At 42.0% G+C, this 57671-nt stretch carries 40 protein-coding genes (2 of these 40 only partly in view); 19 read left to right on the top strand and 21 right to left on the bottom strand.

The window, feature by feature from the left end:
- Positions 1–4903, bottom strand: partial view of a diguanylate cyclase domain-containing protein gene (locus AB0756_RS33515; RefSeq protein WP_167844726.1) — the 5' portion only. Its footprint begins 152 nt before the window's first position; 4903 of the gene's 5055 nt are visible here — the first part of the coding sequence; the start codon lies at positions 4901–4903; the stop codon falls past the left edge of the window.
- Positions 4904–5317: 414 nt separating this feature from the next.
- Between AB0756_RS33515 and AB0756_RS33510 the strand changes: the two genes are divergently transcribed.
- Positions 5318–6343, top strand: coding sequence for a cysteine hydrolase family protein (locus AB0756_RS33510; RefSeq protein WP_050045328.1), 1026 nt, complete (start codon positions 5318–5320; stop codon positions 6341–6343).
- Positions 6344–6466: 123 nt separating this feature from the next.
- Here the strand turns inward: AB0756_RS33510 and AB0756_RS33505 are convergent, their stop codons facing one another.
- A complete protein-coding gene (locus tag AB0756_RS33505; protein WP_038074476.1) occupies positions 6467–7345 on the bottom strand; it encodes a LysM peptidoglycan-binding domain-containing M23 family metallopeptidase in 879 nt (292 codons plus the stop codon).
- A 158-nt stretch (positions 7346–7503) separates the two neighbouring features.
- Between AB0756_RS33505 and AB0756_RS33500 the strand changes: the two genes are divergently transcribed.
- A complete protein-coding gene (locus AB0756_RS33500; RefSeq protein WP_038074474.1) occupies positions 7504–8706 on the top strand; it encodes an HhoA/HhoB/HtrA family serine endopeptidase in 1203 nt (400 codons plus the stop codon).
- A 41-nt stretch (positions 8707–8747) separates the two neighbouring features.
- Here the strand turns inward: AB0756_RS33500 and AB0756_RS33495 are convergent, their stop codons facing one another.
- From AB0756_RS33495 to ispD, 3 genes are all read right to left on the bottom strand, one after another.
- Positions 8748–9095 (bottom strand): DUF760 domain-containing protein, encoded by a 348-nt coding sequence (locus AB0756_RS33495; protein WP_017746814.1) that lies wholly within the window; start codon positions 9093–9095, stop codon positions 8748–8750.
- 107 nt (positions 9096–9202) lie between these two features.
- Positions 9203–9724 (bottom strand): SMC-Scp complex subunit ScpB, encoded by a 522-nt coding sequence (gene scpB / locus AB0756_RS33490; RefSeq protein ID WP_038074470.1) that lies wholly within the window; start codon positions 9722–9724, stop codon positions 9203–9205.
- A gap of 205 nt (positions 9725–9929) precedes the next feature.
- Positions 9930–10619: a 2-C-methyl-D-erythritol 4-phosphate cytidylyltransferase gene (gene ispD, locus AB0756_RS33485; protein ID WP_072040713.1), complete on the bottom strand. Its 690-nt coding sequence runs from the start codon at positions 10617–10619 to the stop codon at positions 9930–9932.
- Between the two features lie 352 nt (positions 10620–10971).
- On the opposite strand from ispD, the gene AB0756_RS33480 reads away from it, so the two are divergent.
- Entirely contained in the window at positions 10972–11931 is a 960-nt protein-coding gene (locus tag AB0756_RS33480; RefSeq protein ID WP_038074465.1) for a glycosyltransferase family 9 protein, read from the top strand.
- A gap of 559 nt (positions 11932–12490) precedes the next feature.
- Positions 12491–13243 (top strand): hypothetical protein, encoded by a 753-nt coding sequence (locus tag AB0756_RS33475; protein ID WP_038074462.1) that lies wholly within the window; start codon positions 12491–12493, stop codon positions 13241–13243.
- Positions 13244–13480: 237 nt separating this feature from the next.
- On the opposite strand, the gene AB0756_RS33470 is transcribed toward AB0756_RS33475, so the two are convergent.
- A complete protein-coding gene (locus AB0756_RS33470; protein ID WP_038078105.1) occupies positions 13481–13954 on the bottom strand; it encodes a CRR6 family NdhI maturation factor in 474 nt (157 codons plus the stop codon).
- 330 nt (positions 13955–14284) lie between these two features.
- Between AB0756_RS33470 and AB0756_RS33465 the strand changes: the two genes are divergently transcribed.
- The 3 genes from AB0756_RS33465 (at position 14285) to nadB (ending at position 17538) form a co-directional block, all read left to right on the top strand.
- Entirely contained in the window at positions 14285–14944 is a 660-nt protein-coding gene (locus tag AB0756_RS33465; protein WP_408019910.1) for a DUF3120 domain-containing protein, read from the top strand.
- A 288-nt stretch (positions 14945–15232) separates the two neighbouring features.
- Positions 15233–15694: a photosystem II complex extrinsic protein PsbU gene (gene psbU / locus AB0756_RS33460; RefSeq protein ID WP_038078110.1), complete on the top strand. Its 462-nt coding sequence runs from the start codon at positions 15233–15235 to the stop codon at positions 15692–15694.
- 170 nt (positions 15695–15864) lie between these two features.
- Positions 15865–17538 (top strand): L-aspartate oxidase, encoded by a 1674-nt coding sequence (gene nadB, locus AB0756_RS33455; protein ID WP_237265917.1) that lies wholly within the window; start codon positions 15865–15867, stop codon positions 17536–17538.
- Here nadB and AB0756_RS33450 read toward each other — a convergent pair.
- From AB0756_RS33450 to AB0756_RS33430, 5 genes are all read right to left on the bottom strand, one after another.
- A complete protein-coding gene (locus AB0756_RS33450) occupies positions 17531–17761 on the bottom strand; it encodes a hypothetical protein (protein ID WP_050045329.1) in 231 nt (76 codons plus the stop codon). The two genes, nadB and AB0756_RS33450, sit on opposite strands and share 8 nt — an antisense overlap.
- 494 nt (positions 17762–18255) lie before the next feature.
- Positions 18256–20460, bottom strand: a complete 2205-nt coding sequence (locus AB0756_RS33445) for a CHASE2 domain-containing protein (protein WP_038078115.1) — start codon at positions 20458–20460, stop codon at positions 18256–18258.
- 106 nt (positions 20461–20566) lie between these two features.
- Positions 20567–21538, bottom strand: coding sequence for a vitamin K epoxide reductase family protein (locus AB0756_RS33440; RefSeq protein WP_038078119.1), 972 nt, complete (start codon positions 21536–21538; stop codon positions 20567–20569).
- Positions 21539–22015: 477 nt separating this feature from the next.
- On the bottom strand, positions 22016–22858 hold the full coding sequence (gene btpA / locus AB0756_RS33435) for a photosystem I biogenesis protein BtpA (protein WP_038078120.1): 843 nt from the start codon (positions 22856–22858) through the stop codon (positions 22016–22018).
- A gap of 579 nt (positions 22859–23437) precedes the next feature.
- Positions 23438–23626, bottom strand: coding sequence for a hypothetical protein (locus tag AB0756_RS33430; protein WP_137986135.1), 189 nt, complete (start codon positions 23624–23626; stop codon positions 23438–23440).
- A 139-nt stretch (positions 23627–23765) separates the two neighbouring features.
- On the opposite strand from AB0756_RS33430, the gene rimO reads away from it, so the two are divergent.
- Together rimO and AB0756_RS33420 are read left to right on the top strand one after the other, a co-directional pair.
- Positions 23766–25085, top strand: a complete 1320-nt coding sequence (gene rimO, locus AB0756_RS33425) for a 30S ribosomal protein S12 methylthiotransferase RimO (RefSeq protein ID WP_038078121.1) — start codon at positions 23766–23768, stop codon at positions 25083–25085.
- 105 nt (positions 25086–25190) lie between these two features.
- Positions 25191–26756, top strand: a complete 1566-nt coding sequence (locus AB0756_RS33420; protein WP_038078122.1) for a DEAD/DEAH box helicase — start codon at positions 25191–25193, stop codon at positions 26754–26756.
- Positions 26757–26886: 130 nt separating this feature from the next.
- Here AB0756_RS33420 and AB0756_RS33415 read toward each other — a convergent pair whose 3' ends face one another.
- Together AB0756_RS33415 and AB0756_RS33410 are read right to left on the bottom strand one after the other, a co-directional pair.
- Positions 26887–27471: a DUF6745 domain-containing protein gene (locus tag AB0756_RS33415; RefSeq protein WP_050045330.1), complete on the bottom strand. Its 585-nt coding sequence runs from the start codon at positions 27469–27471 to the stop codon at positions 26887–26889.
- Positions 27472–27492: 21 nt separating this feature from the next.
- Positions 27493–27660, bottom strand: a complete 168-nt coding sequence (locus tag AB0756_RS33410) for a hypothetical protein (RefSeq protein ID WP_153021562.1) — start codon at positions 27658–27660, stop codon at positions 27493–27495.
- A 445-nt stretch (positions 27661–28105) separates the two neighbouring features.
- On the opposite strand from AB0756_RS33410, the gene AB0756_RS33405 reads away from it, so the two are divergent.
- Positions 28106–28834 carry a hypothetical protein gene (locus AB0756_RS33405; protein WP_038078124.1) on the top strand — a complete coding sequence of 243 codons (729 nt, stop codon included), beginning with the start codon at positions 28106–28108 and terminating at the stop codon, positions 28832–28834.
- Positions 28835–29112: 278 nt separating this feature from the next.
- Positions 29113–29991, top strand: a complete 879-nt coding sequence (locus AB0756_RS33400; RefSeq protein WP_038078125.1) for a hypothetical protein — start codon at positions 29113–29115, stop codon at positions 29989–29991.
- A 465-nt stretch (positions 29992–30456) separates the two neighbouring features.
- Here the strand turns inward: AB0756_RS33400 and AB0756_RS33395 are convergent, their stop codons facing one another.
- Positions 30457–31935, bottom strand: a complete 1479-nt coding sequence (locus tag AB0756_RS33395; protein WP_167844725.1) for a hypothetical protein — start codon at positions 31933–31935, stop codon at positions 30457–30459.
- Between the two features lie 75 nt (positions 31936–32010).
- A complete protein-coding gene (locus tag AB0756_RS33390) occupies positions 32011–32805 on the bottom strand; it encodes a hypothetical protein (protein ID WP_137986136.1) in 795 nt (264 codons plus the stop codon).
- A gap of 1056 nt (positions 32806–33861) precedes the next feature.
- Between AB0756_RS33390 and AB0756_RS33385 the strand changes: the two genes are divergently transcribed.
- From AB0756_RS33385 to AB0756_RS33375, 3 genes are all read left to right on the top strand, one after another.
- On the top strand, positions 33862–34422 hold the full coding sequence (locus AB0756_RS33385; RefSeq protein ID WP_167844724.1) for a hypothetical protein: 561 nt from the start codon (positions 33862–33864) through the stop codon (positions 34420–34422).
- Positions 34423–35012: 590 nt separating this feature from the next.
- Positions 35013–36365, top strand: coding sequence for a S8 family serine peptidase (locus AB0756_RS33380; protein ID WP_202048636.1), 1353 nt, complete (start codon positions 35013–35015; stop codon positions 36363–36365).
- A gap of 21 nt (positions 36366–36386) precedes the next feature.
- Complete coding sequence (locus AB0756_RS33375; protein ID WP_038078130.1) at positions 36387–36803, top strand: hypothetical protein; 417 nt, start codon at positions 36387–36389, stop codon at positions 36801–36803.
- Positions 36804–36881: 78 nt separating this feature from the next.
- On the opposite strand, the gene AB0756_RS33370 is transcribed toward AB0756_RS33375, so the two are convergent.
- The 3 genes from AB0756_RS33370 to AB0756_RS33360 form a co-directional block, all read right to left on the bottom strand.
- Positions 36882–38072, bottom strand: a complete 1191-nt coding sequence (locus tag AB0756_RS33370; protein WP_038078132.1) for an NAD(P)/FAD-dependent oxidoreductase — start codon at positions 38070–38072, stop codon at positions 36882–36884.
- Between the two features lie 4 nt (positions 38073–38076).
- A complete protein-coding gene (locus AB0756_RS33365) occupies positions 38077–40029 on the bottom strand; it encodes a sensor histidine kinase (RefSeq protein WP_038078133.1) in 1953 nt (650 codons plus the stop codon).
- A gap of 191 nt (positions 40030–40220) precedes the next feature.
- On the bottom strand, positions 40221–47018 hold the full coding sequence (locus AB0756_RS33360; RefSeq protein WP_038078135.1) for a HAMP domain-containing protein: 6798 nt from the start codon (positions 47016–47018) through the stop codon (positions 40221–40223).
- Between the two features lie 537 nt (positions 47019–47555).
- Here AB0756_RS33360 and ggt point away from each other — a divergent pair.
- Entirely contained in the window at positions 47556–49361 is a 1806-nt protein-coding gene (gene ggt / locus AB0756_RS33355; protein WP_038078136.1) for a gamma-glutamyltransferase, read from the top strand.
- Between the two features lie 15 nt (positions 49362–49376).
- On the opposite strand, the gene AB0756_RS33350 is transcribed toward ggt, so the two are convergent.
- Positions 49377–49628: a hypothetical protein gene (locus tag AB0756_RS33350; RefSeq protein WP_038078144.1), complete on the bottom strand. Its 252-nt coding sequence runs from the start codon at positions 49626–49628 to the stop codon at positions 49377–49379.
- Between the two features lie 732 nt (positions 49629–50360).
- On the opposite strand from AB0756_RS33350, the gene sbcD reads away from it, so the two are divergent.
- On the top strand, positions 50361–51662 hold the full coding sequence (gene sbcD / locus AB0756_RS33345; RefSeq protein WP_050045334.1) for an exonuclease subunit SbcD: 1302 nt from the start codon (positions 50361–50363) through the stop codon (positions 51660–51662).
- A 382-nt stretch (positions 51663–52044) separates the two neighbouring features.
- On the opposite strand, the gene AB0756_RS33340 is transcribed toward sbcD, so the two are convergent.
- Positions 52045–52860: a carbonic anhydrase gene (locus tag AB0756_RS33340; RefSeq protein ID WP_038078151.1), complete on the bottom strand. Its 816-nt coding sequence runs from the start codon at positions 52858–52860 to the stop codon at positions 52045–52047.
- Between the two features lie 295 nt (positions 52861–53155).
- On the opposite strand from AB0756_RS33340, the gene AB0756_RS33335 reads away from it, so the two are divergent.
- The 3 genes from AB0756_RS33335 (at position 53156) to AB0756_RS33325 (ending at position 55167) form a co-directional block, all read left to right on the top strand.
- Positions 53156–53959 carry an SDR family NAD(P)-dependent oxidoreductase gene (locus tag AB0756_RS33335; protein ID WP_038078153.1) on the top strand — a complete coding sequence of 268 codons (804 nt, stop codon included), beginning with the start codon at positions 53156–53158 and terminating at the stop codon, positions 53957–53959.
- Positions 53960–54113: 154 nt separating this feature from the next.
- Positions 54114–54629, top strand: a complete 516-nt coding sequence (locus tag AB0756_RS33330) for a hypothetical protein (RefSeq protein ID WP_038078155.1) — start codon at positions 54114–54116, stop codon at positions 54627–54629.
- Positions 54630–54738: 109 nt separating this feature from the next.
- Positions 54739–55167 carry a universal stress protein gene (locus AB0756_RS33325; RefSeq protein WP_050045335.1) on the top strand — a complete coding sequence of 143 codons (429 nt, stop codon included), beginning with the start codon at positions 54739–54741 and terminating at the stop codon, positions 55165–55167.
- Positions 55168–55181: 14 nt separating this feature from the next.
- Here the strand turns inward: AB0756_RS33325 and AB0756_RS33320 are convergent, their stop codons facing one another.
- On the bottom strand, positions 55182–57671 hold the 3' portion of the coding sequence (locus tag AB0756_RS33320) for an nSTAND1 domain-containing NTPase (protein ID WP_050045336.1). 2115 nt of this gene lie beyond the right edge of the window; 2490 of the gene's 4605 nt are visible here — the last part of the coding sequence; its start codon lies beyond the right edge, outside the window; the stop codon is at positions 55182–55184.

The following is a 57671-nucleotide window of genomic DNA, read 5'->3' as shown; positions in this document are numbered from 1 at the left end:
GGGCGTGAGGTATTTTGAGATTTTGAATTTCTATCCTTAGCGCTTCAGCAACTTTGAGAGCACCCTCAAGATCGGTGTTGGGAAGAATGACTGCAAACTCTTCCCCACCGTAACGCGCTACGAGATCGGCGGGACGCCTGACAGCATAAGTCATAGCTTTTGCCACTTGTTGCAAACATTCATCGCCTTTTTGATGTCCGTAGAAATCGTTATAACGTTTGAAGTAATCTACATCGCACAAAATCAAAGACAAAGGTTGTTTTTCCCTTGACAGGCGATTCCATTCTTGAGATAAGCATTCATTAAAGCGGCGGCGGTTAGCAACTTGAGTTAAACCATCTAATAAAGCGAGGCGCTGCAACTCTTGATTGGCTTTTTCCAATTCACGTGTCCGTTCTGCCACTTTGTGTTCTAGGGTATATGCGTATTTCTCTTTTTCTGCATAGAGTTGGGCATTTTCGATAGAAATAGCGGCTTGGGAACAGAGCAATTTAACAATTTCCAATCGTTCGGAAGTAAAAGCACCAGGGGTGAGATTATTTTCCAAATAAACTATACTCGTCAGTCTGCCTTGATGAATGAGTGGAGCACATAAAACGGATTGCGGTTTATAGTTATTTATATAAGGATCTGAAGTAAATTGACCTTCACAAGTTGCGTCGTGTAAAACTATATTTTCTTTAGTACGATTGACATAATTAATAATAGATAGAGGAATGATTCCGCAATTTTCTAGTGCAATTGACTGCAAGACAACTGGAGTGCAATCTAAGTTCTCTACAACTTGAACTAGCCAATGAACTTGATTTTCCAAAATTAACAATCCTTTTTGCGCTCCGGCATTTTTGATGACAGTCTGCATCAACTTAGCCAATAATTTCTCCAAAACAATTTCTTCAGAAAGAGTTTGAGATGCTTTCATAATTGTAGCCAAATCCAGGCTGGAGGAATGATTTCTTTCTGAAATGGCTCGTGGTGTAGATACTCTCAGTTCATAGCTTTGCGATCGCCTGTCCCAAAACGGTTTTTTCAATAAATCTAAATAGTGGTTATCTAAATCTTGAACTTTTGCCAATGCACCCCAGCATAAATAGCAGTAACGAGCATCCTGCATATAAACTTGAGCGATTTTTTCTTTGCCTTGTGTAAGGTAAAACTTAGCTGCTAATTCATAACAAAGTGCTTCTTCATTAAGATATTCATTTTTTCTAGCTAAGGTAATAGCTTGTTCGTAAGAGTTCATTGCCTTGCAGTCTTGACCTTGCACTCTGTGCCATTCTGCTTCTAGTAAAGATAACTTATGTAAAATATTCATTGGCGCATATTTCGCCCATTTTTGCAATTTTTTATAATTGGCTTTGATCCTTTGATGCAAAAGATGTTTTTGTTTTTTATCCCTATAAGGATAAACAGCCAATCGAGCTAAAGAATCATAAAAATAGATTGTAGGAACAGCTAGTGCTCCCAATCCTCCCTCTAAATATTTTTCTGCCATCATGGCACTGTTTATAGCTTGTTCGTATTCTCCGAACAAGTAATTCAATACTAACTTATGGCTAAAGACATCAAAGGCTTTGCTATAGTCTCTTGCTTCAATAGCTAAAGCCAGACTTTCTAATTCATTGTAACTTTCACCGATTAAATAGCAGGGATTTTCAGACTGACCTAGTAGATTTAAAGCCATTTGTCGTTGAATATTGATATTATCAACGCTCCGTTCTTGCTTGTATTTTTTAATAGCATTAGTATAGTAGTAAATTTCTCGTTCAGTGACAGCTAATTCTTGACCGAGAAAACAGCAATAATTGGAGTACATTTTAGCGCAATAAGCAGCATATTCAAAATTTCCATTCTCTATCCCGCTAATATAGCCCTCCTTTAAAGGTTCTAATGAACGCTTACCGTGTTCTCGCCAAGGTTTAATAAAACTATAAACAGATAAGAATACACTCGATTTAACCTGACGGGCATTATATAAATCCAACAATTTTAAAGATAATTCACCAAAACGATACCCTGTATCAATGTCTCCTAAAGCTCCACATAGAATGGTACCGTAACAAGCATATATATAAGCGGATATTTCAACATTGCCATATTTTACTAATAAAATAATTGCTTTTAAAATAAAAATTATTAATAAATTTGAGGCTGCAATATAAGCAGTAGCAAAAAGTTTGCAAAAAATAGAAATAGCAGCTTTCTTGTCAGAAGCCGTCATGGGTGGCAAATCAATTAAATCCTCTACTCGTTTACCCAGCAAAACAAATTTTGTTTCCAATAAAGAAAACATAATATGAACTTGAGTAGCTTTTCTTGGTAAGCGCATTCCTAGGAGGTTGAGAATAGTTATACCAATATCGATCGCTTCTATTAGCTTCCCTTGTGCTGTGTAAGCGGCGATTTTAACTTCATAAGCTTTGACTTTATCCAATAAAACTTCAGCATATTGCAGCACGGTAGCACTTAATTCTTCCATTTCCTCAAAATGACCGCTTAAGTAAGCAGTTTCTGCGGCTTCTGCGTACAAATCTAATGTCATTTTGTACTGTTTTTGCCATCTATCTGGTGCTAATAGTTCTAAGCCATATGTCAAATAAGTAAACGCAGCCTGAAAAGCAGCTGATGCTTTTGCTTTCTGACCGGCTATTAAATTGAATTTTGCTAATTCATCTCGTTGTTCTTGATTATCTAACAACTTGCTACCTAAATTCAATTGATTCACAATATCAAAAATTTTCTCTTCTTGCTGTTTTAATGGTGTATTATTAAGTAGCACTTGCCCGATTTGTAGATGAATGTATGGCTTATCATTATCTGAAATGAGAGAATAGGCAGCTTGTTGGACGCGATCGTGTACAAATCTGCAAGCAATGCTTAAGTTATCTAAGCTACAGTCTATTTGCAGAAATTTATAATCATAATTCAGGGGTATAACTAAACCATCTTCTATCGCCGATCGTAGATGTTGCCCCGTTTCTTTTGTTAAATTTTTATCTGCTATTGACAAAGTATTTAAATCGAAATAGTTGCCAATACAAGCAGCTAATTTTAAAATTTTTTGTGTGTTTTCTGGTAGTTTTTGAATTTTGTTAGCCATCAGTTCCACGACATTACCAGTAATATCTCTCGCTCGAATTTGCTGAATATCCCATTGCCACTTCCGTACTGAAAAATTAAAATATAACAGCCCTTCTGTGTATAGAGATTTGAGAAACTCATTTAGAAAGAAAGGATTACCTTGAGTTTTTTCCAGTACTAATTCTGCTAAGGGCTTTGTCTTCTCACAAGCCATGTTGAGCGTTTCAGCAATTAATTGATTGATATGATTTAAATCTAAAGGTGACAAAAAGACAGAACTTACACAGACTTCAGCGGTTTGTATTTCTGATAAAGTCCTTATTAAAGGATGAGTTGTACTGACTTCATTGTCCCGATACGCTCCAATTAAAAACAGATATTTATTCTCTTTATCTGTCATCATTGACTGGATTAATTTTAAAGTAGCTAAATCTGCCCACTGTAAATCATCTAAAAAAATTACCAAGGGATGTTCTTTTTGACAAAACACTCCTAAAAAATTTTGAAAAACCAAATGAAAGCGGTTTTGAGCTTCTGTAGGAGCTAATTCTGGCAATGCAGGTTGTTCACCAATAATGAGTTCAATTTCCGGAATCACATCAACAATGACCCGTGCATTACTCCCCAGACTTCTAAGGAGTTTATCTCGCCACTGTTGTAATTGGGTCTCAGTTTCTGCAAGCAATTTTCTGACTAATTGAGTGAATGCATTAACCACAGAACTATAAGGAATATTGCCATGAAGTTGGTCAAATTTTCCAGAAATAAAATAACCTTTATACTTAGTTATTGGTTTGTAAATTTCTTGTACTAATGCTGATTTTCCAATCCCAGAGTAACCGGAAACTAGCATAAATTCTTTTTGCCCCAGGCTAACTCGCTCAAAAGCGGTTAATAAAGTCTTGATTTGTTCTTCTCTCCCATATAATTTTTGGGAGATTTGAAATTTATCGGAAATATCCTGACTGCATAAATCAAAATCAATTATATTCTGTTGATGTTGTAATTGATGGAGGCAAACTTCTAAATCAGCTTGAATACCATAAGCACTTTGGTATCTTTCTTCTGCTGTTTTTGCCATGAGCCTCATAATAATGTTTGAGACTACAACAGGAACTTGTGGATTTACAACATGGACTGGTACTGGTTGTTTGGCAATATGGCAATGTACCAATTCCATTGCATCCTCAGTTGGAAAAGGCAATTGATTGGTTAGCATTTCATAAAAGGTAGCACCTAAGGAATAAAAATCGCTTCGGTAATCAATTGCACGATTCATTCTACCTGTTTGTTCGGGAGAAATATAAGCTAAGGTTCCTTCTAAAGCATTGGTATTTTGAATATCAGCGCTATCACGTGTTAAGATAGTAGACAAGCCAAAATCTATTATTTTTAATTCTCCTGTTTTAAAATTAAAAACAATATTCGATGGATTAATATCTTTGTGAATAATATTGCTTTGATGAATTTTCTCCAAAATTTCACTAATTCTTATACTTAATTTGAGAAATTCCTCGACAGTTAGTAAGCTTTTTCCTAATAGTTTATCTAAAGAGTCACCACCAAAATCTTCTAATAATATGATTAAGGTGTTTTGATACTTTTGTAAGTCGTAAGACTTAATCACTCCCTCTAAATTCAAATAGCGAGTGATTTCATATTCCTGTCGGTAGCGCACCAGTTCTGCAGGGGTTGGATAGTCTTCTTTCAGCAGTTTTAAGATCGCAGGTTGACGATCTGCTTCTCGGATACCACGGTAAACTAGAGAATTACTACTTTCATATATTTGGGCTAACACTTGAAACCCTGGTAGTTTAACCATAATACAAATTGATTTTTTAAGAAAAATTAAGTTTGCTGAGATCTCTGACTGCTTTAAGAAGTTGGAAATCTAGCGTACTTCATCCATTTCAGTTTAATTTCTACAACTGAATCTATATTTTGTTTTTTTACAATTCTGTATATTGATTTAATAGTAAAATTATGATACGAGACTTTGTGAGTATAGCTTCTCGACACCTGCGTTGTCACTGCGTTAGTATTGAGCTTTATTAAGTAAGCATTTTTTAGAGATATAGTTAGTAAAATCCGTAATAATAAATTTTTCAGTTAATCTGTGTTTCAGTCTCATGTAAAAGAGTAAAGAACTAAGTTAAAGGAGTGTAGTTGTATTTAGCACGCATTATAAAATAGCTTGACAATTCAGGTGATAAAAAAACAAAAATCTAAATTTATCATGAGCACCTCAACATCAACCCAATTTCCAATTCCATCTCACTTTAATCCCCAAAAAGTTGGTGAAGTTTGGCGAGTTCCCTACCAACAACGTGCTGAAGAAGCTAGAGATTGGGCAAAAAAACATAATATCCAACCAGCTTCTGAAGACAAAAATCGTGTTTGCCTACTATTAATAGATGTACAAAATACTTTTTGCCTGCCTGATTTTGAATTATTTGTAGGAGGCAAATCCGGTAGAGGAGCTATTGATGATAATATCCGTTTGTGTGAGTTTATTTATCGAAATTTAGGTGCGATCGCAACAATTGCACCTACTATAGATACTCATACAGCAATGCAAATTTTCCATCCCATTTTCTGGGTTAACCAAGCAGGTGAACATCCCATCCCCACTGCTACTAGTATCACTCCAGCCGATATAGAAAAAGGGAATTGGAAAGTCAACCCTAGTGTTGCTTACAGCCTTGGATACGAATATGAGTTACTGGAAAAACACGCCTATCACTACGTTCAACAGTTAAGCCAAGGTGGTAAATATCCACTAACAGTTTGGTCTTATCACTCCATGTTAGGTGGTATCGGTCATGCTTTAGTTTCATCTGTAGAAGAGGCAATTTTTTTCCACTGTATTGCTCGTAACAGCCAAACCCAGTTTGAACTAAAAGGCAATAATCCTTTAACAGAAAATTACTCAGTTTTAAGCCCGGAAGTTTTAGACGGTTTTGACAAACGTCCTATTGCTCAAAAAAATACTCGCCTAGTTCAGCAATTGTTAAAATTTGATGCGATCGTTATTGCCGGTCAAGCTAAAAGTCATTGTGTTGCTTGGACGATTGCGGATTTATTAACAGAAATTCAGCAAATAGATTCTAGTCTAGCGAAAAAAGTTTACTTGCTGGAAGATTGTACTTCCCCTGTTGTCGTTCCTAATATAGTAGATTATACCGAAGCAGCCGACGCAGCATTTGAACGATTTGCTGCTGCTGGAATGCATCGCATTAAATCAACTGATGCTACTTTTTAATTTGGTTGAAATACCTGACCTTCAAGCACTTAGGTGTAGGAAGACATTCCCAAGCTAAGCCTGGGAACAAAGACAAGGTGCTACGCATTCATCCCACTACTGAAGCGTGTGGGCTTTCTGCTTTTATTGCTGTAAATACCCCCGTGGATCTTGAGCCGTCCAACCCAAAGAAGAACTGGAACGGACTTCAAAATGAAGGTGAGATTGGTTGATGGTGGGCGTTCCAGTTGTACCTACAGTCCCCACTAAATCTCCTTTTTTCACGGGCTGACCGACAGAAACCTTAATGCTATCAAGATGGGCGTAACGGCTTTGCAACCCACCACCATGATTGATAATGACCAAATTTCCATAAGTACCTTGTTCTTTGGCAAAAGCAACAGTTCCATCACCGATCGCTTGTACGGGAGTTCCTGTTTCTGCTGACAAATCTATACCACTATGAAAGAACACTTCACCATTGGTAGGATTTGTTTGCCAACCATAAGAAACTAGCACTTTAGCAGCTGCTGGTAGTGGATAACCAACTAATTTAGTTGGAGTTGCAGTGGAATTGGGACTATCCGTTACAACCGAACCTGGCGATCGCTTCTCTGGTACAAACACAACTTTGGGATTTTTCTGACAACCGTTCACCTCAAAAAGTGCGTCCGGACGAATTTTATATTTGAGTGCGATTTGTCTCCAAGTTTGCCCGCGAGGGACTTCAACTACAATTCCGTTATAGGGAGGAATTTGAATTTCACTTCCAACAGTCAACTTGCTGTTTTGTAGAGCAGGATTCATGGCAATAATAGTTGTTGGGGTGAGATTGTAGCGTTGAGCTATACTTGCCAAAGTTTCACCTACAGCAACGGTGTGCCGTCTAAAGCGTTCTAATGCTGGAGTTTGGCAACCTGTCCCTTGTGTTTGAGCTAGCAAGGGGTTTGAGTGTGTATACACTGCTCCAAAAATGTTAGCGATTATTGTACTGAAAAACAGTAGACGATAAGGAAAATTCATGTATATAAAGGAGGCACTCAACTCTAGATTTTAGACGGCAAAAGTTTGTGAAAGGTTGTTGTTGGTTAGGGTTAGTTGTTCGTAAGTCACCTCCAACCACTAACCACTAACTCCCAACCACGAATTCCCAACCACTAACCACTAACTACTAACTATTTATGAAATTATCCTTAAAGCAACTGACTATTTATTTATCTCTACTATGTATTGGCGGTGCTGCGGGCTTACTAGGTAGTCTATACCTCCCATCACAAAATCGCTTATTTCGTGAGTTAAGAAATGTTACAGTTTCTCTGCCCTCAGAGACCTCTGTTTCAAATCCTATTGGAACACAAGTTGGGATTCCTAATGGTGATAACGTGAATTTTATTGCATCTGCCGTTCAAAGAACTGGACCTGCGGTGGTGCGAATTAATGCAACTCGCAAAGTTGCTAACCCCATCTCAAACGCTTTAAAAAATCCTCTCCTGCGGCGATTTTTTGGAGAGGAAGAACAACCATTCCCCAGCCAGCGAATAGAACGGGGTACCGGGTCTGGATTTATCTTGAGCAAGAACGGACGAATTCTAACGAATGCTCACGTAGTCTCAGACACAGATACCGTACAAGTCACTCTCAAGGACGGTCGAACTTATGAAGGGAAGGTGATTGGCGTTGATAGCGTGACAGATGTAGCTGTTGTCAAAATTTCGGCAAACGAGCTACCCACAGTGACATTAGGTCATTCACAAAATTTAATACCAGGGCAATGGGCGATCGCTATTGGCAATCCTCTAGGGTTAGATAATACAGTTACCATTGGCATTATCAGTGCCACAGATCGTACCAGCGCTCAAGTTGGTGTTCCTGACAAGCGAGTAAGCTTCATCCAAACTGATGCGGCGATTAACCCAGGTAATTCAGGTGGACCTCTATTAAATTCTCAAGGGGAAGTCATCGGTGTAAATACTGCTATTCGCGCCGACGCTCAAGGATTGGGTTTTGCCATTCCCATCGAAACTGCTGCTCGCATTGCGAATGAACTTTTTACAAAAGGACGAGTGCAACATCCTTTCTTGGGAATTGAAATGGTGGATTTAACTCCCGCCAAACAACAGCAGCTCAATCAAGAGTACAACTTAAACATTAAACAAAACGTCGGTGTTGCAATTAAGGGCATTGTAGAAAACTCTCCAGCACAAAAGGGAGGGCTTCGCCCTGGGGATATGATTCAAAAGATCAACGGCAAATCAGTCAAAACAGCCGCTCAGTTACAGAGACAGGTAGAATCGAGCGCTGTCGGCGACATTTTAGAAATAGAGGTCAACCGCGACTCTAAGAATCAAACTCTGAAAGTACAATTGGGTACTTATCCCCGTTAGCAGTTATCGGTCATCGGTCAAGGGGTTACCGAACCACCTGACTAATGACCGTTCGATAAATGATCTAATTGCATCCTCTGTTCCATTTGACGGAGGAAATATCCAGTCATCATCGCAGATGCTAACAGCCCAGCCAGATTGTCCCTGTCTGTTGTAATTTGCACGTTGAAATTTTCGGATGGTAACATCCCAACGAGCCCTTGGACGTTTTGTGAAATGATTTGTTTAATTTCAGGACTGACCGACTGGGCGACACGTGCTAAAACTTCAGGCGGCTGATGCTGCAAATACTTGAGCAACTTATTGGGATTATCCTCTAAGCCCTCATTCAGAAGTTGGCTGGGGTGTTCCTCAGGGTAGTCATTCAAAAAGTTTGGATCAAACACCATTGGCAAATTTTTTAGCTGAGTTGCTTATTCTACTCTAAACCATACTAGAAAGGACAGCCCTCTGTCAGGAGTACTAGCATTCATTCTGAGGTTAGAACTCCATTTATTTAAGGTTCTGCTTGCAGTTCTAGCTCTAGTTGTCTTTGCTCTTGACCGTTAGAGAATGGTTGGGGAAGTTGCTCAATTTGAAAATACTGGTGAAATTTTGAAGTCACTTGTAAGGAGTAAGAGCGCGACTCGCTATCTCGGCGTTTTTTCACAAAACCGAGTTCAACCAGTTCTTGAACTTGTTGATATGCGCCCGAACCCCGTAAATTTATCAAGTCACTTTGAAGGATTGGGCTGTGTAAGGCTATTGCCGCTAAAGTCCGCAATGCCCCTACTCCCAATTCTACGGGAATGAGAGTTTGCACCAAATCGTGAAAATCAGATCGCAGTTGCAAACTATAACCATCTGGGCTTTCTACGATTTCTAGGGCGCTATCTCGTCGGGCATATTCGTCAATGAGATCGATTATGCCTTCTTCTACTGTAGCGCGATCGCAGGCGGCATACTCGGCAAGTTCGCTGATAGAGAGGGGCTTACCCTTTAAATAGAGAATTGCTTCTATTTTCGTCGCTGCATTCATCGGTCAATATTTGTTAGTCATTAGTCATTGGTCATTGGTCATTGGTCATCAGTCATTTACATCGGACAAGTGACAAATGACAAAGTACACGTGACGAACAACAAGTGTTTGGGAAATTACCATAATATTTAGCACAAGTCAAGACTTTTTCACTAAGCCCGAAATATTGTATCTCAGTTTACCCAAAATATTGTTATAACCTACTTCAGCTCTCCTGCTGCCTAGTTTTAAGAATGAATTCCGCAATTGCCAAATCCTGTGGAGTTGTCAGTTTCAAATTGGTTTCTTCTCCTTGAACAATCCTGACTTCCATGCCACACTTCTCAAACAAAGCAGCATCGTCAGTGACCTCCCAACCTTGACGTACACCTTCAGCATGACACTGTTTTAATAAATTAACATCAAAACCTTGGGGAGTTTGTGCTGCCCACAGTTGCTCGCGGTTAGGAGTGCTTTGAATTATGCCATTGGTCGCAACAACCTTAATGGTGTCTTTAACTGGTACAGCAGCAATCAAACCAGGGCAATGGCGGATTGCTTCAGCACACCTATTAAATAGGTCTGGCGTTGCAAGACATCTAGCTCCATCGTGAATCAAAACTTGTTTTGCAGAGCTTGGCAACGCCAGTAACCCATTGTGAACTGATTCTTGACGGGTGGTACCTCCTTGAATCAGTTCCACTGGTTTAGTCAGCTTTAAGTTGGCAATAATCGTTTTAAAGTCTTGCCAATCATTGGGCTGGGAGATAATTCCCATCCACTCAATTTTCTCTGCAGCCTCTGCCGCTAGGAGAGTCCAAGCAATTATAGGATGTGACTGCACCATCAGAAGGAGTTTGTTACGGTGACTCCCCATTCTTTTTCCCGAACCCGCAGATGGAATTAATAAATGCACAAGATTCCTCGTTTATACTGGCTAATGCTAATAGCTAATGGCTAATGGCTAATGGCTAATGGTGAGACTAGCCCGCTCAGGCGGGTTTCCCACGCCCTGGCGACTGGCGAACAAGGGAGGGCGACCCCGTATAGCCCTGCGGGCATAGCTTCGCATCGCGTATAGCCCTTACGGGCATAGCCCAAAGGCATCGCGGAGTGTGCAAGGCACATAGCGTCTGTGCTCCTGAGATACAAGGGAGGGCTGATGGCTAATAGCTTATAAAACAATTAGCAGTTAGCCATTAGCTATTAGCAATCCTAAATCCCTATATTCTCCTAAAATAAGGAGCGAATGAGCGTCAAAATATATTATGCAAATAGTAGCCCTTGTTCCTGGCGGAATTGGCGATCAAATTCTCTTCTTTCCGACTTTAGACGATCTAAAGCGGAATTTGCCAAAAGCTCAGATAGATGTCGTCGTCGAACCTCGGTCAAAGACTGCTTACCGAGTCAGTAAATCAGTTAATGATGTCCTGGCTTTTGATTTCAAGGACCGTAACAGTCTGGCAGATTGGGGTAACTTGGTTGGTACTATTCGCGATCGCGAATACGATGTCGCTATTGCTCTCGGGCAAAGCTGGTTGGTGGGTCTTTTGCTTTGGTTGACTGGAATTCCTACCCGTGTTGGTTATCACGGCAAAGGGTCTGCTTTTCTCACCAATCCAGTGACTCTCAAAACAGGGCAGTATGCCGCTTGTATGTACCATGATTTGTTACAAGGCTTAAACATTAAAACTCCATGCCCGGAATTGTCAGTTAATGTCCCAAAACAAGATATTGATTGGGCTAATGCAGAACAACAACGGCTCGGAGTCAAGGACACTGGCTACGTTTTGATTCATGGAGGTGCAAGCGAATTATCTCAAGTCAAAGGTTTTGATAAAATTTACCCTGTTGAGAACTGGCAGAAAATTGTTCGGGATTTCCAACAAAAGCAACCCAATATGCCTGTGGTTGTTATCCGAGGTCCGGAAGACGAACAGTTTGTGCGCCGTCTGAAAGAGTCCGCACCTGACATTAAAATCAGTTCTCCTGACGACGTTGGCAAGCTAGCCGCTATGATTGCTGGATCGAATTTAATGCTGTGTACTGATAGTGCGCCAATGCACTTAAGTGTAGCTGTTCAAACTTATACCATTGCCTTATTTGGTTCCACAGATCCTTCTAAGCTACTGCCTAAGAGTGAAAAGTTCCTTGCCATTAAATCTCCAACCGGGAAAATGGAGGATATTTCTCCCTCAGTGGTGTTAGAGAAAATTTGGGGCGGTTGAGGCTCGGCTACCCGTAAAGCTTGATATTTTTTGTTATCTAAAATCCGCCTTTAGTTAGAGCGGATTTTATTGTTTTATTTTACAAAAAGGTACGGAAGCCGTATAGTATTAAGCTTCTATAGAAAAATATTTTTGGTAAAAAGTTGGCTGAAGTGAAAAATTTTCGGTAAATTTATTTAGAGCAGCTATTCATATATGTAAGCTAGAAAACATTTATCTCAGCTTCTCTACACGAGTCTTTAGCTGTAAATTTTCCTGGCTAACTATTTTTAAAGCCGAATAGCTAATGGTAACTCTTAGTTTAAGAAGAAAAGCAGGAGGCAAGAGGCTGATGGCAGAAAAAAGACAGTATAATTAAATACAGATTGCTGTTTGAAGGTGAATTGATACGATCCCCAAAGACTTTTCAGATATGCTTTGGGGAATCTCGGCTTCTTAGCAAAGATTTTGCGCCCTCAATCTTAAGTACGCTACAGATGTGTGTTCCTAAACTTACCTCTTGCTTTCAGGGTGGTGCATCGAAACAGAATGCGAGGAAAATTTTCAAAGGAAAAACAAAATGGCGATTCGGTTACATAGCTACATCAGTAGTGGTAAGCGTTACATCCAAGTAGAGAGCCAACCATCACATATCACTGGTGTGTTTAGAAGACTCATGCATTTAGAAAATACCCAAGATATAAAAAATGTGTGTTTCGAGTCTGAGGAAGACGGAACAATAACTTTCTATCAAGCCGCTAAAGCGGCTGAATTTGCTGATTCGGGAATTTGGACTTATCTTGTCTATGAATGTCCCGAAGATGAAGAACGGGCTTTTCTCGATCTCTCTATCAGTACAAGTGCAACACCTGTGTTACAACTCTTGACAGGACAAAAACTGGTTCAAGAAACTGTTGATATTGACGAGTATCTTAAATACCATTCCCTTCAAGACGAATATTTGGAGATACAATTACCTAAACAGTGGAAGACTCCTGAAGGTAAAGCGATCGCCAATCTTCTCTTAGAAGAGCAGAAGGCGTTCCAGTTGTCATCAGTTTTTGCAGAACATACAGGTATGGAGTACATGAAAGCTGTGTTAAACGGCTTTATTGAAGCAGCAAAAAAAATCTTAGAACAAGGTGGTACTCTGCGGGATTTTGAGTTAGCTCAATACGAGGTATTAACCAAGATAAAGAGCGATGATATGGCAAATTTGATTCTAGAATACAACGACTATAGAATTTGGCAGTCAGCATTACCCAGCCAATCTAAAGCTGTTGAATATGCTTTTCATAAAGCATTGACTTTGATTGGGTATGCTAATGGCTAATGGCTAATGGTTAACGGCTGATGGTGAGTCCAGCCCGTAGGGCGCGGGTTTCCCAACCATTGGGACTAGCGTATAGCCCTTACGGGCATAGCAGAAGGCAATGCGGAACGTGTGCCTTGCATATAGCGTCTGTGCTCCTGAGATACAAGCGAGGATTAATGGCTAATTGTGCTCCTACCATTAGCAATTAGCAATTAGCTATTAGCTATTAGCTATTAGCCATTAGCCATTAGCATTTTAAAACAATTCAAATAAAGCATCGTCTAGCTCATAACCCAAGAGTTGAGCCATAGACTGCAAACGGGCTTTACTGGGAATCCCTTGTTGTCTCAACCAATCAGTTAAAAAAAACAGTTTGTGCATGAGAAAAATTTCTAATGCTTCAGGATTATATTGAATACCTTCTCTGCGACTAAATTGATGCGGTACGAGCATAGCGGTGTAACGCACTAATTCTCCGGCTTTCCAATCTAGTAAAAACGGTAACCAAGGATAGCGAGCATCCAATCGGATAAACCACAAACGAAGTTCGGGAATCTCAGACAGTTCCCTTGGATCTCCTTGTTCTAGTGGGTAGTCAATCTCAAAGCACAACTGCTGCTCTTGAGGAGCGATCGCTCCCTCTTGCACTAGTTTCTCAATGACTGACACGGCGGGGGAGAGATCTAAGGAGTTAATGTGCTCGGTATTGAGTGCAATCGTGATTGTCATTAGGCAGCAGCTACAGAATGAAACTCAAGAGTATATCCGATAATCCAGCGTATCACCTTTAGTTAACACTGACCAATCACTGGTCAGTGTTTTGGCTGGGCTTTGCCAACCTCACGCTTGATTAAGTTCACATTCATTCTTTGTCATCTACATTTCATCTTTCCTATAAGTTACAATTTGAATGCCCCTAGGGGGGATAAAATGTTGTGGTATCTTAAGTAAAATAAAGTTAAGTAAAAATTATTAAAAACATTGGTTAATAATACTTTGTCATCCTACGCTGCTTCTACTGCCTCAGTTCAAGCCGCCCAGCAAAATACAAACGCTGATATTCCGTTATTGTGGAAAGTTGTCACACAACCAGCACCCTTAGTCTTTGTGGCTGCAGTCTTCTTAGTGTCTGTGCCAGTTTTTATCGAAGCACCATTAGTACGAATGCTACCTTGGCTGAGCTTTGCTTTAACGGGCGGTTGGGTTTGGCTGAGTCTTAAATTAATGTCACGTCCCGCAACATATGTTTGGGGCGATCTTTTATTAGGGTTTAGTTGGAGCTGGTTAGCAGGCTCAATCTACTGGGGTTGGTTGCGTTGGGAACCCCTGTGGCATTTGCCTGTAGAGTCTATCGGTTTGCCCTTCGCAATATGGTGTTTGAGTCGGAATTGGGGTAAAGTAGGAAACTTTTTTTACTTAGGTTCTCTATTCGGTACGGTCTTAACAGATATATACTTTTATTTGGTAGACTTAATACCTTTTTGGCGTCAAATTATGCAGGTAGAACCTGCGGATGTGTCGCCAATTCTACAGAGTGCTCTAGCCCAGGTTAAAACTCCTTGGGGACAAGTATGGGCAATTGCTCTGGCTTTAGTGCTGCTATCAGTTGGTATTTTGCCTTTACCTCAAAAGCAAAGGCATTGGTACGCTTTTAGCGGAGCCGTATTAAGTACTATCTTGGTAGATTGCTTGTTTCTGGTTGCGGCTGTTCTTGCATGAGAGCTGAATCGGTCACCAATACTAACTTTGCATACAATAAAAAATTTTTGGGAAAATTGAGTCCAGATCCCCGACTTCTTCAAGAAGTCGGGGATCTGAGGTTAAGTACTAGTAGCCACAAGTATTGTGGGTGTTAATGAGCTGTATATTAGTTTCTGATAGTGCTGTGTTGATTAAGCCATTAGCAATCAGTTTTTATTCTTAGTCCTTTGCGCTCTCATTTGAGGCGAATGGCTATTGACAAATGAAAAATGAAATGCTACTTGCTTAAAGCTTTTATGTCATTGGATGGAAAGAGGTAAAAAAATCGTGAAAGGATTGGTGCGTTTATTAACTGTTTTTAGCTTGTTATTGGGATGCTGGGGATGGTTGGGAATGCCAAAAATAGCCCAAGCCGCTAGTTTTAACGGTCTTGCTTTTCATTCCGCTCCAGTTTTTGCAGTTGAGGGGGCTCAGAGTTTACGCAACCGCGCAGATGCAAAGTTGGCAGATGTGTATGGTAAAAAAATCGATCTGAATAATACCAACGTGCGAGCTTTCCAAAAGTATCCAGGTTTATATCCTACCCTTGCAAGGAAAATTATCAAAAATGCTCCTTATCAAAAGGTAGAGGATATCTTGAGTATTGAGGGATTGAGCGAACGTCAAAAACAAATCCTACAGGCTAACTTTGATAATTTCACTGTGACTGAGACGGAGGCTGTATTCACAGAGGGAGATGACCGTTATAACAACGGTATCTACAGATAAAACATAGGAACTGGGAACTGAGAACTCAGTTGGGTGGGTACGAACCGCGAACATTGAACGGGGATCTAAACCCACCCAACTTTCTCTCAACTCCCCGTTCTTCTACTCCTCCCTGACTGGAACCCACTCACCAGTCATTGGTGACTATCTTTTAATTAATGACTTTATTTGTGACGACCAACTTAAAGAGCGAATTTGATGTCATAGTAGTCGGTGCTGGTGCTGCTGGATTGTATACAGCACTTTGTATACCCGCCGATTTGAAAATAGGTTTAATTACTAAAGAAACACTCTCTCTGTCTGCGAGTGATTGGGCGCAAGGAGGTATTGCTGCTGCGATCGCACCCCAAGATTCTCCTTCTTTTCATGTTGAAGATACCATACGGGCGGGTGTGGGTTTGTGCGATTTAGAAGCTGTGGAATTTCTTGCTAACAAAGCTCCTAGCTGCATTCAATCGCTGATCGAATTGGGTGTTGCGTTCGATCGTCATGGTAACGAACTCGCTTTAACTTTGGAAGCTGCTCATTCCCGCAATCGCGTTCTCCATTCCGCAGATACCACAGGTAGGGAAGTCATTACAACTCTGACAAATCAAGTTCTACAACGAGATAACATTCAGGTTATTCAACAAGCTTTGGCTTTGCATTTATGGCTGAACCCTGAAACAAAACGGTGTCAGGGAATTAGTCTTTTTTATCAAGGTACAGTCACCTGGGTGAAAGCATCTGCTGTGGTTTTAGCCACAGGTGGTGGTGGTCAAGTTTTTGCTCAAACCACAAATCCCGCTGTTAGCACGGGAGATGGGGTAGCAATGGCGTGGCGAGTTGGGGCTATTCTTCGAGATTTAGAGTTTGTTCAGTTTCATCCCACAGCCCTTACCAAACCCGGACGCTTTCTTATTAGCGAAGCCGTGCGTGGTGAAGGAGCACATCTAATTGACGGTGAAGGACACCGTTTTGCATTTGAGTATCACCCATCGGGTGAACTCGCTCCCAGAGATGTTGTCAGTCGTGCAATTTTTACTCACTTGCAACGCACTTCAGCTGATTTAGCAACGGCTAGTGTGTGGTTGGATATGCGCCCAATTCCTGCTGAAAAGATTCGCCATCGTTTCCCCAATATCATCAAAGTTTGCAAGCATTGGGGTATTGATGTTTTCTCGGAACCCGTACCGGTTGCTCCTGCGGCTCATTATTGGATGGGTGGTATTGTTACGGATCTGGCAAACCGAACCAATATTCCGGGTTTGTATGCAGTGGGAGAAACAGCAAGCACGGGCGTACATGGAGCAAATCGTCTTGCTAGTAATTCCCTTTTGGAATGTATAGTTTTTGGAGCCCAAATGGGTGATTTGAAGGATGAAGTCAAAAGGGTCAAGGATGCACTTCAAGAAACTCATTCGATTCCTCAGCCTTTATCTTTTACCCTTTCACAAAGCGAATGGGCTTCTCAGCAAGAATATTTGGAAGAACTGCGACAAAAAATACCGCGTTTGGTATGGGAGAATGCTGGTATATGTCGGGAACAGTCTGGGATGGAAGCTGCGATCGCCACTGTTGAATCTTGGCAAAGGGAAATTGCTACGTTGTCGATCTCTCAATTCTTAAAATCTTTACAGCCGACACAATCAGCTACATTAAATCTACCTGATGTCGAACGGCAAATTAGATTGTGGGCAGAAACTAACAACCTGCTTGATATTGCTTATCTAATTCTTAAAAGTGCTGCCTTTAGAACTGAAAGTCGCGGAGGACATTACCGTTGCGATTATCCCCACTCAGACCCCAATTGGCAGGTACACACGCTTTTACAGTCTAATAGATTGTGGAAATCCTCTATCTAGTTCCGCTACCGTGCTCGCTGTCCGGACCTCCATAATTTGGTGGTTCGTAACTGTTGTCTGATACGGATTTGTATATAGCATCTTGTGAAACACGAGCTTCTGAAGCGATGTCCATAAAGTAATCGCTATCTACCTTGTGAGAGCCCGGAATTGAGGGTGTATTAAATGCTCCTGCTGTTTGAACAATTTTAGGAATTGTCAAATGCGCTCCGATAAGAAGCATAATAATGCTTGCGAATCTTAAGCTAGTTCTCATAAGTCTCCGTATATCCCTCGTTTTATAATCGCTCTAGCCTTAATTGATACTCTCAATTAGACTCAAATCTCCAACTTTATGAAAAGTTAACTTTTTGTACTTAGTATTAGGATCGCACAAGTTCGTAACAAATTAGAAATAACCTTAACCTTTCGCAGTTGCAATCTATCGCTAAAGTGAAACTGCGAAGCTCAATGCTACGAATTTAGGAAACTCTGTGCTTGGAAACACTTAACCCATTGACTGGTGCTTACAGCTCGCACTTGAGTAATGAGGTAATTTTTATTTTTATGTTTCTCAATTAATTTCTATTACTTAAGTACACTTATTTACATCCCCCTAAAGGGTGAGTTATAACTTAGAAGTACAACTGCAAAAACATTCCCAAGTTTGATGCCTAGCTTACGCTGCTAAAGTTAGCCTAGATTGTTGCTTATATTTTTACTCTGGATTCAGTGTATCTACACAAATTCATAGCGATTTTTTCCGAGAAGCTTGGCACGATACATGGCGGTGTCTGCTTGTCCGATCAATGTTTCGCTATCGTAGCTGTCTCTTGGGTAAATGCTGATACCTATACTGGCAGAAATATGTGTTATGTTGCCTTCTAAAACAATTGGTTCGGTCAGAGTGGTCAAGATCTTTTCAGCAACTCTCTCTGCAGCCTGAACTTTTGGAATTGCTCTGACAATGATGATGAATTCGTCTCCTCCCAAACGGGCTACAGTATCGCCACTGCGTAGGGAGTTATTTAACCTTTGGGCTACAGTCACTAAAACTCGATCTCCCATTTCATGCCCTAAGGTGTCATTGATGTGCTTGAAACCATCTAGATCGATAAAGAGTAACCCCAGCAGTAAGTTGTTGTTTTGCGCCCACTCCAAAGACTCGTGAAGCTGTTCGAGAAAAAACTTGCGATTTGGCAGACCTGTCAGAGGGTCATGATAGGCCATGTAACGCAAATGGTCTTGTTTTACTTTTAATTCTTGGTTAATACGGAATAATTCTGTAGCCGACCGTCGCAGTTCTTCTTCAATGAGCTTGCGCTTGGTAATGTCTCGAATCACTCCCACTAAAAAGAAATTGCCAGCAGCATCTTTGTGAAGAGAGCGCTTGGTGGCGATCGTGTGGGTATTCCCACCAGCATCTGTAAATTCTTCTTCGCTCTCTTGAGGCTGATGGTTGTGAAAGATTAAATCATCACAGGCTCGAAAAACATCAGCTTCATGTTTGGGGAAAAAGTCGTAGTCAGACTTTTCTAATAATGCCTCTTTGGGATAACCAATAAATTCACAGTATGCTTCGTTTAGGACAATCCACTGGTATTTTTCATTTTTGACGAAGATAGGGTCTGGTATTGCGTTGATGACTTGATGCAAAAACTCTTTAGAACGTTTTAACTCTTCTTGACGATGCGCCATCTGGTAAGTAATGGCGATCGCTGAACCACATAAAGCAAACAATCCAGGTACTAATGGTATCCACCAACCAAAGAACAAAGCAAGATAAGCAGTGCCTGTAAGTGCAACTGCTGAAAATAGGATAGTTAAGAAGCTTATGCTTGTACGTTGTATTCGCAATTTAATGATAAAGCCAACGTAAGCCCAAGCGAAAATCCATGTGTATTCGACAAAATCAGACCACACTTTGAGTAAAGGTCTGCTATCTTGTGTTGCCGAAAGTAACTCGCTGATAAAATAAGCTTGTAGTTCTACACCAGCGACGGGCTTTACTGTACCTATTAAACGGCTAGAATACGGAATTAAAGCTGAATCAGAGATACTGGCTGCTGTTGTACCAATCAGTACAATGCGGTCTCTGAACAAGCTTCCTGGCGCTCGATCGGCTAAGACATCAAGCATTGATACTGTAGGAAAATGACAATCATTTTTTCGAGAATTTTTGCATTTAGTTTTGGGAAAGTTTGATATAATTTGGTAGCCGCGATCGTCTGCTTTTACGTAGCCACCGTCATTAGATCGGAAACGTTTGAATGTTGCATGGCCCAATTGTAAATACTGAGGGTTAATTTTTGCTTCTTTGGGAGTAATACCTTCTTGCCTTAAGTAAAGTAAAGCCAATTTTAGGGAAAAACTTAGGTGTGGCTTATTGTTAACGTGCCAGTATAAAATGTTGCGACGAACTTTTCCATCAGCATCAAACAGAACATTGTTAAAACCGACTTGGTTGTACTTATTGAGTGTTGGGGGGGGTGCAACTCCGTTCTTTTTGTCATCGTTTGACAAGAGTTCAATACCGACTAAATTTGGTACTGATTTAAACGTATTTACTAATTCTTGATGACCCGGTTCCACAGGGAAATCGCGGTAGACATCCAAGCCAATAGCCCGAGGTCGGTGACGTTGTATCTTCTGTATGAGTTGGGCTATATCTTTATCTGGAATTGGCCACGACTTAATGGATCTCAGAGAAGGTTCGTCGATCTCTACAATAGTAATGCGTTCTGGTAATGATTCTGGCGGACGCATTTGAAAAAAATAGTCCAATGCTGTCCACTCTGAGGATTGTAAGAATCCAACAGAGCGTAGCAATAAGAGAAATGCTGTCACGCTAAGAGCTGTCAGTGATTTCTTTCCTACCCTATAAAGTCTTTGTTCCACGGCTAACAAAGACCCGAACAGACGCTCGCTTACCTGCTTATCCATTACTATTACCAAAATAAGGATGAAGTGTAAAAAAGTCGATCCTTCAGTCTTACTGAAATTCCTTCATCCTTAACACCTTATCCCTGATACTTTAGCCTTCATTCAGCTACTTCTGAAAAGCTTGGGGAAAGTTTTTAAAATTTCGAGGACCTTGGTATCCAGAAATTTGAGCTAATTTCTCTAATGATTGTACGTTGGGATAAAGCTTCCCATTGATTTGCCAAGTAGGATAACCTTGAATCCCTGCAGCTTGACACAGATCTGGACGGGGATCTGTTTGACCTTGGGGATCGCACTCTACTCTACTAATTTCTTTGTACGCCTCTTTACCAAAGAGTTGCTTTTGTTCGTGACAGTGGGGACACCACCAAGCCACGAATTCCTTAGTTCCTATTTTAGTCAGGTGACGTGCTAACTGAATTTCTGCTTCACCAGAAGTCGTGGTAATTTCCCAACCAACGCCAAGTTTGGGTTGACCTGTTGGTGATAACGTGGGAGTATTTGAATTGGCATTTGCCACAGGATTATTGACATTAGCATAAATGCCTAAAGTTCCAATTAAGGTGACCATGCCAACGACAATGGCTGTGAAGAAAATTTGACCGAGATCTTCCCAATTACGACCAATGATGGTCAGGATTAACATACTAATAGAAAACAATGCCGATCCGAGGCAGTAAATGCAAACTGCTTGGATTTTGAAAAACAGCAGGTACATCAAGTAGCCACTGAACACAGACATTGCGATCGCACCTGCTAATAATAACAACCAAGTTGTATTTTCTAACTTAGTGCGGATGTCTTTCTTTTGTACTGGGTCGAATGCAAGTGGTGCTAGGGCAAAAGTTGTCATACCAGCATAAGCAATAAAACCAAACAAGGCTAAGGGTAGACCAAAAACTGTAGCATACTCGCTTGAGAGAACTAAATCACAACTTTTGGTGGGACAGGCAGTACTTCCTTGTGTAAATTTTACGACAGTTAAATAAGCTGTTGTGATTGCACCAAGAATTGCGATCGCTCCTATTAGTACACGCGACCATCTGTGAATCCAGGGAGTAGAACGGCGGCGATTCATAAAACGTAAGTGGTTAATGGTTGGTGCTGAGACCAGCGCTGAAGGTGGTGAGACCAGTGCGTTCCCTTGTGCGTGGTACGCTCATTGCCACAGGCGGGTTTCCCGCCTATGGCAACTGGTGAGTCCAGCCCTTTAGGCTGGTTTCCCGCGACCACCGGAACTGGCGTAAGCCGTTGCGGGCATAGCTTCGCATCGCGTATAGCCCTTACGGGCATAGCCTACGGCATCGCGGAGCGTGTGCCTTGCATATAGTGTCTGTGCTCCTGAGATACCTGAAGGGCGTATAGCCGTGCAGGCATAGCTTCGCAACGTGTAGCGTCTCCGTAAGAAGATACAAGGGAGGGGTTTCCCACGCCCTAGCGATTGGTGAAACCGAAGGGTTAGCGGTTAGTAGTTAATAGAGCCACTAACCCTTAGGTTTCGCCAGATCCAAAGACGCGAGAAACTCGCCTGTAGGACTGAACTCACCACTAACTACTAACGACTAACTGAGGAAATAGATTGAGATTCTCCTTTGGAGTTCCAGCCTTTGCGAGCAGCCTCCACAAACTGACTTACCCGATTCGGGTCTATTGGTTGTTCGCGGCGACCGTGGCGTTTGAGAGAACTGGAAACAATGACACCATCTGCTGCCTGTAACAGTGTAGCAATATTTTCCCAGGATGCTCCACTGCCTATGAATACGGGCGTTCCATTGGCAACAGCACTGGCTAATTCCAAATCTTTTAAGTTGGTCGGGCTACCCGTAGACCAACCAGACAAAATGACAGCATCTGCCAAACCGCGTTCAATAGTATCCTCAACAGCAACTGTGAGATTCACCGAACTTAACGGATGGGCATGTTTAACTAGTACATCGGCGAAAATTTTGACATCGCTACCCAACTCCCGTCGATAACGTAGGAGTTGGTAAGCATCTCCCTCAATAATACCTTGATCGGTTGCCATCACACCTGTTAGCACGTTCACCCGGATAAACTGCGCTTTTACACAAGTGGCGATCGCCATTGCACTTCTGCCGTCATTCCGCAAAACATTAATGCCCACAGGTACCGTTACCAAACTTTGTACTCGTTGTGTCACCACACTCATGGCGCTGACAACAGCCGGATCGACTTGATGTTTTGTAAAAGGGGCATCAAAAAAGTTTTCCACAATGATACCGTCAACTCCTCCACTAGCAAGAGCTGTTGCTTCTTGTTCGGCACGGTCAATCACTGCTTTGAGGCTACCTCCCCAACGGGGTGAAGTAGGTAACGGTAGTAGGTGAACTACGCCAATAATCGGTGTTCGGGTTTTAAATAGCTGATATAAGTCCACGTTCTTAACCGCTCCTAAAAACTTTCCCCACTCTACCCATAAATGGATAACCTTGGATAAGGGGAACTCTGCGGTGTATTTTCCAGCAAATCATCTGAAAAGTTTTTGCGATCGCTTTGTAGTACGTCTGTGATAGATTTCTTCTATCCGAGCATTTCTACGCCACACTGATTGGGCGTCATGCCAATTTTATGTCAATATACCTAAAAGAGTCTAGAAAAGGATATAGCCCGTTTCGCCCTGTACGGCTCCCCGGCTGCTGTTCCCACTCACTCCCTTAAAAAAAAATAATATTTCTTCTGTCCCAAGATGTAACTTAGCGTTAAACGTTCTCTAAGATATGTTAAGATAATAGCTGTATACAGAGGAGTTTGCCACTCATCAAAGGCGAGGTAGCTTCCCTTAGGGAAAACTGTCTGCTTGTTAAAATTGCAGGCTTAACCTCAACACATGAGGTCGCATTACCGTTATAATGGCGTAGTTACGCGCTGTTTTCCTTTGGGTAGCGACTTCTCGAAACAAGCCACACATACTTGGTTGCGGCGAGATCGAGCAGATTGGTTGTCGTTCTCACCAAGATTAAAGTAGGGGGCGGCTCCCCAACAGGTAAACTAAATTATAGGCGCGTTGCGGTAATGTAAAATACCAGAGGGCATTTGTTAAGAAAGATTGAGCGATATTGTCAAAATTTTCTAAAGACTGTTTATTTTTCTCCGGAAAACAGTTTGTTGAAGATATCATAGCATGAACTCCAGATTTTAGGGTCATTGCTGCTGTTCGGTAGGTATGATCAAAGGATCTAGTGTGTGTAATGACTTGACACAAAGGCAAGTGCGAGGCAGTCAGAAACTAGCGCTTGACAAAAAACTAACGATATAAAAGGAAAACCTCAAGGCTCTTTTATGATATGGGTGACAAGCCAACAATAGCAATTTCTCACCTAGGATGCGAGAAAAACAGAATTGATACAGAGCATATGTTAGGACTGCTTGTTGAAGCAGGATACAGCGTAGATACTAATGAAGAGTTAGCAGAATACGTTATAGTTAATACGTGTAGTTTTATTGAAGCAGCACGAGAAGAATCTGTCAGAACTCTAGTAGAATTGGCAGAAGCAGATAAAAAAATCGTTATCACAGGCTGTATGGCGCAGCACTTTCAAGAACAGTTATTGGAAGAGTTGCCAGAAGCCGTAGCAGTGGTGGGAACGGGAGATTATCATAAGATAGTCGATGTGATTCAGAAAGTAGAACAAGGTCATCGGGTTAAGTTCGTTAGCGAACAACCGACCTATATTGCTGATGAAACAACACCCCGTTACCGTACCACAACCGAGGGCGTAGCTTATCTACGAGTTGCGGAAGGGTGTGATTATCGCTGCGCGTTTTGCATTATTCCTCATCTACGCGGAAACCAACGTTCTCGTTCTATAGAATCAATAGTTACCGAGGCTGAGCAGTTAGCCAGTCAAGGGGTACAGGAAATTATTCTGATTTCCCAAATTACCACCAATTACGGTACAGATATTTATGGCAAGCCGAAGTTAGCTGAACTACTTCGAGCTTTGGGGAAGGTTAATGTTCCGTGGATACGCATGCACTATGCTTATCCCACAGGTCTGACTCCCGATGTGATAGCGGTAATTAAACAAAACAATAATGTCTTACCCTACCTGGATTTACCTTTACAACACTCCCATCCAGAAATTCTCCGCGCCATGAATCGTCCTTGGCAAGGAAGAGTAAATGATGCGATTATTGAACGTATCAAGGATGAACTACCGGAAGCTGTGCTGCGAACAACGTTTATCGTTGGGTTTCCAGGTGAAAGTGATGAGCATTTTGAGCATCTGTTGCAATTCGTTAAACGCCATGAATTCGATCATGTAGGGGTCTTTACTTTTTCGCCAGAAGAAGGAACACCCGCCTACAACTTACCAAATCAGATTTCTCAAGAAATCATGGATGAGCGACGAAACGCGGTGATGGAACTTCAACAGCCAATTTCTCTCAAGAAAAATCAGCAGGAAATTGGCAAGGTTGTGGATGTTCTGATTGAGCAAGAACATCCTCAAACAGGAGAATTAGCGGGTCGTTCTGGTAGATTTGCACCGGAAGTCGATGGGCAGGTGTTTGTTAAAGGAAATGCCCGGTTAGGGTCTATCGTACCAGTTACTATCCAAAATGCTGATGCTTATGACCTTTACGGTCACATTGTCAATAACTAATAGCTAATAACTAATAGCTAATAGCTAATGGTAAAGAGCATTCACTATTAACTATTAGCAATTAGCACTTAGCAATTAGCACCAATCAATTTAATAGGAGAATTAATGAACCTTTCGTTTCTAGATTTAGGGCTTTCCACCGAACGCATTGAGCAGTTAGAAAAATTGGGTTTTAGCGCACCAACTAACATTCAATCACAAGCAATTCCACATCTTTTGTCAGGTCGTGATGTTGTCGGTCAATCTCAAACAGGTACGGGAAAAACGGCTGCATTTTCACTACCAATTCTAGAAAGAATTGATATCAATCAAAAAGCGGTGCAGGCTCTGGTATTGACGCCAACACGTGAATTGGCCATTCAAGTTCACGATGCTATCAGTGAATTTATTGGCACCCAAGGACTGAAAGCTCTAGCTATCTATGGGGGTCAATCTATTGACCGTCAAATTTTACAACTCAAGCGTGGTGTTCATATTGTTGTGGGTACCCCAGGTCGAGTCATAGATTTGCTTGACAGAGGCAGTCTAAAACTGGATCGAGTCAAGTGGATGGTATTGGATGAAGCCGATGAAATGTTGAGCATGGGCTTTATTGATGATGTTGAGAAAATTCTGTCGCAAGCGCCAGAAGAACGTCAAACAGCTTTGTTCTCAGCAACAATGCCACCATCGATCCGTCAGTTGGTGAACAGATTTTTGAATTCTCCAGTGACAATAACTGTTGAGCAACCGAAAGCTGCGCCTAATAAAATTAATCAGGTGGCTTATGTTGTTCCCCGTCATTGGACAAAAGCAAAAGCTTTACAGCCAATCCTGGAAATGGAAGATCCAGAAACAGCTTTGATCTTCGTCCGCACCAGACGGACTGCGGCTGAACTCACCAACCAACTTCAGTCAGCCGGTCACAGTGTAGATGAATATCATGGCGACTTGTCACAGCAGGCGCGGGAACGGTTGTTAACTAGATTCCGCAATCGCCAAGTCCGGTGGGTGGTAGCAACAGATATTGCAGCACGAGGTTTGGATGTTGACCAGTTGTCTCACGTGATCAACTTCGACTTACCTGATAGCGTAGAAACTTACGTTCATAGAATTGGTCGTACAGGACGCGCAGGAAAAGAAGGAACAGCGATTACTTTAGTACAGCCTTTTGAACGTCGCAAACAGCAACTCTTTGAACGTCACATTAAGCAAAATTGGCAAGTTTTGTCAATCCCCACAAGGGCGCAAATTGAAGCAAAACAGTTAGACAAGCTACAAGTTCAAGTGCGTGAAGCACTCGCTGGCGAACGGTTGGCTTCATTCTTACCAATTGTTAACGAGCTGAGCGAAAAATACGATCCTCAAGCGATCGCAGCAGCAGCGTTGCAAATTACCTACGACCAAACTCGTCCTGCTTGGTTGCAAACAGAAGATATTCCAGAAGAAGATCTCGTACCTCCAACCCCCAAACCCAGACTGCGGTCAAACCGTCGTGGAGAAGGTGGCGGCGATCGCGACCGACATCGCTCGTCCTGGGGAGAAGGTGGTAACCAAGAAGGAGACAAACGGACTCCCAAGCCCAAACTGCGGACAGGTGGCGGACGTCGCGAGTCTTCCAATCGTGGTGAATCCTCCGGGTTGCCAAAGAAATTAGGTTCTAGCGCAGCAACCAGAGAATCAGCTTCCTAGATTGTTAGTTGTTAGTTGTTAGTCGTTAGTGGAACAGCTAACTACTAACTATTAACTTCAACCCAAGGCAGCAATTTCAGCCCAAACGTCAAAGCTTTGTGTTGGTTGGGCTGCTTTTGCATTGGTAAGGTTAGCTTTGCAGGTCAAAGCCTTCGGGATCGATTTCCCAATGGTTTATCCCCCCATCGCTGTATATTCTAAATCCGCAATAAACAACAGCAGGCATTCCTTTAGCACATAATCTGCCTTCTGTATTTAGATAAATAGCTGAAGGTTTGGGAGTGATAACAGCAACATCTTTAAAAGCCCACCAAAAGCCACAATGTTTGGCAGTTAACCACCAAGCGAGCATGGGGTAGTTAATGCCAATAGCATCTAGGTAAGAGTAGTAAGCACAGCTAGCAAAGTCAACCCCCCGAGCATAACACTCAGTTGCATCTTCAATATAGCGTGTCCAAAGCGTATCGCAATCGTCACCAAAACGATCCAACAGGGCTTCCCCAACAATTTCTTGCGTCGTATATAAGATATCAACGATGCCTGTTAATTGTTCGTCGAGCTTGTGAAAATATCCAAGTCTTAACTCTTCTAAAAGAACGGGAGCAATCAGTTGCTCAATGGCAAGGTTTAAAGCTTGCTGAAACTTCAGGGCGAGATAGTCAACGAAACGCCCTACGAAATTTTTATTTAAAGCTATCCAAGAAACTGCTACCACTGGGTTATCAAACCATAGAATTTATTGGGGCGGTTCTAGTTCTACAGATTCATAAGCTAATGCGATCGCAGTTTCCGCTTGTTGTTTATTTGTAGGTGAAGTATCCAAAGCGATTCTTATCCATTCATTTCGGATAACTGGCATTAAGGCTTGTTCTTCAAGAGTAAGCTGTTTCTTTTGTCGGAGCATAAATTTTGGGCGAATAAAATTTGCTACCACACAAACGCTCGTCTCGTCTCGGTGAACCAATGGGTGGGATATATATTCTGCTGTCTACCTATAAAAAATGTCTGGTGTATTGTTTTCTTTTCTAGTACCAATATACTATAAAAGAAGGGAAAAATAACGGTTGGAAATTTTCAAATCCACCTAAATAGGTTTTACTTGTGCAGTCGCAAATTTTATCAAGAAAGGCAGAGGGCAGCTTTGCAGGAGGCATTCGAGAATACTGGCTCCGCTCTCTGCGAGTGACCAAAGGGAACAAGGGTTTAAGACCCCGACTGAACTCCGTTCAGTCGCTACCATTTAGGAGGGGTCTGAATCCCCTTCTAAATGGAACCTTCTGCCCTCTGCCTTCGTACTTCTGCTTTCTTCAATTATGACCGAAAGGTCGCTCCCAATATCAGGATAACTTATGAGGCAAGTCATTAAGCAAGTTAAAAAGAGATGCAAGCTCGATCTACAGCATGCTGGTATTAAGTATCAGCTTTGGAGGTTAGATAAGTCAGAGTATGAAAAATTAAGAGAAAATAGTCTCCCAATAGCCGATGATTTTCGCTTTTATCTCGAGCTTTATCTTAGCGATCGCACTAGGGAAGACAGGCTAAATTTAGCAGAAACATTTATCATTTTAGAATGGATTTTTGGAGAGAGTAGTAATTTATTTGATGATTGGAAAGGATCTTTTTGTTTTCCTATATTACTGGTAGTCAAGAAACAGATAGGGCGTTTGTATTACTTAATGAGTATTTATGACCGTAGAGGATCTGTTTATTTTAGTCTTTATAGAATTATAGAAAATAGTATATATGGTTACGAGACTCAAAGATTGCGAGAGCCTTTTGAATTTGAATTTTCCCGTCAAGAAATCAATTGCTTTTTAAATTATTTTTATGAATATCTTAAGGGTTACTTTGAAAGTGTAAAAGATATTATTTATCCTCAAAACTTTATAAAAAAAATAGATTCTAATTTAATTATTTACGGTTATAAAAATGGAGAATATTTTGAGGATCAATATGATTCTGAAGATTCATTTCAAGAAGCTATTAGAATCTTTGAAGAAGTAGATGGAGTCTTGTTGAAAAAAACAGATATTGATGCAATTTTGCAAGAAATAACTAGTGAATTTGGGGAAACGTAGAAACTATCTTCCCATGCATTGCTACTACGAACTTGATATAGCACTCCGTGTAAGAGTTACAAACACCTCTTCCTTGTCTCCCCGCTCCCCCTTGTTTGGATCTCAAATAGGATGACCACATCGGAAAATCTTAGGCTGATAGGTCAAGGCTGACTTGACAATACTACAGGACTTAAAATTTTTATAAATATTTTAGAAGTCTCATACACGCTCTCAGCTAAGATGCGATCGCGACGCAACTGAGTCTGCAAGTTTTTGACACAATTATTAATATAGCAATGAGACCACGAAACAGTCAATTTTTAGTAGCCTTAATAGGAGCTTGTTTGGTATTGAGTGCTTCTAATTTATTAGCTAAAGATACTTCTCAAGGAGACAAATCCATCTTAGTTAGGGGATTATTAGCGCAATCAAACAGTAACCTTGATGTCAGCGAGTATTTAAAAAAAAATAAGCCAGAAAGCTATAAGTTCCTTAAAAAGAAATTAGATGACTCTATTGAAGATGCAAAAAGACCAAGCCAAGAAAAAGTGGTAGATAATCTTTGGGGATTGACAACCAGTAATTCTAAAATCAAGACAAGAATAAATAATGGCACAACAGAATTTCTAATGGTGAGTTGGAAATATCTACAAAACCCTAACGCAGATTGGAAGCCCGGTTTAAAACAAATTGACAATCAGACTTGGTTAACAGCAGCCAATCAAGTCAAAGAATTTTGCCATACCTGTAAAGGTTTAGGTATAAATATTCCAGGAAACATCATGCTTTCGCTAAGATTGCAGCAATATTTAGGCTTGGTTTTAAATAAATACGCTAATAAAACACATTTTGTAGAAATGTGGGTCAAGGCTGAAGATTTAAGCAGACCCTGTATCGATCCAGAAATCGGTGACTCCACCTGTAAGGTATTACCTGTCCCCGTACCTGATAGTAATTCTGTTTTGCAAAAGATCTACAAAAGTTCCTATGAAGGTAATGGCGAACATTACCCTTGGACGGGTTTGGGTTACACCTATGATTGGGGAAATCCTCAAAAACCCCATGTGGGAGCTAGTGAATTTCTTATTAACCCAGATTCGGGAAAGTCAGTAGAAGTAGAAGTGGTTTCTGTAACACCTACTCAAGAATACTGTAACAATCAATATTTAAAATAAAAAAGGATTCAACATTTATTGAAATGCAAGCATCTTGTCTTTAGGATAGATATCGCAATCTTGGGGATATCTGAAAAGTTTTTAGTGATGGATTAAAGTTTTACAGATTCCCCCATCTCCCCCAACCCCAGCTACGGTGGTGTACAGATCTCTAGAAAAGAGATGAAACATCGTGAAAAGGGAGAATTGGAATGAAGTTCCCCCCTTAAAAAGGGGGAAAATTTTTCAAGTCTCCCAATTTATTGGGAGTTTTAAGGAGCTCTCTAAAGATGTGTACACCACCTTAGCTTAAAAAGGGGGGGAAAATTTTCAAGTCCCCTAATTTATCGGGTGTTTTAGGGAGCTCTCTAAAGATGTGTACACCACCGGAGCCGATCGAAAGAGGAATTTGGTGTTTTTGCCAAGCAGTGTCCATCCTGGAATTGAAAGCTGTTAGTTCGCTGAAACGAAATTATTTAAGGTAGTTTATCCTCTGCGTACATACCACTTTTTATAACCAAATAAAGACATTACCAGTGTGAGTACCAACAGGGGTGTCAATGTTGAGGACTCGGGTATCTTGACTGGAGGCGTCACAGGTGGTTGTTCTCCGGGAGGCTGTTCTCCAACTGGAGGCGTCACAGGTGGTTGTTCTCCGGGTGGTTGTTCTCCGGGAGGCGTCACAGGTGGTTGTTCTCCGGGAGGTTGTTCTCCAACTGGAGGTGTCACAGGCGGTTGTTCTCCGGGAGGCTGTTCTCCAACTGGAGGCGTCACAGGTGGTTGTTCTCCGGGAGGTTGTTCTCCAACTGGAGGTGTCACAGGCGGTTGTTCTCCGGGAGGCTGTTCTCCAACTGGAGGTGTCACAGGCGGTTGTTCGCTAGGAGGCTGTTCTCCAACTGGAGGTGTCACTGAAGGTGGTACATTTTCTGTATTTGAGTCATCATCTCCACCACCGCCACCAAAGGCAAAAGGTAACAGGGCTAGGGGTATGGCACCAAGTACCCAGAAGGGGAACCCACTAGCACGTTGACCACTGGGGACTTGCGATACAACGTTTCCTTCAACCAAAAAAGGAGAACCTAGCTCAGCAACTTCTCCAACTGGTAAATCTGTTGGTCCGACAGCAATAAAAGACTCCCCTGGTAGAGCGATCCCAGTAAGTGAAGCATACTCTTCAGGAATACCAAGCGGAGGACGATTGTACTCTGCGTTACTGTGATTGAATGGCATTGACAGTACTTCAAGAAGGTTGTTTTGAAGTTGTGCCTGATTTCCACTCCTTAATGAACTTACCCCTTGAGTAAGTTGACGTGTATAAAATTGTTTAACATCTGATGGGAGATTTAAAGCCTGGATTTGTTGCTGGGCATTAGGAATTTTCGCGACTTCTTCTAAAAGCAAACGTCCGTAGGAGTATTTCAAATCCAGCAATCCGTCGCGCAAGCTTTCGGAGGTTCCACTTCTCTCTGGCGACCAGTAGAAGTTTTTCGTTACTTCCCCCAAACCTTGTACGGGTGTTCTATTAACTGGCTGTCCAAGGGTATATCTATATCCATCTAGAATATGTGGGTCATCATTAGCCCAGAATGAGGACAAAGGTACTAATGAGAGATTGGGATTGTTGCCGTAATAGGAGGCAAAATTTTGGAAGTTTGCTTGCCCCCCAGCAGCGCGGATAATTAACTCTTGGTATGTTGGCCCGTTGTTGGATTCTACTATTTGTTGGAGTATTGCTGCAGACTTATCACAGCCCGCACCAAAGCCTACATGACAAGCGGGGATACCGCGCAGTTGGGTCAAATCCCGCCCGGACAATTGGTATTGAAGATAATTTGGCTCTAGCCCTGGTTGGATTCCATAACGCCCTACATTCAGCTGCGCTAATGCTTGGTGTGGAGCAGTGACGGTCGCTGCTAGATAGGATGTGAATGCAATTGCGGTTTTTACGATACGGGATTTAAACAAGCCTAACCTCCATTCTCGCTTGGTATGGTCTGTGGTCTTGATACGGTTTTAATAAAAAAACTCAGTGCGTAAGTGTTATGACGCAGGAGAAGCAACTAAGTTCTGGGGAGAGTTAATATTTATGGTGATTCCCGTACCTTGGAGATCTCCTCCCGTTACAGGATGGTATAAAACAAGTCCGCGACTGGGTTGGTCAAAGAGATAACCTCGCCGTGAAGGTTGTACTTTACCTTGCTCAACTAAGGAGACGAAGGATGACAAGTATCTTTGTATACTTTGCTGGTTTTGTGTATTGGCTTTTGTATGATTTTGAATGAGCTTCATAAACAATTCAACGGTACGATCTCCTTGTTCTTGGATCGGAGTCCCTTGGTCTAGAAAAGACGTAGCGATCAGCGCTCCGTTGATTTGTTGTACTTTAAAAAGTGTGTAGTAGCGCCCTGGTTTTTGTTCGTCATTGGCATAACACACCCAAGCACCCTCAGCATTTTGCACAAAACCTTGCTCTGCTAGATAGGACAGCGAAGAATTTTGCTGCTGATTGGATGGTGGAGGTAACAAACCTTCAACAGTGTTATACGAGCAAATCTGTTGTGCGTTTGTAGTATTTGTATTGGTTGGTTTTATTTGGGTGTTAGGTGTTGGTGTAGTATTTGTATTAGTTGGCTGTGTCTCGGTGCTAGGTATTGGTGTAGTATTTGTATTGGTTGGTTTTGTTTGGGTGTTAGGTGTTGGTGTAGTATTTGTATTAGTTGGCTGTGTCTCGGTGCTAGGTGTTGGTGCAGTCTGTGCAATACTGACAGCAGACATAGCAGTTAACGCAGACACGGAAAGAGCACATAGACTTAATAAATGAGCGAGCGTATTCATAAGACTTACATTTTTATTGTGCAAACAGACTGGGGCGAGTTGGTAGACGCCTGTTGTCAGGGAATTTACTTTCCCCTACTATCTAATTAAATCTAAGTTCGATCCTGTTTTTGACTTGACAAAAAGCAGGCCAGCATCTTAGTATCTATAATCGAGTTTAAAGTAAAGTGCTTTACTAACAGGGATTTAGCAATCTGTCAAATAAAGTTTCTACAAATTTGTGCTTTAGGTTCGGTGTCAGCACAGAGCGGCGATATTGGTTAGTTTTTTTACAAAACATTTTCTTAAATTTAACCTCCCATGAGAATTAGGCTTTACCAAAAGGTAAAGGTAGATGCACTCTGCGTTTATGCCTGCTTCATAATGGGTGGAGAGAAGGCACTTATCTTATAGGTGGCTCAATGCCAGATTTGGCTCGAACTCGTTTTATTTGTAACAATTTAAGCAAACCCAATTCCTCCTACCTAAGAGCCATTACGATCGACGTCATAAGTATGAGTTAGTTGTGACTTAAATCACAGTACAGTGACTGCTGTGCAGTGTACTCATTAGTACTTGAGCCATAGCTTTGCAGTAACTTAACTGACCCCCGGAGTATTGCTTTTATAAAAACCTTACACACTCATCATACATCAGTCCGAAAATTCATGCGAATTCATTATCTGTCTGTAACATTTCATGTTAGGGATTCTTGGCATAGGTTGACATCTCCCCTAGTTGAAACACAGGGAATTCTAAACTGATGTAGTTACCCAGGCTGAAGCCGTGCTACACAACGTTTACGATATGATTTACTTAATCCGTTAAACAAATCAACTCGTCTTGGGAGTGTCAAGGCTCCCCTACCCACCTTGGCTAGGTTCAGTCCTAGCTGTGAGGCTACTTTTCTCATGATGTTAGCACTACCATTGCAATCTGCATTAATGATGTGACTATCACGACTTTTGTACAATCCGCGCTTTACCCTTTGACCTGACGGTTTCCATCAAGCGGGTTTTTCACCATGCTTGTAGAGGCGATCGCCATCGAGCATCCCCCTTGTCTCCCTCATCCCCCATGTCTTCCATGTCCTTTCCCCCATTACCAACTTTCAATTTAGAACAGACTCTACAGTCTGCAGAGCAAATAAAGAATACAACCTCGCAAACAGTTCAAACTGCTCTCTCTTCATCCCTAAATCATTGGTTTGAGCAACACCCCATACTTTTCAGGCTGGTAAAACTTCTCGATGCTGGGGCTCATCACCCAATTATTAGTGTAGTTATCCTGCTTTTCACTTTTTCTATCCTCAGTAGTTCTGTAAAAGCCATAAGCCGATTTATTGAAGCAGCAAGTCTGTCACTTTTACAACTTCCATTAAGAGGGCTTCAATTTCTTGTCAAAATGGGTCTTCAATCATTTGGTAAAATTGTTGATTCCGGTGCAAAACAAGTTACAAGTACTCAAATGAGTGATGCGAATATACAATCTTTACTACCGCATCAGACTCAACTCATTCCTAAGGATAAGCAGCAAAGATTGACAGATATTTCTATTCGCTTAGAGGAAATTCAACAAGAACAGAACAATCTTTTACGGGAAATTGCAGAAATTGTAAAAATGGGAATTGGGGATTAGGAACTGCAGAACTTGGGAGAACTGGGAAGAAAAACTTATTCCCAATCCAAAATCTAGAATATAAAATCTATAATTTAAAAAGTTCCCATCTTTACAAAGACTTAAGATTAATGTGTATTTTTAACGAATAATATATGAAGTATATGTAAAGTATATTTTCCCCAACAGTAGTATCTTGAGGATTTGAACAATACATAATTCTATTGGTCTATTAATTAAAAATGATATAAGGTAGAATTATATAATAAATTATTTTCCTATTTCAGGTTCTTGGGCAAAATTACTTACCATACTTTTTAGAAGAACGTCAAACAGTACGTAAAAAGTTTATAGTAAGTTAAAATTTTGCTATTTTTAAAAGCGTGTGGGGACTTTTATAACGATAAATTCGTCCCTCGATCGAGGTACCTATCCGTTGCTTGGCAATTGCTCTACCAAACAAAAACATAAATATCATTACTTTAGCAGGATTTCAAATAAGGTTAATTGATTTGCCGTCAATTAATACTGAAGACGAGTAAAAAATCCGCAGTTTTACTATAGACAACCACTAAGCTAACAACACTTAATTGAGTAAGAGGTAGATCGCAATGAATCCAGAAAACAAAATTTCACCAGCTTTTGAACCTTTTCTTGCTGAAATGGGAGAAGATGACAAACGGGATGCAATTGTAATCTACGAAGCGCCACCCAGTGAAGGCTTACCACCAAGAGGGCGTTTGCGCGAACTAAAAAAGCGGTTGGTTCAGGTTCAACAGCAAGCAACCATTCAAGTAGCGGCGGAAATCTTTGATGATTACCAAGAAGCTACTTTTGATAAAGGGTATCACGACGAACCTCTAGCGTTTTCTACCATTGGTTCTGGTGCATTGCCAGTCGCAACGGTTGAAGTGACTCCCAAAACGTTGGAGGCTTTGGTAGAACAACCTAATGTTGTTGCTATTTTGCCAAATCAAAAAATTCACCTGATTCAGCCCCGAAAAATTGAATATTCTGAGTTATTCGCTGAGGAGAGTAAAGAAAACTTCACCTGGGGTCTCAGACAATTGGATATTCCCAGGTTATGGGAAAAGACGACTGGTGAAAACATTAACGTCGCTGTTTTAGATACGGGCGTTTATGCAGCTCACCCAGCACTCCAGAAACGAGTCAAAGAATTTGTTGTCATCGATCCCCTTGGGAGGCGAATTAATGCATCCCCAGCTTTTGATTGCGGACAGCATGGAACTCATGTTTGTGGAACGATCGCAGGCGGACAAACTGCTAGAGGTTTATCTATTGGCGTTGCACCACAAGCGAATTTATTGGTGGCTGGTGTGCTAATTGGGGATACCACTTTGAGAACTTTATTGGAAGGTATTTCTTGGGCTATCGAAAGAGGGGCTGATATTATAAATATGTCTTTAGGTCTTAGCTATTACGAACCTCTCTTCGCTGAGGTACTTGACATCCTTGTGAATCAGTATGGTATTTTACCAGTAGTAGCGATCGGCAACGAAAACCACGGTAATACTAGCTCACCTGGTAATGCATACAATGCCTTCAGTGTGGGTGCAATAGAAAAACTGCCAAACGACAGGGTTGATGTCGCTTTCTTTAGTAGCGGAGCAAGCCTTGTGTTTCCTGGAGATGAATCAAATGGTTTGGTAACAAAGCCAGACGTTGTTGCACCAGGTGCTCAAGTCTACTCTTGCATACCACCGACGAAAACACCAAACGGAACCTACGAGTATAACTATATGGATGGCACTTCTATGGCAACCCCACATATTGCGGGTGCGGCAGCGTTGTTAATGGCAGCTAAGCCAACGGCACCTGTCACGGATATTATGACTGCACTGAAGGAGACAGCACAACACCCAGGCGGAAACGATCGCCGTCCCGACAATCGTTGGGGATGGGGAGTTGTGCAGCCCGTGGAAGCATTAAACGCTCTTAGTTGATGGTCTCCAGGAAAGTGCATCATGTACTCAAACAACACAACTTTAAAGAAAAATAAAATCAGTTCTGAGTTTGCCTGTCGGCTGGGTCACCTAGCCCCCCAGCAAAAGGTAAGCGTGATAGTTTTTTTAAAACTGGACGATCGTTGTGACAACCCAGTTAACTCGCGCTTAACTAGAGCCGAACGGCGAGCCACAATAGAAGGAATTCGTAACTCAGCGGCTCAAGCGCTAAGTTACATTAAGAAAATTATCCAAGATTTTGGCGGTAAGGAATTAGCAGAAAGACCCGATGCATTGGGTTCCATTCCTATCGAAATATCTGCAGCAGGAGTTAAAGCTCTCGCTGCATCTGATGCCGTTAAAGCCGTTTTGGAAGAACAAGAAATTGTGCCAGCTAATGGTGTAAATAGGGTTTACATTCACAGCCATGAATGCTAGAATATACTATCTGTAAAGCTTGATACTATTATGCAAGTGATGTATTAGTTTTTATTATAGCTGTCATTTGCAATAATTTTACAAGCGTTGGGGACACAATTTAAGAATGATTTCGTCTTTTTCTCCAGATACCCAATTAGCAAAACGCCGAGCTAAAGTCGGTACGATCGCGAGGGGATTGCTGAAGCCAGAAAAAGCGTAAATCCCTTCGTGCCCTGAAATACGACCGACTACAGGAAGTGCATCATGACTGAATGACACCAAACAGCGATGCCAAGTTCCTGGTAAGTCCCCCAAAATTGGCAATATTTCTTTCAACCCCTGTCGTATCGTTGCTTCGCTTTCTGTCGAATCAATCTGAGCGAAGGGGTTTGTTAATGCGCGACTGATCTGACCAAATCGGAAGCTCCCATCTTTAAATTGAATAGCCCCTGTATCGAGAATAGGCGGTACAACTTCAGAATCGGGTTGTGTCCACACACTATCATTTTTAGAAGATTCAGTCTCCAACTGAAATCGGTTGAAATTTGCGGGCATAACTAAAGTCCGCAGTTGGATACTATCAATAGGTGGAGTTTCAAGCATTTCCGCATGAGTGAAATACAGCTTAATGGAAACGTTAGATGCCTGAAATAATTGTCGGCTGAGACCACCCGCACAAACAACAGTGTTAGCACTATAGTACGTTTCTGTAGTGGTCTGTACTTCCGTAAATCTTAAGAAATCAGAGGGTGGGGGAGTTAGCGAATGGGGGTAGAGGTTTATAACTTGTTCGATCTTCATTTCACCCCCAGCACGCAAAAAAGCTGTTGTGTAAGCTTGGGCTGTTTTTTCTGGGTGAATGTGACCGTGTTTGACAGTTAAAGCACCTGCGATCGCATTTGGGTTCAATAAAGGTTCTAATTCACAAGCTTCTTTAACGCTGAGTAACGTTGGAGGAATGTCAAACCGAGTGTAAGATACTGCAACCTCTTGTGGATTGGTGTCAGCAGGAATTGTTAAAAGTAAATCTAATTCTCGAAATTCAGTATCAAAGTCTAATTCTTGTGATAGATTTTGATGGAGTGCAATACCTTCAGCACATAATTGTTTGGTTAGAGGAGTTGTACCAGCCCAAAAAGCGATTCCACCATAACTATACCTTGTTGCATTTTGTGGAATTGCCTGTTGTTCCAACAACAGCACTGCGTAGCCCTTTTTAACAAGTTCATAAGCAAGTGCAGCACCCGCAATACCAGCACCAACAACAATCCAATCGTAAGTTTTCATTTTTTTACACCGCTCGCCGATCGCTGGTTACTGATTTAGGCAGAGTTATAATGAAACGGCTGCCTGCTCCAACTTTTGATTCTAGAACAACTTGACCGCCCATGCGCTCTATTCCTTTACGGACAATTGCCAAACCAATACCCGTACCCGGATACTCTTCAGTACTGTGTAGCCTTTCAAACACCCGAAAAACGCGCTCCTGATACTCAGGTGCAATACCAATACCGTTGTCTGCAAATGATAGTTCTACAAAATTTTGTTTTTCTTGAGCCGAAATCTGAATTTTTGGCTGTACTCCTGGCTTTACAAATTTGATAGCATTACTGAGTAAATTTGTCACGACTTGAATGAGTGTAGAACGATGAGCTATAACTGACGGGAGAGAAGTATTAATTGTAATTTCAGCTTTCTTTTCTGCCATTTGCGTAGCGATCTGTTTTTGTGCTTCTTCAATAACATTATTTAACTCGACAGGCTGAAGTTGGATCTGGGCGCGACTGAGGCGGCTGTATGCCAGGAGATCGGAAATTAAGGTGTCCATATGTATGGCACCATCAGTAATAAACTGGATATATTCTTGTCCCATTGAATCTATTTGGTCGCCATAATCTTCTTGTAATGCCTGAGCAAAACCTTGCATTGTACGCAGTGGCGATCGCAAATCGTGAGAAACTGAGTAGGTGAATGATTCGAGTTCTTGGTTGGTTTCTTGTAGCTCTGTGGTACGTTCGGTCACTCGCTCTTCTAACTTTAAGGCATAGCGTTGAAGTTGGTCGCGTAACAGGGATTGTTGGATGGCAATAGCTAACTGGGCTGCTACTTCACCCCCAATTTCTCGGGCTTCGTCATCAAAAGCGTTGGTTTGAGTTGCTGCAAGGTTAAGTTCCCCCAGCAATGTTTCTTTAACAAATAGGGGAATGCGAAGACAACTGTGAATTCCCCCAAGAGGCAAGTGTGCTAAAATAGAATCACAAGATTGATGGGCAACTAAATTTTTAATAGAGTTAGGATTCTGGTAAAAGCTCGGTTCGTAACCAAAGTCAGCGAGGGGCAATGGAGCGCAATTGAAAGGTTCTAAGTCTTGACGTAAGATGATGCCAGCAAGAATATCGCTTGTGCCTTTCTCAAAATTAAAAAGAGCAACAAATGCCTGTTCGTAAGGAATTAACTTATGCATTTGAATCAAGGCATTTCGTATAAGTGATTCTATTGACTCAGCTTCTAAAATTGCTCGATCGATAGTGTGTAAAGCAGCGAGTCGTTGAGCAGAGCGTTGAGCACTTTCTGTTTGTTCCCGTGCTGTTGAAAGAGCGCTCTCATAATTTTGAGAAACACTCAAAATGTACCTCCAAGTGTAGTAAGCCAGGAAGCTACCAAGACTAACTGATAAGACAACACTGCTCAGGATGACGCGCTGAGTGGTCGTTTGTACTGCTTCGGCACGTCGATCGCGCAATTGCTCTTCGGTTGCGATAAATTCATTAAAATAGAGCCGCATCTTGTCCATTTTCAGCTTTCGACCCCTAAGTTCTGATAGAGGTTCAACATTACCCCGTTCTTTACGAGCGATCGCTTGAGAAATAGAACTGAACCATGCTGTATACTGCGATCGCAGTTGACTTAAGCGTTGAAGTTGCAAAGAATTGTCGGAAACCAAATACGTTAACTCATCAAAAGCAGTGTTGATATAAGAACGAGCTTGCTGGTACGGTTCTAAAAATTCGCGTTCCCCTGTAGTTTGAAAACCCCGTACTCCTGTTTCTAAATCTAGTAGGAGTTTTTGAGTGCGATTTGCTTGAGCAATCACTTGGTCGGTATGGTCAACCCAGTCCATAGCGGAAAGCAAACGCGTTATTTGCCATATTGAGATTCCTGACAATAACAACGGTAGGATAATTGGCAGGGCAATGGTGCTGATTAATCTACGCCTGAATACGACTTGAGTAATTTGCAGCATTCGCCGAATGAGTGGCTAGGGGTTCGGTGCGTGCAGTCTGCGGGGTTGCAGCCTTGACTGTAGTAGAAGGGTTGGGTTGGCAATGCCAACCCAACCCTTCCAACACGACTATCTTGACTATAGTACAGAGGCGGAGCTTCTTAATAAGGCATTCCCATGCAGAGCATGGGAAGGAGAAGAACGAGTCACTGTTACCGATACAACCATACGCGCAGGAGTGAGAGCAATTGCTCGGTATCGACTGGTTTGGTGATGTAATCTGATGCGCCAGCTTCAATGCATTTTTCTCTGTCACCCTGCATTGCTTTAGCAGTGAGTGCCACAATGGGTAAAGATTTAAATTTACTGTCTTGGCGAATCAAGCGAGTTGTTTCGTAACCATCCATTCCAGGCATCATGACATCCATTAACACGACATCAATATCTGGTGTCCTCTGTAAAAGATCGATGCCATCTTTACCATTTTCAGCATAAAGAACCTGCATTTGATAGCGTTCTAACATACTGGTAAGAGCAAAAATGTTGCGTACATCGTCATCTATAATCAGAACTTTTTTAGTAACAAGTACGGGATCGGAACTTTGCAATTTTTCCAGTATTTGTTGCGTTGGTGCTGGCAATTCAGCTTGAACTCTATGCAAGAACAAAGCAGTTTCATCCAAAAGACGTTCTGGAGAACGTACATCTTTGACAATAATTGTCTCTGCCAAACGCCGAAGCTGAGTTTCCTCCGCCCGAGTTAATTCTCTTGCTGTATAAACAATAATTGGGAGCGCTTCTCCATTGGGGTGTTGCTTGATTTTTTCGATGAGTTCAAACCCAGTCATATCGGGTAAGCCCAAATCGAGAACAAGGCAATCAAAATTTTTGTTGCGTACAGCCTCTAAGGCTTGAGTGCCTGTTTTAACAGCAGTTGTAGCAACATCACTGTTACCAATCAATTCTACAATACTATGGCGTTGAGTATCATCATCTTCTACTACCAACAAACTCTTAACTCGACGTTCGACGAAACCTTTTATCTTGTTTAATGCACGATGCAACGCTTCGCTGCTGACGGGCTTTTGTAAGTAAGCAATTGCACCTAATTGCAAACCGCGTTGCCGTCCTTCCTCGACCGTCATTATATGTACGGGAATATGACGGGTTTTGAGGTCATGCTTTAAGCGATCGAGTACCGTCCAACCATCCATTCCCGGTAAGCGGATATCCAAAATGATAGCAGCAGGCTGAAATTGCTGTGCTAAAGACAATCCCGTACTACCGTTGGAAGCCACGATACACTTAAATCCTTGTTGCCGTGCCAAGTCTAACAGAATCCGCCCAAAATTCAAGTCATCTTCAATAATCAGCAGTAAGCGATCGCCCTCTTCAATATTGCCCCGGTCGTCAATTAGGGCATTGGCAATTGGAGAATTGGCGGGTGGAAATGAATGAGAGTTGAGACTGGAGGACAAAGTAGACGTAGGAGTGGGGATGTGTGGAAGTTCCCAAGGGGCAGAAGAATTGGCAGATAGTGGCTGTGCGGTTGTAGGAGATGAGGGTTGGACTGTCGGAGATGGGGTTGGGGAATTTTGGGATGAATCGCTCTGGGCTGAGGAATGAGAGCGACCGCTCGTTCCAGGGAGAGACGGTAAAGAAATCGTTTCTCCATGTCGCCGTATTAACGTATCCTCGTATCCTCTCGCTTGGGGTAAGTACAGGGTAAAGGTACTTCCCTCACCCAAGCGGCTCACCAGTTTAATTTCCCCACCCAACAAACGGGTAATTTCTCGGCTAATTGACAAGCCCAATCCCGTACCACCGTATTTACGGCTGGTAGTTCCATCAGCTTGTTGAAATGCCTCAAAAATAATCTTTTGCTTCTCATTAGCAATGCCAATACCCGTATCGCTAACAGCAAAGCCTATAACAGTCTGGGCGCGATTTAAAGTTTCGTGATCGTGAGTCCATCCTTGAGTTGCGACAAACATCCGCAAGCGTATTTCTCCACGTTCGGTAAACTTGAACGCATTGGCTAGTAGGTTTTTTAACACTTGCTGCAAGCGCTTGGCGTCTGTATGAATGCTTCTGGGAAGGTCAGCAGCCAGTTCGATGTAAAAACTGAGATTTTTATCAGCAGCAATTTGTCTGAAGGTACGCTCAATATGTTGGTGCAATTCTGTAAACAACATTTGGTCTATATCAATTGACATAGTCCCGGATTCAATTTTTGCCAAATCGAGAATGTCATTGATTAACGCTAACAAGTCATTTCCAGAGGAGAAAATTGTCCGGCTGTATTCGACTTGTTTATCAGTTAAATTGCCCCCAACATTATCTGATAAAAGCTTCGCCAAAATTAACAAGCTATTGAGTGGCGTCCGCAATTCATGGGACATATTTGCCAAAAACTCGGACTTATATTTTGAGGAAAGGGCGAGTTGTTCTGCTTTTTCTTCCAAAGAACGCCGTGCGTATTCAATTTCTTGATTTTTCCGTTCAACTTCTTTGTTCTGCAACGCTAGCAGCTCTGCTTTTTCTTCGAGTTCGGCATTGGTTTGTTGTAACTCTTCTTGCTGTTTCTTCAGCAATTCTTCGGAAGCTTTTAGAGTGAGGGCTTGTTGTTCCAATCGCTTGTTTGTTTCCCTGAGTTCGTTTTGCTGTGCTTGTAGCTCCTGTGCTAGGGACTGCGATTGCTTGAGTAATTCTTCTGTCCGCATACTAGCTGCAATGGTATTTAATACAATTGCAATACTTTCGGTCAGTTGGTCAAAGAAAGTCAGGTGAATTTCACTAAAGCGTCGGAATGATGCGAGTTCGATCACGGCTGTGACTTGTCCTTCAAAGAGAACCGGTAAAACCACAACATTGAGCGGCGCTGCTTCTCCCAACCCGGAACCAATCTTAATATAGTCGAAGGGTATTTCTGTCAGCAGAATGCGTTCTTTTTCCAAAGCGCACTGTCCTACCAAGCCTTCACCCAGGAGGAAGCGGTTGGCAAGGTGCTTGCGTTCTCTGTAAGCATAACTGCTTAATAGCTTTAAGAATGGATTGTCTTCCAAACTTTCCATAATATAGAAGACGCCGTGAGATGCTCCCACCAGTGGTGCCAGCTCTGAGAGAATTAACTTGGAAACCGTCTCTAAGTCGCGCTGACCCTGTAGCATGCGGGTGAACTTGGCAAGGTTTGTCTTCAACCAGTCTTGTTCGGTGTTCTTCTGGGTTGTTTCTCGCAGGTTAGCAATCATCTGGTTGATGTTGTCCTTCAAGATGGCGACTTCACCCAATGCTTCTACAGAAATCGAACGTGTTAAGTCACCTTTTGTAACTGCGGTTGCGACTTCTGCGATCGCTCTTAACTGAGTTGTTAGAGTTGCAGCCAGTTCATTGACGTTATCTGTCAAATCTTTCCACGTACCAGCCGCACCGGGGACTTTCGCTTGACCTCCCAATTTTCCTTCAATCCCCACCTCACGGGCTACGGTCGTCACCTGATTGGCAAAGGTGGCTAGGGTGTCAATCATCTCGTTGATGGTTTCTGCTAGGGTTTCAATTTCCCCCTTAGCATCTAACATCAGTTTGCGCTTCAAGTCACCGTTCGCAACGGCTGTCACAACTCGAGCAATCCCTCGCACTTGTGCTGTTAAGTTCCCCGCCATTGAGTTCACATTATCGGTCAAGTCTTTCCAAGTTCCCGCAACACCCGTGACTTGTGCTTGACCTCCGAGTTTCCCTTCCGTACCCACTTCACGAGCTACCCTAGTGACCTCAGACGCAAAGGAACTCAACTGGTCAACCATTGTGTTGATGGTGTTCTTCAAATCGAGAATTTCACCTCTCACATCAACGGTAATTTTCTTCGATAAGTCCCCATTTGCCACTGCTTTGGTGACTTCCGCAATGTTTCTTACCTGGGCTGTCAGGTTACCCGCCATCAAGTTCACATTGTCGGTTAAGTCTTTCCACGTTCCCGCAACGCCTTTCACGTAAGCTTGCACGCCGAGTTTCCCTTCCGTACCGACCTCTCGCGCCACCCTGGTGACCTCAGATGCAAAGGAGTTTAACTGATCCACCATTGTGTTGATGGTGTTCTTGAGTTCTAAAATTTCACCTTTGACATCAACGGTAATTTTCTTAGATAAGTCCCCGTTTGCCACTGCTGTTGTGACTTCCGCAATGTTTCTCACTTGGGAAGTTAAACTTCCAGCCATTGAGTTTACTGAATCGGTCAAATCCTTCCAGGTTCCTGCAACTCCCGGTACTTGGGCTTGCACGCCGAGTTTCCCTTCCGTACCGACCTCTCGCGCCACCCTGGTGACCTCAGATGCAAAGGAGTTTAACTGATCCACCATTGTGTTGATGGTGTTCTTGAGTTCTAATATCTCACCTTTGACATCAACGGTAATTTTCTTAGATAAGTCCCCGTTTGCTACGGCTGTCGTCACGGCGGCGATGTTCCGGACTTGGGCTGTTAAGCTTCCTGCCATAAAGTTGACGCTGTCGGTCAAGTCCTTCCAGGTTCCGGCGACTCCCCTCACATCTGCTTGTACGCCCAACTTCCCTTCAGAACCGACTTCTCGCGCCACCCTGGTGACCTCAGATGCAAAGGAATTTAACTGATCCACCATGATGTTCATGGTGTTCTTGAGTTCCAATATCTCGCCTTTGACCTGTACTGTAATTTTCTTAGAAAGGTCGCCGTTTGCGATCGCGGTTGCCACTTCTGCAATATTTCGCACTTGGTCGGTGAGGTTTCCTGCCATCATGTTCACCGCACCCGTGAGGTCTTTCCAAGTGCCTGCAACTCCTTTTACTTCCGCTTGTACGCCGAGTTTACCTTCGGTACCCACCTCTCGTGCAACCCTTGTTACCTCCGATGCAAAGGAACTGAGTTGATCCACCATGATGTTAATGGTGTTCTTCAACTCCAAAATTTCCCCTTTTACATCCACAGTGATTTTCTTCGACAGGTCGCCGTTTGCCACTGCCGTTGTCACTTCCGCAATGTTACGGACTTGGGCTGTCAAATTACCTGCCATAAAGTTGACGCTGTCGGTCAAATCTTTCCAAGTTCCCGCAACGCCCTTTACCTCAGCTTGTACGCCCAATTTTCCTTCAGCACCCACCTCACGGGCGACCCTCGTGACTTCACCTGCAAAGGAGTTGAGTTGATCCACCATTGTGTTGATGGTATTCTTCAACTCTAGAATTTCCCCTCTGACATCCACAGTGATTTTCTTAGAAAGGTCGCCGTTTGCCACTGCTGTTGTCACTTCTGCAATGTTCCGCACTTGGGCTGTTAAGCTTCCCGCCATGAAGTTGACGCTGTCGGTCAAGTCCTTCCAGGTTCCCGCAACACCCCTCACATCTGCTTGTACGCCGAGTTTGCCTTCCGAACCCACTTCACGAGCCACCCTGGTGACCTCCGATGCAAAGGAACTTAACTGATCCACCATAATGTTGATGGTGTTTTTCAGTTCAAAAATCTCCCCTTTAACATCTACAGTAATTTTCTTCGACAAGTCCCCGTTTGCGATCGCAGTTGCCACCTCCGCGATATTACGGACTTGCCCCGTTAAATTTCCAGCCATCATGTTGACGCTATCCGTCAAATCCTTCCAAGTTCCCGCAACCCCTTGGACTTCTGCTTGTACCCCCAGTTTCCCTTCCGTACCAACTTCTCGCGCAACCCTGGTGACCTCCGATGCAAAGGAATTTAACTGATCCACCATCGTGTTGATGGTGTTCTTCAGTTCTAAAATTTCGCCTTTCACATCCACAGTAATTTTCTTCGACAAGTCACCATTTGCCACCGCCGTTGTCACTTCCGCAATATTACGTACCTGGGCGGTTAAACTTCCTGCCATGAAATTCACGCTGTCGGTCAAGTCCTTCCATGTCCCTGCAACCCCAGGGACTTGAGCTTGCCCTCCTAATTTTCCTTCAGCACCGACTTCCCTTGCAACCCTGGTTACCTCCGACGCAAAAGAGTTGAGTTGGTCCACCATGATGTTGACCGTGTTCTTCAACTCTAAAATTTCCCCTTTCACGTTAACAGTGATTTTCTTAGACAGGTCACCGTTTGCTACCGCCGTTGTCACTTCCGCAATATTACGTACTTGGGCGGTTAAGTTCCCCGCCATCATATTGACCGACTCTGTTAAATCTTTCCAAGTCCCCGCAACACCTTTGACTTCTGCAAGAACACCGAGTTTTCCTTCAATACCCACCTCTCGTGCGACTCGCGTCACCTCAGAAGCAAAGGAATTAAGTTGGTCTACCATCGTATTGATGGTGTTCTTGAGTTCTAAAATTTCTCCTTTGACATCAACAGTAATTTTCTTAGACAGGTCACCATTTGCCACTGCTGTCGTCACTTCAGCAATATTACGGACTTGGGCAGTCAAATTACCTGCCATTAAATTCACACTATCGGTTAAGTCCTTCCAAGTTCCAGCCACCCCCGGAACTTCTGCTTGTACCCCCAATTTCCCTTCAGTACCGACCTCACGGGCTACCCGCGTTACCTCAGAAGCAAAAGAGTTTAACTGCCCCACCATGGTATTAACCATTTGAGCGGTTTGTAAAAACTCTCCTTTGAGGGGTCTACCTTCAATTTCTGGTGCAATCGTTTGGGATAAGTCACCATTCGCTACAGCCCGGATCACGCGTGCTGTTTCTGCCGTTGGCTGAACTAAATCCGTGATGAGAGTGTTGACAGAATCAACACAAGCTGACCAGGAACCCCGTACATTCCCAAGAGTCGCTCGCTCGGTAATTTTACCTTCTTTACCAACAATATTACTAATGCGTTGTAGTTCTTCTGTTAACCGCTCGTTTTGTTCGATCACCTCATTGAGAGCGTCAGCTATTTTCCCTGCTATACCCGTCCGATCTATGGGCATACGAGCAGAAAAGTCCCCTTTTTTCACAGCTGAGAGTATTTTCAATAGCTGTCTTAAATCTAAATTATCGTTTTCTTTAGTTGTTAACTGTTCCGCAACCATATGACTGAGCTATTTATTAACCTTACAGTGACCAGCGATCCGTGAATCCTCGTACTTGAGAGTAGGGATTTAAGTTAGGACTTACCCAATAGCCTGCTTGTTTAAGGGGGGTTGGAGAAAGCTGCAACACGTAAAATCCCCAAAATCCAGATGAGGTTTTGTAAGCCCTGTAAGTAATGAGGTAATTTCTCGTTGTTTCCTTATATGGTTTTTAAGGCTTGTACCACCTTACCTTTGGTCAACGAGAGGTTCGTTTAGACTATAACTAATTTAAAACACCCCGATTTAGATATATTATCTAAATCTATCTAAGGTATGAAAACTTTCAGTACGCTTGCACTGAAATAATAAAGTATTAATTTTTTCCTCTTGGGTAGTCACGTTAATTTTGGGATTACCAAGGAAAAACATTTCTGGACGTAGAGAACGCAGAGGCGGGGAGGGAGATAAGACACGTAACAATTGATTGACTACCTGCCGGTGCGCTGACACTGAACTATTATATGCGATCGCTGACTTTTAGCTTAAACTCCCATTATGACAAACCCTATTTTTCATCAAGGCAACCGAGTCGCATGTGTTGCTTTTTCACTGAGTACTATATTTTACGCTCAAACAGGACTTGCTACAGTTATTCCACCGCTACGAACAAAAAAGGCAATGGTCGTTTCTGCTCATCCTTTGGCGAGTGAAGCGGGAGTGAATATGTTACGTAAGGGTGGAAATGCAGTTGATGCAGCAGTTGCTACTACTTTTGTGATTTCTGTCGTAGAACCTTTCTCTGCTGGAATTGGGGGTGGCGGTTTTTTACTATTACGCGAGTCAAAGACTGGTGAAATTAAAGCTTTAGATTTTCGGGAACGTGCGCCTATCAAAGCCACTAAAACTATGTACTTGGATGCAGAAGGCAAAGTACGTCCCAATGTCAGTATTGACGGGTACCTGGCTGTTGCAACACCGGGAACTGTGGCAGGAATGTATGAAGTTCATCGCCGCTATGGTAAACTCCCTTGGCAAGAGGTGTTAAAACCCGCGATCGCTCTTGCAAAAGATGGATTTGTTCTCAGCGATCGGGTGACTTGGCGTTCTTTGAAAGTGTATGAAGACCGCAAACAAATTATTCTCAACAATCGGGCAGCACGAGCTATTTTCACTCGCAATGGAGAATTTTATCAACCAGGTGAAAAGCTAGTACAGCAAGATTTAAGCAAAACTTTAGAAGAAATTGCGAAAAATCCCCAAAGCTTTTACACCGGGAATATTGCCCGCACCATTGCTGCTGACATGGCAAAAAACGGGGGTCTTATAACTTTAGAAGACTTGAAATCTTATAGAACAACTTGGCGTACTCCTATCTGTGGTAATTTCCGCAACGCTAGAGTGTGTTCAATGCCACCACCTTCTTCAGGAGGCGTTCATTTATTAGAGATTTTAAATATTCTTAGTGATACGGATTTGAAATCCTTAGGATGGCATCACCCAAATGCATTACATTTAATGGTAGAGGCGATGAAAATAGCTTATGCAGATCGTTCTTTACATTTAGGCGATCCAGATTTTGTAAAAGTTCCTGTAGCAGAACTAATTGGCAATGCTTATGCTAGAAAACGCCGCCAAGAAATAGATATGCAACGAGCTAAACCGTCTACGGAAGTAAAACCTGCAGACTTTCAAACGTTACAACAAGTCAATCAATCTTCAAGACCTACAATTGTCAACACAAAGCCACAATCTAAAATCCTAAATCCAAAATTCTACGAGTCCCCGGAAACAACTCATTTGACGGTTGTAGATGAACAACGCAATACAGTTAGCCTAACCTTCACGGTTAACTATGGTTTTGGTTCTGGAGTTGTAGTGCCTAAAACGGGTATTTTGCTAAATGATGAAATGGATGATTTCGCTGCTGCACCTGGAGTTCCCAATGCTTTTGGACTTGTTGGTAATGAAGCCAACGCGATCGCACCGAGAAAAATTCCTTTATCCAGTATGACCCCCACTATCGTTACCGAAAACGGTCGCCTTCGGATGGCAGTCGGTGCGCCTGGTGGTAGCACCATTATTACTCAAGTATTGCAAGTTATTCTTAATGTACTGGAATACAACATGGATGCAGGTTCTGCTGTAGCTGCACCACGCATACATCATCAGTGGTTGCCAGATCGATTGAGAGTAGAACCTTTGGGTTTAGATGCTCTTACCATCACAGAATTGCAAAGACGGGGACATAAGATTCAGCAGACTGCGCCTTGGGGAAATATCAACACAATTTTAGTTGCACCTGATGGAACTTTAGAAGGCGCAGCCGATCCGCGCGGAGAAGGTTCCGCAAAAGGCTATTAAATAAAGTAAAAAATTCTAACTTTTAACTTCAATAGATTTGGAGCTAAATTCATTAGCGCGTGCGCTAGGTACTAATGTCCAACCTGCTTTTAACAATTTTTGATAAGTTGCCCAACCTTTAGAACCTCCTGGTATTTGATAATCGGGGACAGAAAATTGTGGAAATGCGGTGTAAGGACGCCAAGGCTGATTGGGTGCAGTCTGCAAATGCAGAACCTTTTCCCCGCTTTCGCCAGACTGTGATAACCAGCACATTTGTTTGTACATAGCAAACTCCTTAGTTTCTTTAGCTATTGAATGCATAATCGCAGAAATATGTCAAGTATAACCTCACCCGATGGGGATAATTTTTTCTAAAAACTTTGTTGCCAAAGATACAAAAAAAATTACAGATAAGGAAATTTCTCAACTAATCTACAAATGCATACATCTGTTAATGAAAGGCAAACTCTTAAGTAGCGGTCATGAACGTACAACAGGACGGATGAAAATGGGCATGAGACTTTGCGTCTATCTACTTGTATACCCAATGTTATTTGCAGTTCCGGAGAATTTATGTATGTTTAAGTACTTTTTCAATGGTTTTAGTTAAAAAAATTCAAACTAAAACTTGTTTATAGCCGTCCTAAATCATTCGTGAAAAACTTTAAGCCCTGTCGGTGCGGCATGGCTAACTAAAAGCCTTAATTGGCGAGTATTAACCACCATATATGTATTTCATCAATTCAATAGGATTGCTATATGAGTACTTTCAATAGTCTTGGGTTAGAAGATAGGGAAGAAAGCCTTTCTTGGTTGGCGGTGAGATGTTTTCATTATACCTGCCTAAAAGTGACAAATCAGAAAGCAATGACTGCTTCTTACTTATATATAATTCTTAAATAAGAAGTTTGCAATGAACAATTTGTTGATAACCAACCATTTTTTTGATTTTGAATTTTTAATACTTTACATAAGTAAAGTCAGTACAATGAAAGTTAATTTGACAAATAACCCATTATGATAAAAATTCTTCATCTCTCCGATATCCATATGGGAAGTGGCTTTTCCCACGGAAAAATTAATCCCGAAACCGGATTGAACACGCGATTGGAGGATTTTGTCAACTCTCTGTCCCAATGCATTAACAGAGCATTGTCAGAACCCGTTGATTTAGTCATTTTTGGAGGTGATGCTTTTCCTGACGCAACTCCCGCTCCATACGTACAAGAAGCATTTGCTTCTCAGTTTCGTCGCCTTGCGGATGCGAAGATCCCTACAGTTTTACTTGTAGGAAATCACGACCAACATTCTCAAGGACTCGGGGGCGCTAGTCTTTGTATCTATCGTACTTTAGGTGTACCGGGAGTTGTTGTAGGCGATCGCTTAACAACCCATCGCATCACAACTCGTAATGGATTAATACAAATTCTGACCCTTCCTTGGCTGACTCGCTCAACTTTAATGACTCGTCAAGAGACTGAAGGTTTATCTTTAGTAGAAATTAACCACCTGCTGATCGAACGTCTTGAGGTCGTACTAGAAGCAGAAATTCGCCGCCTCGACCCCAATGTACCAAGTATTCTGTTGGGTCATTTAATGGCGGATAATGCATCTTTGGGAGCAGAACGCTATTTAGCAGTAGGAAAAGGCTTTACACTTCCTGTCTCTTTACTAGCACGACCTTGCTTTGATTATGTCGCCTTGGGTCACGTACACCGCCATCAAAATCTTAATAAATCTAACGATCCCCCTGTTGTTTATCCAGGAAGCATCGAAAGAGTAGATTTTAGTGAAGAAAAGGAAGAAAAAGGTTATGTGATGTTGGAGATCGAGCGAGGTGATACTGAGTGGGAATTTTGCCCTCTAAGCGCACGAACTTTTCAGACTATTGAAATTGATGTCTCCAAGATAGAAGATCCGCAAGCAGCCATTGTGAAAGCGATCGCAAAACATAACATCCAGGATGCTGTTGTACGACTGATTTACAAACTGCGTTCCGAACAACTAGATTTAATTGATACTTCTGAACTGCACCGCGCTCTCAGTGCATCTCATACCTACAGCATCCAGCCAGAGTTGATCAGTCAATTGGCTCGTCCCCGTATTCCAGAGTTAAGTGCAAGTAACAGTATTGACCCAATAGATGCGTTAAAAACGTACCTGGACAACCGTAACGATCTCAAAGATATAGCAGAACTTATGTTAGATGCAGCACACAATTTGTTAGCAAATGATGTAGAAGTGACACCCGAATCACTGACTCAAGAGCAAGACTTTGCCTTAAGCAACAATAAAGATACTCAGTTGAAATTGTTGTAATCGTCAAGCAGAAGAGCCTGACAACTTCCCCAGTGTTGTTGGTGAAGGATAGACCAGACAACCTCTGAGTGACCTCGTTCCCAGCTAGAGGTTGGGAACGAGAGAATGGGTAACGCTCCCTCCACCATAATCTCCGAGAGGCGTGGCTAGCAATTGGTGAGCCAGCTGCGTGCGGAGAGCAGTGCGGTCTTGGGGAGACAGTGCGTTGCCGGGGTTCCCCCGGTTGTTCGCGCAGCGTCCGTGCAGGAGATAGCACCTGTGGTCTTTACCCAAGAGGAGCAACTGCTCTGGGTTCCCCCCGTTGAGCGGAAGCCGCGTAGTGGGTTGAAGCCGCTACCATATTGCATCCCTTCTGCCATCTGCCATCTGCCATCTGCCTTCTTCACGACTTTGAGCCTCGATAAATTCGCTCTAGCTGTTCTTGAGAAAGAGAAGTCATTGGGAACCGATGATGGTGACCTATCTCAATTTCCTGGATTGATGGAACCTCTTTTGCCACTGTTTCAAAGGAAGGCTCGCACACCTCACAAGCTGGAAGGGGAAGAAGTATGGACTCATCTACCTCTGTTGGAGGAAGTTGAGCTTGAGGGAGGACATAAGCGTGATTTTCCGCATCGTATGCCAAAACTTCACCTGTCTCTATCTGATAAATCCAAGCATAAATACTTAATTGTCCTTGATAGAGCTTGGAACGAATAACTGGGTATGTCCGTAAATTCTCAATTTGAGTCAGTACATTTTCGGCGATGATAATTTCTAGTAATTCTTCCCCTTCGTAATGATTGTAATGGTCTTTTACCAAGCGTCGGGTTGCTTCTGCATACTTCAACCAATCATGCACGAGAGGCATTTCCTCACGCAACTTGTCTAACTTCATTAGCCCTTTCATTGCACCGCAATGGGAATGACCGCAGACAATAATCTGTTTAATATCTAGTGCTTGAACAGCGTATTCAATGGTCGCACCTTCTCCACCATTGGTTGCACCATATGGGGGAATAATATTACCAGCATTGCGAATGACAAACAATTCACCTAACCCTGCTTGGGTAATCAGGTTTGGATCGACACGCGAATCAGAACAGGTAATAAATAATACCCTGGGCTTTTGACCGTGACTGAGTTGCTTGAACAGCTCTTGGTATCTGCAATAGTAGCTGGCTTTAAATTCGCGCAGACCTCTAATTAATTTCTTCATAGGGCTAACCGGAGGGGAAATACTTTAAATTCTCCCTCAGGGACAATAATTGTATCAATTATTGTATTAAACTGTAAAGTTTCTGAAATTTTATAAAAATCCCCGGTATTTTACCGGGGTACGATGTCTTTCGACACTCTTGCACTTGATCTATACAATACTAATTCTAGAATTTTCAATGATGCCAAAGTGCCAATATGAAATGAGTCTTGAAAATTGAGTATTGCCCATGTTGCTATTCTCAATAGCTTAGAATTGTAAGGCAAAAGATAGAGTTCCCTTTAACAGGAAAGTTATGAAAACAAAAAATCAAAATAACCAGAAGCAAACCGCACTCATTACTGGAGCTTCTAGTGGAATAGGTTATGAATTTGCGAAGTTATTTGCTCAAGAAGGTTACAATCTCGTGCTAATAGCACGCAGTGACGAAAAGCTGTCTCAAATTGCACAAGACTTACAGCAAAAACACAGCATTGCAGTAAAAGTCATTACTAAAGATTTGTCGGAACCCACTTCTCCAGACCAAATTTTTCAAGAATTACAACAAGAAAATATTACTGTAGATATTTTAGTCAATAACGCTGGATTTGCTACCTACGGTTTGTTTAATGAAACTGACCTCGATAGCGAACTGCAAATGATGCAAGTGAATGTGGTATCTCTCACCCATTTAACAAAGCTCTTTCTTAAAGATATGGTTAAGCAAGGTTATGGCAAAGTCCTAAATGTTGCTTCAACAGCAGCATTTCAGCCAGGTCCTTTAATGGCGGTGTATTTTGCAACAAAAGCTTATGTTTTATCTTTTTCTGAAGCGATCGCTAACGAATTAGAGGGAACTGGTGTTACAGTCACAGCACTTTGTCCCGGTCCAACCGCATCTGGTTTTCAGAAAAGAGCGGTCATGGAAGATTCAAAGATAGTGAACGGTCAGAAAATTATGGATTCAGAAACTGTAGCCAAAATTGGCTATGCTGCTTTAATGGAAGGGAAAACTGTTGTTGTGACGGGAATAAAAAATAAGATATTAGCTGCAAGTGTAAGATTTAGCACAAGAAAAATGGTGACCAAAATTGTTAGAAGTATGCAGGAAAGAAAGTAATTATTGACCGGGGATGAGGGGGATGAGGGGAATGAGGGAGAATAACAGATGACCCATAGCAATTTGTATAAAATATCTATAAAGTGTTGTCGTTTTATCAAAAAAAAGGAAAATTTTTATTTATCAATAGTTAGCACGATCTCACAAAAAAATCATGCTTAGAAAACATTGGTCTTACGTTTTTGTACTAGCAACTTGCGGATTAATTCCCTGGAGCATCACTTCTTTTACAGTTAGCGATCTAGTACACTCGCAGACAGCAAATGTTAAATCTATTACTGTCAATAAAGCTGAATTTGGAGTTTTAAGAGATGTCAGCAGTCATAAAGCAACTTTTATACCTACAAATAAAGTGATACTAAAAGAAGGTAACAAATACGGGTGGCGAATTCATCTGAAAAACTATCAAGGCGTTGTTACATGGCGTGAAGTTATCAAATTACCTAAAGCACCAGAAACCTGGAGTACAAATAGCGGAGAAGACTTTTCACTATCAACAAACGGTACAGAAGCAGTTACAAAACGCATACAGGAAGCAAAAAAAGGAGTGATTGAAAACTTTTGGACTGTAACTCCCGGCGATCCGACTGGTAAACATACTATAGAAATTTACGTAAACGAGCGTTGTATTGCTTCTTTCAATTTTGAGGTCGTTTTAAAGAAAAAATAGCCGCTCGGCTGTTCCATTCCTATATCATCCTTTTCGTACAATCGTGTTAGAGGCGCTTTTGTAGGAGAATGACAGATATAAAGGTCAGCGATCGCACAGGAGGTTGTCTGTGGGTTTTAAAAAAATTTTGGTGGCTCTTGATGCAGCACCGGAAACACAGGTGGTATTTGAGGAAGCTTTAGAATTAGCTAAAAAAGAGTCAGCTAGCTTGATGATCTTCAACTGTGTGGATTTTGGCTCAAAACTCACTTTTCCTAGTGAGATTAAAGAGAAAACTCAAGAAGGTGAAGAACTGCTTCTAGCATACAAGGAAAAGGCACAGGAGCAAGGAGTTACTGTAGAATCCGTATGCCGAGTGGGAGATCCGGGAAAATCAATTTGTAATTTAGCGCAAAGCTGGAAGGCAGATCTGATTGTACTCGGTCGGAGAGGTTTCAGGGGTATTACCGAGGTTTTATTTGGGAGTGTCAGCAGTCATGTCTTACACAACGCCCCTTGTTCCGTTTTAGTTTTACAAGGCGGGGCGTTCAACAGTTAAATACTATTTTCAATTTATGGAAGATTGGGGCAAATTTTTTGATAAGGTTCATTCCCCAAATACAAGTCCCACTCTTCTAAAGCTAAATTGCAAGTCAAGCGACTGCAAACCTCTTCAATCAAAACTTCTGGTTGTAAATTCCAGACCTGAACTTTGTTCAAACAGTTAACAGTCACTAAGTGTTCGCTATCCCAGCTAAAAATAATATGATTTATACCGCCGTAAACTTCAATACGTGACACTTCGTGTTTGCTTATCAAATCCCAGATTCTGACAGTATCACCACCAACAGCTGCTGCTAAAAAGCGGCTCCCTGGGCTGAAAACTACTTTTGTCACGGAGCGACCCAGTTTTATAATAGGTAAAACTTCTTCACCAGATAAGTCCCACACTTGTATAAACCCATCACTGTCTACGGATGTGTCAGAGCCATAAAATCCACCAAAACCAGCTAAATATTTTCCATCTGTACTTAGGATAAATTCGCTTAAGCCATCATTATCGAGTTTTATACGTGTCACTTCTTCTCTTTCTAAAACTTTTACTATCGACAAAGTTTTATCGGGAAATTTTGAATTTTTAGGAAGAATGACTAAATATTTTCCATCCGGGCTTATGCTGATAACTTTACTATTTTCCAATTTATAAACTTGTTGATAAGTTGTGATATCCCAAACAATAACGTCACAAATGAAAACTTCAATATTGTCTCTGTATATAGTTGTTAAGTGAACTAATGTCGTTAATAACTTTGCGTCTTGACTAAAGGCGATCGCAATAATATGTGCGTTGTGTTCCATTGCTAGCAATTCTTCACCACTTGCTAGTTCCCAAAGTCTTACTGTTTTATCCTCACCAACAGTAGCTACCAATTTTTCATCTGTACTGAAGGTAGCATAATGCGCTCCTTCATGACTGATAAAGCTTACCTTTTGATAGCGAGCCATATCATAAACTTGTAAACCTTGAACCTGACTGCAAGTCATTCCCAAATATTTACCGCGAGAACTTATGGTGATGCTATTTATAAAGTTCTCCATATCAATCTCAATCGCAATTATGCCATCAAAATCATCAACAATTTTCCACAGACGTACAGTATCGCTATGCCCTTTTTCTGGATTGCTATCTTCCTGAGTCGCGATATATTTACCATCTGGACTAAAGCCGATATTGACAACATAGTTCTCGTGGAGCAGGCGTGCTACTTCTTGACCGCAAAAAACGTGATACACTCTAGCAATTTTGTTAAATCCCTGACCCATAGTGGCCAAATAATTTCCATCGGGACTAAAAACAACACGACCCAACCAAGTTGTCGGGTTGTCTTTTATATGTGTGACTTGATAACCGTAAGGTACTGCCCAAACAATTGCTTCTCCTTTTCTGTCTCCAACCGCTATATACTGACCGTTGAAGTTCACTGCAATAGTATTAATCCATGTATTGTGCTCCACGGTCATCTCTTCTCTACCACTAGGTATTCTCCACACTTTAACTACAGTTAGAGTCACCGTTGCAGCAAAAAAATGACTGTCCAAACTAAATGCCATATCATCAATATTTTCGCGAACAGCCAAATTAACTTCAGAGCTAGATGGTGAAGATAAATTCACCGTTTCGTTGATAATTCGCCGCCTGCTAGAAAGTTTCCAAACCTGTCTTCTGCCTTCTTCAGAACCCGGACTCTCTTCAACAAATTCAGCTAAATAATTACCATCTGGACTGAAACAGATCGGAGCTTGACCGCTACAAAAAGCTGGTAATTTTACCAATGGTAATCCCACAGGTATGACTTCTAATGAATCGGTCAATTGCCATACACCTCTAAAACCACCGCTCACAATAATTATATATTGGCTCTTGGGGCTAAAAATAATATGTTGTACGGGTTCAGCACGAACTATTTGTGCAATTAATTGTCGATCTTTTAACTTCCAAATCTTGACAACTCCATCTTGACAACAAGTAGCAGCATAGTTGCCGTCCGGGCTTAAGGTAGCAACTGTTAAATCTTTTTCATACTCCAAACTGGTGACTTGTTGACCGCTCTTGATTTCTAAGAGTCTTATGGCATCATTAGCGATCGCCAGATGTTTGCCGTCAGAACAAAAGGCTAATGAATTTGAACAAGTATAGTTCTGCTGGCTGTGATTATTAATACGAGCAATAGAACGTGGGAGTAAAGTCAATCCCTGGCGTAGAGTTTGATCTGCTAAAAGATACCTCATTTCCAACTTGTTGAAGCGTTTCATAGACTCAACAGCCAGTAAAATACTTAAATGCAGTAAACTAATATCCTCTTTTTGTATTAATTGTGCTTGAGTTGCTAATAGGCGAGCCTGAGCAATTTGCTGTCGTTCTTGTGAGATTCGCAAATTCTCCTTAGTTTCCTTAAGTTCATCTTGTCTTTTTTGAAGGCTCTTTTTCACAAATTCTGTTTCTAGCTGATTCAGCCAGTTTTTCTGAGGAGGGTATTCCAGAACTTTTTCTAACACAGCAAT

The sequence above is a fragment of the Tolypothrix campylonemoides VB511288_2 genome (assembly GCF_045999855.1).
Taxonomy (GTDB): Bacteria; Cyanobacteriota; Cyanobacteriia; order Cyanobacteriales; family Nostocaceae; genus Scytonema; species Scytonema bouteillei_A.
Note: the sequence above shows the minus strand (reverse complement) of the source record. Positions and strands in the feature narration are given on the sequence as shown.

Excerpts from the sequence above, each read along its gene's own strand:
- AB0756_RS33365 (WP_038078133.1), bottom strand. The coding sequence starts at position 40,029 with ATGCTGCAAATTACTCAAGTCGTATTCAGGCGTAGATTAATCAGCACC.
- AB0756_RS33470 (WP_038078105.1), bottom strand. The coding sequence starts at position 13,954 with ATGACAATCACGATTGCACTCAATACCGAGCACATTAACTCCTTAGAT.
- psbU (WP_038078110.1), top strand. The coding sequence starts at position 15,233 with ATGGAAAGAGGTAAAAAAATCGTGAAAGGATTGGTGCGTTTATTAACT.
- AB0756_RS33445 (WP_038078115.1), bottom strand. The coding sequence starts at position 20,460 with ATGGATAAGCAGGTAAGCGAGCGTCTGTTCGGGTCTTTGTTAGCCGTG.
- AB0756_RS33340 (WP_038078151.1), bottom strand. The coding sequence starts at position 52,860 with ATGAAGAAATTAATTAGAGGTCTGCGCGAATTTAAAGCCAGCTACTAT.
- sbcD (WP_050045334.1), top strand. The coding sequence starts at position 50,361 with ATGATAAAAATTCTTCATCTCTCCGATATCCATATGGGAAGTGGCTTT.
- AB0756_RS33505 (WP_038074476.1), bottom strand. The coding sequence starts at position 7,345 with ATGAATTTTCCTTATCGTCTACTGTTTTTCAGTACAATAATCGCTAAC.
- AB0756_RS33510 (WP_050045328.1), top strand. The coding sequence starts at position 5,318 with ATGAGCACCTCAACATCAACCCAATTTCCAATTCCATCTCACTTTAAT.
- AB0756_RS33335 (WP_038078153.1), top strand. The coding sequence starts at position 53,156 with ATGAAAACAAAAAATCAAAATAACCAGAAGCAAACCGCACTCATTACT.
- AB0756_RS33390 (WP_137986136.1), bottom strand. The coding sequence starts at position 32,805 with ATGAATACGCTCGCTCATTTATTAAGTCTATGTGCTCTTTCCGTGTCT.
- AB0756_RS33420 (WP_038078122.1), top strand. The coding sequence starts at position 25,191 with ATGAACCTTTCGTTTCTAGATTTAGGGCTTTCCACCGAACGCATTGAG.
- AB0756_RS33480 (WP_038074465.1), top strand. The coding sequence starts at position 10,972 with ATGCAAATAGTAGCCCTTGTTCCTGGCGGAATTGGCGATCAAATTCTC.
- AB0756_RS33450 (WP_050045329.1), bottom strand. The coding sequence starts at position 17,761 with ATGCTTCTTATCGGAGCGCATTTGACAATTCCTAAAATTGTTCAAACA.
- AB0756_RS33410 (WP_153021562.1), bottom strand. The coding sequence starts at position 27,660 with ATGCTCCGACAAAAGAAACAGCTTACTCTTGAAGAACAAGCCTTAATG.
- AB0756_RS33385 (WP_167844724.1), top strand. The coding sequence starts at position 33,862 with ATGTCTTCCATGTCCTTTCCCCCATTACCAACTTTCAATTTAGAACAG.
- AB0756_RS33360 (WP_038078135.1), bottom strand. The coding sequence starts at position 47,018 with ATGGTTGCGGAACAGTTAACAACTAAAGAAAACGATAATTTAGATTTA.
- AB0756_RS33380 (WP_202048636.1), top strand. The coding sequence starts at position 35,013 with ATGAATCCAGAAAACAAAATTTCACCAGCTTTTGAACCTTTTCTTGCT.
- AB0756_RS33350 (WP_038078144.1), bottom strand. The coding sequence starts at position 49,628 with ATGTACAAACAAATGTGCTGGTTATCACAGTCTGGCGAAAGCGGGGAA.
- scpB (WP_038074470.1), bottom strand. The coding sequence starts at position 9,724 with ATGAATGCAGCGACGAAAATAGAAGCAATTCTCTATTTAAAGGGTAAG.
- AB0756_RS33430 (WP_137986135.1), bottom strand. The coding sequence starts at position 23,626 with ATGACCCTAAAATCTGGAGTTCATGCTATGATATCTTCAACAAACTGT.
- AB0756_RS33500 (WP_038074474.1), top strand. The coding sequence starts at position 7,504 with ATGAAATTATCCTTAAAGCAACTGACTATTTATTTATCTCTACTATGT.
- AB0756_RS33495 (WP_017746814.1), bottom strand. The coding sequence starts at position 9,095 with ATGGTGTTTGATCCAAACTTTTTGAATGACTACCCTGAGGAACACCCC.
- AB0756_RS33330 (WP_038078155.1), top strand. The coding sequence starts at position 54,114 with ATGCTTAGAAAACATTGGTCTTACGTTTTTGTACTAGCAACTTGCGGA.
- AB0756_RS33375 (WP_038078130.1), top strand. The coding sequence starts at position 36,387 with ATGTACTCAAACAACACAACTTTAAAGAAAAATAAAATCAGTTCTGAG.
- AB0756_RS33475 (WP_038074462.1), top strand. The coding sequence starts at position 12,491 with ATGGCGATTCGGTTACATAGCTACATCAGTAGTGGTAAGCGTTACATC.
- AB0756_RS33370 (WP_038078132.1), bottom strand. The coding sequence starts at position 38,072 with ATGAAAACTTACGATTGGATTGTTGTTGGTGCTGGTATTGCGGGTGCT.
- AB0756_RS33405 (WP_038078124.1), top strand. The coding sequence starts at position 28,106 with ATGAGGCAAGTCATTAAGCAAGTTAAAAAGAGATGCAAGCTCGATCTA.
- AB0756_RS33400 (WP_038078125.1), top strand. The coding sequence starts at position 29,113 with ATGAGACCACGAAACAGTCAATTTTTAGTAGCCTTAATAGGAGCTTGT.
- AB0756_RS33440 (WP_038078119.1), bottom strand. The coding sequence starts at position 21,538 with ATGAATCGCCGCCGTTCTACTCCCTGGATTCACAGATGGTCGCGTGTA.
- ggt (WP_038078136.1), top strand. The coding sequence starts at position 47,556 with ATGACAAACCCTATTTTTCATCAAGGCAACCGAGTCGCATGTGTTGCT.
- rimO (WP_038078121.1), top strand. The coding sequence starts at position 23,766 with ATGGGTGACAAGCCAACAATAGCAATTTCTCACCTAGGATGCGAGAAA.